The sequence below is a fragment of the Aquamicrobium sp. YD-1-mutant5 genome (assembly GCF_059509755.1).
In genome coordinates this window covers 400960-456258 of the sequence record NZ_JCAKKP010000004.1, presented here as the reverse complement: position 1 = coordinate 456258, position 55299 = coordinate 400960, and the positions used below count along the sequence as shown (strand labels likewise).

Annotated in this window: 55 protein-coding genes, 1 other RNA gene and 1 pseudogene (2 of these 57 cut by a window edge); 27 read left to right on the top strand and 30 right to left on the bottom strand. The window is 62.8% G+C overall.

The window, feature by feature from the left end; translation table 11 throughout:
* Both AC5XE7_RS09830 and AC5XE7_RS09825 read left to right on the top strand, forming a co-directional pair.
* On the top strand, nucleotides 1-90 hold the 3' portion of the coding sequence (locus AC5XE7_RS09830; RefSeq protein WP_239800442.1) for a Fur family transcriptional regulator. The gene continues 354 nt to the left of window position 1, outside the view; the window shows 90 of its 444 coding nt (coding positions 355-444); the start codon falls outside the window, past its left edge; the stop codon is at nucleotides 88-90.
* Nucleotides 91-311: 221 nt separating this feature from the next.
* The gene (locus tag AC5XE7_RS09825; protein WP_183827023.1) at nucleotides 312-509 is read left to right on the top strand and encodes a hypothetical protein; all 198 of its coding nucleotides are present in this window, start codon (nucleotides 312-314) and stop codon (nucleotides 507-509) included.
* 549 nt (nucleotides 510-1058) lie between these two features.
* On the opposite strand, the gene AC5XE7_RS09820 is transcribed toward AC5XE7_RS09825, so the two are convergent.
* The 9 genes from AC5XE7_RS09820 to AC5XE7_RS09780 all read right to left on the bottom strand — a co-directional run bounded on the left by AC5XE7_RS09820 (nucleotide 1059) and on the right by AC5XE7_RS09780 (nucleotide 11193).
* On the bottom strand, nucleotides 1059-1412 hold the full coding sequence (locus tag AC5XE7_RS09820) for a YbaN family protein (protein WP_495365892.1): 354 nt from the start codon (nucleotides 1410-1412) through the stop codon (nucleotides 1059-1061).
* Between the two features lie 334 nt (nucleotides 1413-1746).
* On the bottom strand, nucleotides 1747-2979 hold the full coding sequence (locus AC5XE7_RS09815; RefSeq protein WP_495365852.1) for a phenylacetate--CoA ligase family protein: 1233 nt from the start codon (nucleotides 2977-2979) through the stop codon (nucleotides 1747-1749).
* 75 nt (nucleotides 2980-3054) lie between these two features.
* Nucleotides 3055-3906, bottom strand: coding sequence for an ABC transporter ATP-binding protein (locus AC5XE7_RS09810; protein WP_495365851.1), 852 nt, complete (start codon nucleotides 3904-3906; stop codon nucleotides 3055-3057).
* Nucleotides 3907-3974: 68 nt separating this feature from the next.
* A complete protein-coding gene (locus AC5XE7_RS09805) occupies nucleotides 3975-5303 on the bottom strand; it encodes an ABC transporter substrate-binding protein (protein ID WP_239800439.1) in 1329 nt (442 codons plus the stop codon).
* A 44-nt stretch (nucleotides 5304-5347) separates the two neighbouring features.
* A complete protein-coding gene (locus AC5XE7_RS09800) occupies nucleotides 5348-6424 on the bottom strand; it encodes a branched-chain amino acid ABC transporter permease (protein ID WP_183827011.1) in 1077 nt (358 codons plus the stop codon).
* A gap of 4 nt (nucleotides 6425-6428) precedes the next feature.
* A complete protein-coding gene (locus AC5XE7_RS09795; protein ID WP_183827008.1) occupies nucleotides 6429-7403 on the bottom strand; it encodes a branched-chain amino acid ABC transporter permease in 975 nt (324 codons plus the stop codon).
* Nucleotides 7404-7460: 57 nt separating this feature from the next.
* Entirely contained in the window at nucleotides 7461-8252 is a 792-nt protein-coding gene (locus AC5XE7_RS09790; protein ID WP_183827005.1) for an ABC transporter ATP-binding protein, read from the bottom strand.
* Entirely contained in the window at nucleotides 8249-10198 is a 1950-nt protein-coding gene (locus tag AC5XE7_RS09785; protein ID WP_246374504.1) for an AMP-dependent synthetase/ligase, read from the bottom strand. Before AC5XE7_RS09785 ends, AC5XE7_RS09790 begins: the two co-directional genes overlap by 4 nt.
* A gap of 320 nt (nucleotides 10199-10518) precedes the next feature.
* Nucleotides 10519-11193: a Crp/Fnr family transcriptional regulator gene (locus AC5XE7_RS09780; RefSeq protein ID WP_239800437.1), complete on the bottom strand. Its 675-nt coding sequence runs from the start codon at nucleotides 11191-11193 to the stop codon at nucleotides 10519-10521.
* Between the two features lie 152 nt (nucleotides 11194-11345).
* On the opposite strand from AC5XE7_RS09780, the gene AC5XE7_RS09775 reads away from it, so the two are divergent.
* The 4 genes from AC5XE7_RS09775 to argB all read left to right on the top strand — a co-directional run bounded on the left by AC5XE7_RS09775 (nucleotide 11346) and on the right by argB (nucleotide 14771).
* Nucleotides 11346-11627, top strand: coding sequence for a DUF2218 domain-containing protein (locus tag AC5XE7_RS09775; protein WP_280199349.1), 282 nt, complete (start codon nucleotides 11346-11348; stop codon nucleotides 11625-11627).
* 11 nt (nucleotides 11628-11638) lie between these two features.
* Nucleotides 11639-12199: a TetR/AcrR family transcriptional regulator gene (locus AC5XE7_RS09770; protein WP_495365850.1), complete on the top strand. Its 561-nt coding sequence runs from the start codon at nucleotides 11639-11641 to the stop codon at nucleotides 12197-12199.
* 83 nt (nucleotides 12200-12282) lie between these two features.
* Entirely contained in the window at nucleotides 12283-13785 is a 1503-nt protein-coding gene (locus AC5XE7_RS09765) for an MFS transporter (RefSeq protein WP_495365849.1), read from the top strand.
* A 92-nt stretch (nucleotides 13786-13877) separates the two neighbouring features.
* Nucleotides 13878-14771, top strand: a complete 894-nt coding sequence (gene argB, locus AC5XE7_RS09760) for an acetylglutamate kinase (protein ID WP_183826990.1) — start codon at nucleotides 13878-13880, stop codon at nucleotides 14769-14771.
* 71 nt (nucleotides 14772-14842) lie between these two features.
* Here the strand turns inward: argB and AC5XE7_RS09755 are convergent, their stop codons facing one another.
* On the bottom strand, nucleotides 14843-15610 hold the full coding sequence (locus AC5XE7_RS09755) for a GGDEF domain-containing protein (protein WP_495365848.1): 768 nt from the start codon (nucleotides 15608-15610) through the stop codon (nucleotides 14843-14845).
* Nucleotides 15611-15769: 159 nt separating this feature from the next.
* Here AC5XE7_RS09755 and AC5XE7_RS09750 point away from each other — a divergent pair, with 159 nt between their 5' ends.
* Nucleotides 15770-16474, top strand: coding sequence for a pyrimidine 5'-nucleotidase (locus AC5XE7_RS09750; RefSeq protein WP_239800433.1), 705 nt, complete (start codon nucleotides 15770-15772; stop codon nucleotides 16472-16474).
* Nucleotides 16461-16796, top strand: a pseudogene (locus tag AC5XE7_RS09745) (DUF817 family protein); the annotation flags it as partial. The gene AC5XE7_RS09750 and the pseudogene AC5XE7_RS09745, both read left to right, overlap by 14 nt.
* A 60-nt stretch (nucleotides 16797-16856) precedes the next feature.
* Here AC5XE7_RS09745 and AC5XE7_RS09740 read toward each other — a convergent pair.
* A complete protein-coding gene (locus tag AC5XE7_RS09740; RefSeq protein WP_183831351.1) occupies nucleotides 16857-17696 on the bottom strand; it encodes an LOG family protein in 840 nt (279 codons plus the stop codon).
* A 133-nt stretch (nucleotides 17697-17829) separates the two neighbouring features.
* Here AC5XE7_RS09740 and dapD point away from each other — a divergent pair, with 133 nt between their 5' ends.
* The 5 genes from dapD to AC5XE7_RS09715 all read left to right on the top strand — a co-directional run bounded on the left by dapD (nucleotide 17830) and on the right by AC5XE7_RS09715 (nucleotide 21314).
* Entirely contained in the window at nucleotides 17830-18684 is an 855-nt protein-coding gene (gene dapD, locus AC5XE7_RS09735) for a 2,3,4,5-tetrahydropyridine-2,6-dicarboxylate N-succinyltransferase (RefSeq protein ID WP_495365847.1), read from the top strand.
* A 56-nt stretch (nucleotides 18685-18740) separates the two neighbouring features.
* Nucleotides 18741-19037, top strand: a complete 297-nt coding sequence (locus AC5XE7_RS09730; protein WP_239800430.1) for a DUF4282 domain-containing protein — start codon at nucleotides 18741-18743, stop codon at nucleotides 19035-19037.
* Between the two features lie 73 nt (nucleotides 19038-19110).
* Complete coding sequence (locus tag AC5XE7_RS09725; RefSeq protein ID WP_239800429.1) at nucleotides 19111-19482, top strand: DUF805 domain-containing protein; 372 nt, start codon at nucleotides 19111-19113, stop codon at nucleotides 19480-19482.
* A gap of 39 nt (nucleotides 19483-19521) precedes the next feature.
* Nucleotides 19522-20715, top strand: coding sequence for a succinyl-diaminopimelate desuccinylase (dapE, locus tag AC5XE7_RS09720; protein ID WP_495365846.1), 1194 nt, complete (start codon nucleotides 19522-19524; stop codon nucleotides 20713-20715).
* 5 nt (nucleotides 20716-20720) lie between these two features.
* Nucleotides 20721-21314 (top strand): transporter, encoded by a 594-nt coding sequence (locus AC5XE7_RS09715; RefSeq protein WP_495365845.1) that lies wholly within the window; start codon nucleotides 20721-20723, stop codon nucleotides 21312-21314.
* A 31-nt stretch (nucleotides 21315-21345) separates the two neighbouring features.
* Here AC5XE7_RS09715 and truA read toward each other — a convergent pair whose 3' ends face one another.
* The 4 genes from truA to def are packed head-to-tail and all read right to left on the bottom strand — an operon-like array spanning nucleotide 21346 to nucleotide 24094.
* Nucleotides 21346-22098 carry a tRNA pseudouridine(38-40) synthase TruA gene (gene truA / locus AC5XE7_RS09710; protein ID WP_495365844.1) on the bottom strand — a complete coding sequence of 251 codons (753 nt, stop codon included), beginning with the start codon at nucleotides 22096-22098 and terminating at the stop codon, nucleotides 21346-21348.
* A gap of 10 nt (nucleotides 22099-22108) precedes the next feature.
* Nucleotides 22109-22618: a GNAT family N-acetyltransferase gene (locus AC5XE7_RS09705; protein WP_495365890.1), complete on the bottom strand. Its 510-nt coding sequence runs from the start codon at nucleotides 22616-22618 to the stop codon at nucleotides 22109-22111.
* Between the two features lie 5 nt (nucleotides 22619-22623).
* Complete coding sequence (gene fmt, locus AC5XE7_RS09700) at nucleotides 22624-23559, bottom strand: methionyl-tRNA formyltransferase (RefSeq protein WP_495365843.1); 936 nt, start codon at nucleotides 23557-23559, stop codon at nucleotides 22624-22626.
* Between the two features lie 4 nt (nucleotides 23560-23563).
* Nucleotides 23564-24094, bottom strand: a complete 531-nt coding sequence (gene def / locus AC5XE7_RS09695; protein WP_287948154.1) for a peptide deformylase — start codon at nucleotides 24092-24094, stop codon at nucleotides 23564-23566.
* Nucleotides 24095-24196: 102 nt separating this feature from the next.
* Between def and AC5XE7_RS09690 the strand changes: the two genes are divergently transcribed.
* Nucleotides 24197-25435: a DNA recombination protein RmuC gene (locus AC5XE7_RS09690; RefSeq protein WP_495365842.1), complete on the top strand. Its 1239-nt coding sequence runs from the start codon at nucleotides 24197-24199 to the stop codon at nucleotides 25433-25435.
* Between the two features lie 721 nt (nucleotides 25436-26156).
* On the opposite strand, the gene AC5XE7_RS09685 is transcribed toward AC5XE7_RS09690, so the two are convergent.
* Entirely contained in the window at nucleotides 26157-26552 is a 396-nt protein-coding gene (locus tag AC5XE7_RS09685) for a DUF6481 family protein (protein WP_239800421.1), read from the bottom strand.
* Nucleotides 26553-26735: 183 nt separating this feature from the next.
* Between AC5XE7_RS09685 and AC5XE7_RS09680 the strand changes: the two genes are divergently transcribed.
* On the top strand, nucleotides 26736-27776 hold the full coding sequence (locus AC5XE7_RS09680; RefSeq protein WP_495365840.1) for an LLM class flavin-dependent oxidoreductase: 1041 nt from the start codon (nucleotides 26736-26738) through the stop codon (nucleotides 27774-27776).
* Here AC5XE7_RS09680 and AC5XE7_RS09675 read toward each other — a convergent pair.
* The 7 genes from AC5XE7_RS09675 to ffs form a co-directional block, all read right to left on the bottom strand.
* On the bottom strand, nucleotides 27710-29344 hold the full coding sequence (locus AC5XE7_RS09675) for a phosphoethanolamine transferase (protein ID WP_495365838.1): 1635 nt from the start codon (nucleotides 29342-29344) through the stop codon (nucleotides 27710-27712). The genes AC5XE7_RS09680 and AC5XE7_RS09675 overlap by 67 nt on opposite strands.
* Before the next feature lie 80 nt (nucleotides 29345-29424).
* A complete protein-coding gene (locus tag AC5XE7_RS09670) occupies nucleotides 29425-30663 on the bottom strand; it encodes a lytic murein transglycosylase (protein ID WP_495365837.1) in 1239 nt (412 codons plus the stop codon).
* Between the two features lie 15 nt (nucleotides 30664-30678).
* A complete protein-coding gene (gene recR / locus AC5XE7_RS09665; RefSeq protein WP_495365836.1) occupies nucleotides 30679-31284 on the bottom strand; it encodes a recombination mediator RecR in 606 nt (201 codons plus the stop codon).
* A gap of 59 nt (nucleotides 31285-31343) precedes the next feature.
* Nucleotides 31344-32114: a cell wall hydrolase gene (locus AC5XE7_RS09660; RefSeq protein WP_495365835.1), complete on the bottom strand. Its 771-nt coding sequence runs from the start codon at nucleotides 32112-32114 to the stop codon at nucleotides 31344-31346.
* Between the two features lie 301 nt (nucleotides 32115-32415).
* The gene (locus AC5XE7_RS09655; protein ID WP_183826932.1) at nucleotides 32416-32739 is read right to left on the bottom strand and encodes a YbaB/EbfC family nucleoid-associated protein; all 324 of its coding nucleotides are present in this window, start codon (nucleotides 32737-32739) and stop codon (nucleotides 32416-32418) included.
* A gap of 69 nt (nucleotides 32740-32808) precedes the next feature.
* A complete protein-coding gene (locus tag AC5XE7_RS09650) occupies nucleotides 32809-34662 on the bottom strand; it encodes a DNA polymerase III subunit gamma/tau (RefSeq protein ID WP_495365834.1) in 1854 nt (617 codons plus the stop codon).
* 131 nt (nucleotides 34663-34793) lie between these two features.
* Nucleotides 34794-34890: signal recognition particle sRNA small type (gene ffs / locus AC5XE7_RS09645), an RNA gene on the bottom strand.
* A 178-nt stretch (nucleotides 34891-35068) separates the two neighbouring features.
* Between ffs and AC5XE7_RS09640 the strand changes: the two genes are divergently transcribed.
* Genes AC5XE7_RS09640 through AC5XE7_RS09630 form a run of 3 tightly spaced genes read left to right on the top strand, consistent with a single transcriptional unit; the run spans nucleotide 35069 to nucleotide 37410 of the window.
* Nucleotides 35069-35488: an HIT domain-containing protein gene (locus tag AC5XE7_RS09640; RefSeq protein ID WP_495365833.1), complete on the top strand. Its 420-nt coding sequence runs from the start codon at nucleotides 35069-35071 to the stop codon at nucleotides 35486-35488.
* 38 nt (nucleotides 35489-35526) lie between these two features.
* Nucleotides 35527-36468, top strand: coding sequence for an NAD(+) diphosphatase (nudC, locus tag AC5XE7_RS09635; protein ID WP_495365832.1), 942 nt, complete (start codon nucleotides 35527-35529; stop codon nucleotides 36466-36468).
* A 60-nt stretch (nucleotides 36469-36528) separates the two neighbouring features.
* Nucleotides 36529-37410, top strand: coding sequence for a bifunctional helix-turn-helix transcriptional regulator/GNAT family N-acetyltransferase (locus AC5XE7_RS09630; RefSeq protein ID WP_495365831.1), 882 nt, complete (start codon nucleotides 36529-36531; stop codon nucleotides 37408-37410).
* A gap of 12 nt (nucleotides 37411-37422) precedes the next feature.
* On the opposite strand, the gene AC5XE7_RS09625 is transcribed toward AC5XE7_RS09630, so the two are convergent.
* Together AC5XE7_RS09625 and AC5XE7_RS09620 are read right to left on the bottom strand one after the other, a co-directional pair.
* Nucleotides 37423-38283 carry a prephenate dehydratase gene (locus AC5XE7_RS09625; RefSeq protein WP_495365830.1) on the bottom strand — a complete coding sequence of 287 codons (861 nt, stop codon included), beginning with the start codon at nucleotides 38281-38283 and terminating at the stop codon, nucleotides 37423-37425.
* A gap of 11 nt (nucleotides 38284-38294) precedes the next feature.
* Nucleotides 38295-39023: a 3-deoxy-manno-octulosonate cytidylyltransferase gene (locus AC5XE7_RS09620; RefSeq protein ID WP_495365829.1), complete on the bottom strand. Its 729-nt coding sequence runs from the start codon at nucleotides 39021-39023 to the stop codon at nucleotides 38295-38297.
* A gap of 187 nt (nucleotides 39024-39210) precedes the next feature.
* Here AC5XE7_RS09620 and AC5XE7_RS09615 point away from each other — a divergent pair, with 187 nt between their 5' ends.
* From AC5XE7_RS09615 to AC5XE7_RS09585, 7 genes are all read left to right on the top strand, one after another.
* Complete coding sequence (locus tag AC5XE7_RS09615; protein ID WP_495365828.1) at nucleotides 39211-39990, top strand: c-type cytochrome; 780 nt, start codon at nucleotides 39211-39213, stop codon at nucleotides 39988-39990.
* A 150-nt stretch (nucleotides 39991-40140) separates the two neighbouring features.
* Nucleotides 40141-42036, top strand: coding sequence for an extracellular solute-binding protein (locus AC5XE7_RS09610; protein ID WP_495365827.1), 1896 nt, complete (start codon nucleotides 40141-40143; stop codon nucleotides 42034-42036).
* Nucleotides 42036-43904: an extracellular solute-binding protein gene (locus AC5XE7_RS09605; RefSeq protein WP_495365825.1), complete on the top strand. Its 1869-nt coding sequence runs from the start codon at nucleotides 42036-42038 to the stop codon at nucleotides 43902-43904. Before AC5XE7_RS09610 ends, AC5XE7_RS09605 begins: the two co-directional genes overlap by 1 nt.
* A gap of 27 nt (nucleotides 43905-43931) precedes the next feature.
* Entirely contained in the window at nucleotides 43932-45041 is a 1110-nt protein-coding gene (locus tag AC5XE7_RS09600) for a microcin C ABC transporter permease YejB (protein ID WP_287946836.1), read from the top strand.
* The gene (locus AC5XE7_RS09595; RefSeq protein WP_239800408.1) at nucleotides 45041-46207 is read left to right on the top strand and encodes an ABC transporter permease; all 1167 of its coding nucleotides are present in this window, start codon (nucleotides 45041-45043) and stop codon (nucleotides 46205-46207) included. The genes AC5XE7_RS09600 and AC5XE7_RS09595 overlap by 1 nt, the downstream gene beginning before the upstream one ends.
* A complete protein-coding gene (locus AC5XE7_RS09590; RefSeq protein ID WP_495365823.1) occupies nucleotides 46204-47832 on the top strand; it encodes an ABC transporter ATP-binding protein in 1629 nt (542 codons plus the stop codon). Before AC5XE7_RS09595 ends, AC5XE7_RS09590 begins: the two co-directional genes overlap by 4 nt.
* Before the next feature lie 16 nt (nucleotides 47833-47848).
* On the top strand, nucleotides 47849-48802 hold the full coding sequence (locus AC5XE7_RS09585; protein ID WP_495365822.1) for a 2-hydroxyacid dehydrogenase: 954 nt from the start codon (nucleotides 47849-47851) through the stop codon (nucleotides 48800-48802).
* On the opposite strand, the gene AC5XE7_RS09580 is transcribed toward AC5XE7_RS09585, so the two are convergent.
* Nucleotides 48796-49170, bottom strand: coding sequence for a hypothetical protein (locus AC5XE7_RS09580; RefSeq protein ID WP_280199309.1), 375 nt, complete (start codon nucleotides 49168-49170; stop codon nucleotides 48796-48798). The two genes, AC5XE7_RS09585 and AC5XE7_RS09580, sit on opposite strands and share 7 nt — an antisense overlap.
* Before the next feature lie 199 nt (nucleotides 49171-49369).
* Here AC5XE7_RS09580 and rpe point away from each other — a divergent pair, with 199 nt between their 5' ends.
* Complete coding sequence (gene rpe / locus AC5XE7_RS09575) at nucleotides 49370-50047, top strand: ribulose-phosphate 3-epimerase (protein ID WP_495365821.1); 678 nt, start codon at nucleotides 49370-49372, stop codon at nucleotides 50045-50047.
* 117 nt (nucleotides 50048-50164) lie between these two features.
* Here rpe and nagA read toward each other — a convergent pair whose 3' ends face one another.
* Genes nagA through AC5XE7_RS09555 form a run of 4 tightly spaced genes read right to left on the bottom strand, consistent with a single transcriptional unit; the run spans nucleotide 50165 to nucleotide 54012 of the window.
* Nucleotides 50165-51325 (bottom strand): N-acetylglucosamine-6-phosphate deacetylase, encoded by a 1161-nt coding sequence (nagA, locus tag AC5XE7_RS09570; protein ID WP_495365820.1) that lies wholly within the window; start codon nucleotides 51323-51325, stop codon nucleotides 50165-50167.
* The gene (locus AC5XE7_RS09565) at nucleotides 51322-52353 is read right to left on the bottom strand and encodes an SIS domain-containing protein (protein ID WP_495365819.1); all 1032 of its coding nucleotides are present in this window, start codon (nucleotides 52351-52353) and stop codon (nucleotides 51322-51324) included. Before AC5XE7_RS09565 ends, nagA begins: the two co-directional genes overlap by 4 nt.
* Complete coding sequence (locus AC5XE7_RS09560) at nucleotides 52350-53135, bottom strand: GntR family transcriptional regulator (protein ID WP_495365818.1); 786 nt, start codon at nucleotides 53133-53135, stop codon at nucleotides 52350-52352. Before AC5XE7_RS09560 ends, AC5XE7_RS09565 begins: the two co-directional genes overlap by 4 nt.
* Nucleotides 53128-54012: a glucosamine kinase nucleotide-binding domain-containing protein gene (locus AC5XE7_RS09555; RefSeq protein WP_495365817.1), complete on the bottom strand. Its 885-nt coding sequence runs from the start codon at nucleotides 54010-54012 to the stop codon at nucleotides 53128-53130. Before AC5XE7_RS09555 ends, AC5XE7_RS09560 begins: the two co-directional genes overlap by 8 nt.
* A gap of 393 nt (nucleotides 54013-54405) precedes the next feature.
* On the opposite strand from AC5XE7_RS09555, the gene AC5XE7_RS09550 reads away from it, so the two are divergent.
* Nucleotides 54406-55299: the 5' portion of an ABC transporter substrate-binding protein gene (locus AC5XE7_RS09550; protein ID WP_495365816.1), read on the top strand. The gene runs 363 nt beyond the window's last position; 894 of the gene's 1257 nt are visible here — the first part of the coding sequence; it begins with the start codon at nucleotides 54406-54408; the stop codon falls past the right edge of the window.

The following is a 55299-nucleotide window of genomic DNA, read 5'->3' as shown; positions in this document are numbered from 1 at the left end:
CAGCACGGTTTCGACATAGTCAGTCACAGGCTGGAAATCTATGTGCGCCCTTCAAAGAAGGCGCGCAAGGGAACCGGCAAGGCTCCCTGAGCGGCCTGAGGCCCTTCTCACCATCATGTTTGCTTCAGTCGCCGGGCACGAAATGTGTCCGCCGGCGAGACGGCACCGTTCGGGCATGGGATCGTCTTTCTTGTCGCACCCCTGAAAACGACGCTTGCGCTTATCCCGATTTCTAGTTTAGAATAATTCTAAATTCGGATACCAAAGCTCAACTTTAAATCCGACTGAAATACCGAAAGAAGGAGATACCCATGGCCCAGTCCGTTTCGTGCAATAGCTGCGCTTATTACGAAGACCACATCGCCAACAGCACCAAGGTTGCCGAGAATGCCGGCCTGTGCCGCTTCAACCCGCCGGTGACGCAGCCCGAGCCGAACGCACGCGGCCTGTGGCCGGTGGTTACGGCCAGCGACTGGTGCGGCCATTTCTCCACCGAGACCCGCAACTGATTTCGGCGGGCTTCGTAAGCTTTCCACTCAAACGGCGCTTCGGCGCCGTTTTTGTTTTTTTGGAGAACGCATAAAAAAAGGCCGGACCTAAAGGCCCGGCCAAGCATGGAAAGTTAAAACCTTCCAGAGGGGAACGTGCCGGGCGCAATGGGAGGAGAACACCCGACACACCGCCCAGATAGGACTAGCCGGTTCCCGGTTCAAGTGTTTGTCTACGCTTTTTATATAATAAATTGCCGCACCTGTGGAATTTCTCGTTCCGCCACGTGAAATTCATGCTGGCGTACGGTTGTGTGGCGCGGGTCCGATCACCTTCCGCAAGGGAATACGGAAGTCCGGATGCATCGCATTGTTGCGGAACGAGAGACGCCCGGCCAGACCGGAAAGGACGAAAAGCCCCGGGTCGCGCACGCCCTGCCGGAGATTGCATCAGGCAACGAGCGCGCTGGAGCCTTGTCCTGCACGTGAAGATGAAAAGATCGGGCGCGCCGTCAAAGCAGATATGGTGCTGAAGATGGCGCCGGAGAAAATCGGCTTGTCAAAGCGGCTTCAGGATGGCCGGGAAAACACATAGGCAACACCGAACAGCATCAGCGATGCCACCGCTACCATGAGAAGCGGGCCGGGATTGCTCCCCAGCCAGAACAGAAGGAAGCCTAGGCTGCTGCCGGCGAGCGACATGAACTTTGCTTTGCGCGGTATGGCGCGGCGCACCCGCCACTCGCGAAGCGTGGGTCCGAAGCGCGGATGATCGAGAAGCCAGAGCTCCAGCCGCCGCGATGATTTGGCAAAACAGGCCGCAGCCAGAATGAGGAACGGCGTGGTCGGCAGCACCGGCAGGAACGCTCCGACAAAGCCCAGCGCCACAAAGAGAAGCCCGAGGGCGAGGAACAGGCCGCGCATCGGTGCCGAAACCGCTGTTGGTTCGCTGCGCTGTGTCTCGTCCGGCAAACTCATGTCGCGCTCATCTCCGGCAGGGGAATGCGCTTTGTCGGCCTGGGTTGCAACGGGCGATGTCATTGGTTGCGTCCTGCGGTCTTCCCTGCACCACGTTCCCGCCATGTCGTGAAGGCAACATGGCGGCAGTCGATGCTTTTCGGGCCGAACATCGGTCAGGAACGTTTCGCAATCAAGTGGACAAATCAGCTCAAGATTGAACCGACACCGGATCACCTGACATGTCGTCTGCGGGCGACACCGCCTATCGTTCCGACCGCAACCCCGGAAGCTGGAAGTTTTAGCCGGCGGGGCGCTCGTCGGCGATGACCTTGCCGTCATTCGGCAGGCTGTCGGGAGGCACGATTTCCACCCTGCCCTTCATCTTGGTCGATGCCTGCAAGGCCTGTTCGAGAATTGCCGGCAATTCCGTGGCCGCCTCCCCGGCTTCTGCCTTCAGCACCATGTGGTCCTGCTCCGCCTCGCGCGTCACCACCAGCCGCAGCCGCCCGAGTTCAGGATATTTTTTCGCGATCGCGGCGATCTGGGCCGGATCGACGAACATGCCCTTGACCTTAGTGCGCTGGTCGGCGCGTCCCATCCAGCCGGCCAGCCGCTGGTTGGTGCGGCCGCACGGGCTCACGCCCGGCACGATGCGGGAAAGGTCCCCAGTGCCGAAGCGCAGAAGCGGATATTCGGCGCTGAGCCGCGTCACCACAACCTCGCCCACCTCGCCCTCGGCCACCGCCTCGTCGGTGCCGGGGCGCACGATCTCCACGATCAGCCCTTCATTGACGACAAGGCCCGAGCGGGCGGACGTCTCATAGGCGATGACGCCAAGCTCGGCGCTGGCATAGGCCTGATAGGCATCGACGCCGCGCCCCGCCACCTCCTGTTGCAGCGACGGCGGAAAGGCTGCCCCCGAAACCAGAGCGCGCTTTATCGGGTTTTCGATGCCGGCTTCGGCGATCCGGTCGAGCAGGATCTTGAGGAAGTCGGGCGTGCCGACATAGCCGGACGGCCGCAAGGCGGCGATCGCCTCGATCTGCTGATCGGTGTTGCCGACACCGGCTGGAATGACCGCGCAGCCCAGCGCATGGGCACCCGATTCCATGATGTAGCCGCCGGGCGTGAGGTGATAGCTGAACGCGTTGTGGACGATGTCCTCGCTGCGGATGCCGCCGGCGAACAGGGCGCGCGCCGAGCCCCACCAGTCCTTGCCGTGGCCTTCGGGATCGAAGATCGGGCCCGGCGAGACCAGCAGCCGCTTCAGCCTGCCGGCGGAAACGGACGTGAGCCCGGCAAAGGGCGGAGCCTTGGCCTGCAGGGCCACCAGATCGCCCTTGCGGATCACCGGCACGCTCTGCAGCGCTTTGCGGTCGGCAATCGCGTCGATGGATATGCCATCCAGTTGCTGCCGCAGGGCGGGCGTTGTCTCGACCACGCCGGCAAGCAGGGTACGCAGCGCCCCGAACAGGGCTTTTTCACGAACTTCCGGAGCCCGGGTTTCCTCGGCATCGAAATGTGCAGGCATGGGGGACATCGCCTTTCTGACGGCTTCTCTGACAGGGCCTGTGGGATGGGGCCCTGTGCGACTGGTATCGGCTGCTCAGCTCAGCCAGCGCTTGCGGCGCTTGTAGCTCTTGACGTCGCGGAACGACTTGCGCCCCTCGCCGCCAATGCCGAGGTAGAATTCCTTGACGTCTTCATTGTCGCGCAACGCATCGGCAGCACCGTCCATGACGATTCGTCCGGTTTCCAGGATGTAGCCGTAGGTGGCGTATTTCAGCGCCATGTTGGTGTTCTGCTCGGCCACCAGGAACGACACGCCCTGCTTTGTGTTGAGGTCCTTCACGATCTCGAAGATTTCGTCGACAACCTGCGGGGCAAGACCCATGGACGGCTCGTCGAGCAGGATCATCTTCGGCCGGCTCATCATGGCGCGGCCGATGGCGCACATCTGCTGCTCGCCGCCGGAGGTGTAGCCGGCCATCGAATTGCGCCGCTGCTTCAGGCGCGGGAAATAGTTGTAGATCATCTCAAGATCGTCGCGCACTGCTACCCGGCCGTCGCGGCGGGTGAAAGCTCCGGTCAGCAGGTTTTCCTCGATGCTGAGATGGCCGAAGCAGTGGCGGCCCTCCATCACCTGAATGCAGCCGCGCCGCACCAGCTCGTTGGGGCTGAGCTTGTCGATGCGCTCGCCGTCGAATTCGATCGAGCCCTTCGTCACCTCCCCACGCTCGGAATGGAGCAGGTTGGAGATGGCCTTGAGCGTCGTCGTCTTGCCGGCGCCGTTGGCGCCCAGAATGGCGACGATTCCGCCTTTCGGCACGGTCAGCGACACGCCTTTCAGCACGAGAATGACGTGATCGTAGATGACCTCGATATTGTTGACCGACAGGATCGGCGGCGCCGGGTCCGGTTGACGGGAAACAGTATCGGCAGTGGCAGGTTCAGACATGGGTCAGCTCCGGATTGGGGCCCTTCCCCCGGCTGGCGGGGGAAGGGAAGCTGGCGAAAGCGTGAGCCTTACGAGGCGTCGCAGGCCTCGGTGCGCTCAGGCCATGGCGCATTCTTCTCGGCGTAGGACTTCGCATCCTCGTCGAGCAGCGGAATGACCTTGTCGCTCATCGGCGCGATGTAATCGGTCACCTTCTCGAATGCGGTGCCGTTCCAGCTCTGCACGAAGTTGGACTGATGGCCGTTGTGGTCGTTGCAGGAGAGCTTCAGCGGCTGGGTGAAGCCTTCAAGGCCGATCTCCTTGAGGCGCGCCTCGTCGATGTTGAGGTTCTCCAGACCACGGCGTACGTCCTCGCCGGTCACCACCTTGTTGCCCGTGACCTCCTGCGCGGTACGGATAGCCTCGGCGATCAGCATGGAGTTGTAGACACCGCGGTTGTACAGCACCTGCCCGACCTTGGCCTTGTCCGAGACCTGGCTCTTGCCCGCATCGACGACATATTTCTGGATGTCCTGGATAAGCGGGAAATCCGTGCCGGCGGCATGCCAGTTCAGCGTCTTGAAGCCCTTGGCGCCATCGCCGGCACCGCGCACGTCATCCTCGCCCGGCCACCACACGGAGATGAACTTCTCCATCGGGAAGTTGGTCTTCACCGCTTCCTTGACAGCAGTGGAGTTGAGCGCGCCCCAGCCGAACAGGATCATGTAGTCGGGCCGGTCGCGGCGCACGCTCAGCCACTGCGACGACTGGTTCTGCATGTCGGCGGCAGCCACCGGATAGAGCTTGGCCTCGAAGCCGAGTTCCTTCGACAGCTGTTCGATGAGCGGCAGCGGCTCGCGCCCGAAGCTGGCGTCGAGATAGATGTACCCGATCTTCTTGCCCTTGAGCTTGTCGACGCCGCCGCCTTCCTGATCGGCGATGTAGTTCAGGATCTGCGTGAAGCCGTCCCAGTAGGTCGCCGGCGGGTTGAAGATCCACGGGAAGACGTCGCCCTTGGCCGAGGCCGACAGGCCATAAGCCATGGACAGCACCGGGATCTTGTCGACACCGGCCTTCTGGATCAGCGGCAGCGTGATGCCGGTCGACCACGGATTGACCATGACCGGCTTTTTCGGCTTCACAGCCTCGTAGCATTCGAGGCCCTTCTTGGTGTCATAGCCGGTCTCGCATTCCTCGATCACCAGCTTGACGCCGCCGATGCCGCCATCACGCTCGTTGAGCATGGTGAGATAGTCGTGCATGCCGTCGGCGATCGGCGCGCCCGAGCCGGCGAAGGCTCCGGTGCGATAGGTGAACAGCGGCACGTAGATCGAATCTTCTGCGTTGGCCGCCTCGATGGCCGGCATCGCCAGCATCGATGCGGCTGAAAGTGCCAGTATCATTTTTTTCAGTGACATTTTCATTCTCCTCCGGTTTCCACTCCCACCACGTGCACCGCCCCTCAGTAAGGGAACGGCCACACGCGAAGCTTCTGTTTTGTTATCTGCCAGAGCCGGGCCAGTCCGTGCGGCTCGACGATGAGGAAGAAGATGATGAGCCCGCCGACGATCAGATAGGTCAGGTGCTCGACAGTGGCCGCAGCCACCGGCAACCCCAGCGATTCCGGCAGCGCGCGGATGACGATCGGCAATATGTGGATCAGCGCAGCGCCCATGAAGGAGCCGATCAGGGAGCCCAGACCACCGATGATGACCATGAACAGCAGCAGGAACGACAGCTTGATGTCGAATGCGGATGGCTCCGCAGCACTCAGCCACAGGAACACCATCAGCGCCCCCGCCACGCCGCAGTAGAAGGACGAGACGGCGAAGGCGAGCAGCTTGGCGGGCAGCAGACGGATGCCCATGAGCTGTGCGGCAATGTCCATGTCGCGCACGGCCATCCATGTGCGCCCGATGCGTCCATGGACGATGTTGGAGGCAATCAGCGTCATCACCACCACGACGCCCAGCACCACGTAATAGCGGTTGACCGGCGTGGCCATCGGCCCGGTGATGGCGATGCCGAACAGGGTGCGGCCCGACACCTCGATGGCGCCCGACGGGTTGTAATTGTAGAGCCAGGCCACGCGCACGAAGCACCATTGCAGGAAGAATTGCGCGGCAAGCGTGGCGACGGCGAGATAGAACCCCTTGATGCGCAGCGACGGCAGGCCGAACAGCACGCCGATGCCGGCCGAAAAGAAGCCCGAGCACAGGATCCACACCAGAATGTTCACCTGCGGAAACAGCGTGGAAAGCTTGTAGGTGGCATAGGCGCCCACGCCCATGAAGCCGGCCGTGCCGAGCGACAAAAGCCCCGTATAGCCGACGAGGATGTTCAGCCCGATGGCTCCGAGGGACAGGATCAGGAACGGGATCATCACCGAAGCGAGCAGGAACTCGCTGCCGAACATGGGGATCAGGACAAAGGCGATGGCCATGATGATGGCGAGGCCGTAGCGGTCCTGAAGGATCGGGAAGACTGCGGAGTCTGCCGCGTAGCTTTGCTTGAACTGGCCGGTTTCGCGATAGAACATCGTGTCAGATCCGTTCGATTATCTTGTCGCCGAACAGGCCCTGCGGCCGGTACAGCAGGAACACCAGGGCGATCACATAGGCGAGCCAGCTCTCGATGCCGCCGCCGAGCAGCGGGCCCCAGTAGAACTCGCCGAGCTTCTCGCCGATGCCGATGATGAGCCCGCCGACGATGGCGCCGGGCACCGAGGTGAAACCGCCGAGCACGAGAACCGGCAGCGCCTTCAGCGCCACGATCTCCAGCGCGAAGGAGACGTCCGAGCGCGCCCCCCACATGATGCCGGTCACCAGCGCGACAAGGCCGGCAGCGAACCACACGATCACCCAGATCTGGTTGAGCGAAATGCCGACCGAAAGCGCTGCCTTGTGGCTGTCGGCGACGGCACGCAAGGCACGGCCGATGCGCGTTTTCTGGAAGAACAGCGCCAGTCCCACGATCATCAGCGAGGCGATGACGGCGGCGGCGATGTCGATCTTCTGCAGGCTCACCAGACCGCCCAGCATCTCGATATCGACGGAACCGCTGGGCAGGAACAATTCATTGGCGATCATCTGCTTGGGGTCGCCGCCGAACACGATCTCGCCGAAGCCTATCAGCACATAGGTGATGCCGAAGGTAGCCATGAACAGGATGATGTCCGGCTGGTTGACCAGCGGGCGCAGCACCACGCGCTCGACCAGCATGGCCAGCACCAGCATGACGCCGGCCGCCAGAAGCAGCGCGAGGAAGGCGGCGGCGTGGCCGGAAAAGCCCCATGAGGAGAATTTCGCGTAGAAGCCGACAAGGGTAAGTGCGGAAAACACCACCATGATGCCCTGCGCGAAATTGAAGACGCCGGATGCCTTGAAGATCAGCACGAAGCCCAGCGCGATCAGCGCATAGAGCACACCCGAGACCAGCCCCTCCCACAGGGTCTGCACGAGCAGATCGGGCATCTGCACCATCTGCACGAACGGGTCGATGAATATATTGTAGAGCATCGATCCTCCCTGATCGACGACAGCGCCGTCACGAACGGCGTGGCGTATCCTCGCGTTTCAGTGTCCGACGCCCAGATAGGCGTCGATGACCTTCGGATCCGCCTTCACCTCCTCAGGCGTTCCGTCTGCAATCTTGTGTCCGTATTCCAGAACCACCACCCGGTCGGACAGATCCATGACCACGCCGATGTCGTGCTCGATAAGGGCGATGGTGGTGCCGAAATGCCGGTTGAGATCGAGGATGTAGCGGCACATGTCCTCCTTCTCCTCCATGTTCATGCCGGCCATCGGCTCGTCGAGCAGCAGCAGTTCCGGCTCCATGGCGAGCGCCCGGCCAAGCTCCACGCGCTTCTGCAAACCGTAGGGCAGCTTGCCCACCGGCGTCTTGCGGATCGCCTCGATCTGCAGGAAGTCGATGATGTCCTCGACATGGCGGCGATGGTCGATCTCCTCGCGCATCGCCGGGCCGAAGCGCAGCATCTGCCAGAACAGGCCGCGATGCATGCGCAGCGTGCGCCCGACCATGATGTTGTCAAGCGTCGACATGCCGCGAAACAGCGCGACGTTCTGGAAGGTGCGGGCAATGCCCTGGCTGGCGGCCTGATAGGGGCGCATGCGCGAACGGGTCTGGCCCTTGTAGGTGATGCGGCCCTGCTGCGGATGATAGAAGCCGTTGATCACGTTGAGCATCGAGGTCTTGCCGGCGCCGTTGGGACCGATGATGGCGCGGATTTCACCTTTGCGAATATCGAACGAGACATCGGTGATCGCCTTGACGCCACCAAAGGCGAGCGACACGCCGTCCACGGCAAGCAGGGTTTCCCCCTTGGCGTTGGTGGTGCTGCTCATGCCGCGGCCTCCAGCGTGCCGGTTTCGACGGTCGCGGCATCGGCAATCTTCACCCGCGCCGAGATCACGCCCTTGCGGCCGTCCTCGAAGGTCACTTCCGTCGAGATGTCGGCGGCTTCGGCGCCGTTGTAGAGCGCATCGACCAGCGGCTTGTAGCGCTCGGCGATGAAGCCGCGCCGCACCTTCTGGGTGCGCGTCATCTCGCCGTCGTCGGCGTCCAGCTCCTTGTGCAGAATGAGGAAACGGCGGATCTGGGCGGCGGCCATGCGCGGCTCGGTGGCCAGCGAGCGGTTCACCTCCTCCACATGTCCCGCGCAGATGGCGTAGACCTCGGGGCGCTGCGCCAGCTCCTGATAGGAGGCATAGGGAATGTTGTTGCGCTCGGCCCAGTTGCCCACCGCCGTCAGGTCGATGTTGAGCATGCAGGTGACGAAGTCGCTGTCCTGCCCGAAAGCCACGGCTTCCTTGATGTTCGGGAAGAACTTCAGCTTGTTCTCGATGTATTTCGGCGCGAACATCGCGCCAGAGCGCAGACGCCCCACATCCTTGGCGCGGTCGATGATGGTGAGATGGCCGTCCTCGTCGAAGAAGCCGGCATCGCCGGTGCGCACATAGCCGTCCTCGGTCACGGTTTCGGCAGTGCGCTCATCGTCCTTGTAATAGCCGATGAACTGGCCGGGCGAACGATACAGAACCTCGCCATCCTCGTTGATGCGGATTTCCACATTCGGCGTCGCCGGTCCCACCGTGCCGACGCGGATATGGCCGTCCGGATGGGCGGTCACATAGAGGAAGGCTTCGGTCTGGCCGTAAAGCTGCTTCAGATTGATGCCGAGCGAGCGGTAGAAGGAAAAGAGGTCGGGACCGATCGCCTCGCCTGCCGTGTAGGCCACGCGGATGCGGGAAAAGCCGAGCACGTTCTTCAGCGGCGCATAGACCAGCAGATTGCCGAGCCCGTAACCGAGGCGTGCGGTAAACGGCACTTTTTCGCCATCGAGAATCTTCTCGCCCCAGCGCCGGGCAAAACCGATGAAATAGTTGAACATGCGCCGCTTCAGCGCGCCGGCATCTTCCATGCGGATGGTGACGCGGGTCAGCAGCGCCTCGAACACGCGCGGCGGTGCGAAGTAGAAGCTCGGCCCGATCTCCTGAAGGTTCGTTTCCACCGTCTCGCGGCTTTCAGGACAGGCGACACAGAAACCCGACACCAGCGACTGCGCATAGTTGAGATAGTGGTCGCCCACCCAGGCCAGCGGCAGGTAGGCCAGAACCTCGTCGCGATCCGTGAGCTTGTCGAACGTCACCGTATCGCGCGCGGCAGCGATGGAGCGGCCGGCCGACAGGAGCACGCCCTTGGAACGCCCGGTGGTGCCGGAGGTGTAGAGAATGATGGAGATGTCATCGGCGCTGCCGCGATCGCGCTCGGCATCGATGGCAGCGGCAAACTGCGCATCGGAGGCCAGCAGCTTCCGTCCCTTTTCGATGATGTCGGCAACGGCGTGAAGGCGGCTGTGATCATAATCGCGCAGCCCGCGCGGCTCGTCATAGAGCACGACGCGCAGCTTCGGCACCTGCTCCTGGATCGTCAGGATCTTGTCGACCTGCTCCTGGTCCTGCACCACGGCGAAGCCGACTTCGGCATGGTCGAGGACATAGGCCATCTCGTCTGCAACGGCATCGGCATAGACCGGCACCGGAATGGCGCCCAGCCACTGGGCTGCAAGGATGGTCCAGTACATGGCCGGCCGGTTCTCGCCGATCACGGCAACCGTCGCTCCGCGCTCAAGACCGAGATTGCGCAGTCCCGCCGCATAGGCGCGGATGGCTTCGGCCATTTCGCGCCATGTCCATGTGTGCCAGATACCCAGATCCTTGTGACGCATCGCCGGGCGGTCAGGCCGCACACGAGCGTGCTCGCACAAGAGCTTGGCAAACGTATCGGGCATTGGCATCTCACTCCCTGGTGCCAAGGCAACTCCTCCTGATGTCCTGCCGGACCGCCCTTCAGCCTGATGAGTGCATGAAGGACGTTCCAGCACTTTGACGAAGCAACGGACGAAACCGAAAAGCGGCTCCTCCTTCGACCCGATGCCTTGTCGCGGGTGCTGATCCCGACTGTTGAACAGAGCTTGCAAGCACAGACGCAGTTTTTCAACTGCCGCCTTGACAGACAGAACGCATTGTTGAATGTATTCTAACGGAGATATGTGTGACTTTTGCGGCTCCGATGAACAAGCTGGTCACATAACTCCTTGAAGGCGATGGATTATTCGCCGTAGAAGCGCAGCTCTTCCAGCTTCAGTATCGTTACCGTGCCGCCCTCGCTGCGCAGCAGGCCGGCTTTTTCCAGTTCCTGCAAAACACGGTTGGCGACCGGTCGCGACACGCCCGCCAGCAGGCCGATTTCTTCCTGGCTGATCTCGATCTGCGTGCCCATGAAGGGGCTGATCACCGGGTTGAACAGCGACGCCAGACTGCGCGCCACACGGCCAGCCGAATCAAGTGTGCGGTCATGCTCGACCTGCGCGATGAACTGGCCGAGCCGCTCGTTGATGAGGCGCACCAGAAGCCGGTCGAAGGCGACGCTGTTCTCGTACAGCCAGAAAAAGGTGGCCCGATTGAGCAGGGCAAGTTGCGTGCGGCGGAGTGCCAGAACGTCATACTGGCGCGGCTCGTCCTTGAGCAGGGAGCCCTCCCCGAACCAGCAGCTCGGCGGCAGGCCGGCATAGGTCACGGCCTTGCCGGAGGTGGTGATCGAACCCAGCCGAAGAAGGCCGCTGACGACGCCGATCCAGTTGTCGATGCGGTCGCCGCGATGAATGAAATAGCGGCCTGATTCGATGGCGCGAAAGGTGATGCCGCGCCGTGCCCGCTCCTGCTCGTCGGGCGGCAGTTCACGCGCCCAGAACACCGACGTCAGAAATTGCTCCTCGCTGATCATTCACGCTCCCGACCGTTATGCAGAACATGTGCGTATCACGGCCCCGCGGCAATAGTCACCTTGGCCGAAAGTCATTGAAGCATGTGCAAAATGCATTACGTACGTATGGAATGAAAATCTGAGTTTGCCGATCAAAATAAGAAAGGTTCACCATGCCGGTATCCAGCGCAATCGTCGCCACTGAGAATGGCAGCCGCTACCTGCAGCAATTGTGCAAGCACTGGTCCCATCGCTTCGAGGTGAATTTCGATCCGCAGCAAGGACGTATCAAATTCGCCGAGGGTGAAGTTATCACGCTGACCGCCAGCCCCGACAAACTGGATGTCCGGATCGAAGCCGACGATGCAGAGCGCCTGCCCGAGCTCAACCGGGTGGTGGAAGCCCATATCGTGCGCTACGCCTTCCGCGAGACGCTCGAATTCAACTGGTCCTGACGGGATCTGCCATGTCCCGCCGCAAGAAAATCGATCGTGACAGGCTGCTCGACCTCGCCGAGGCCATCGTTCGCGAGCGCGGTGCCGCAGCGCTGACCGTGGCGGCCCTTGCCCGCGCAGCGGGCATCACCAATGGCGGTGTTCAATACAGCTTCGCCACCAAGGAGCATCTCCTCGCCGCCATGTATGATCGCTGGAGCGAGGACTACGACGCGCAGGTGGCCGCCATGACCGGCGGCAGCACCGACCATGCCACCATACTACGCGCCCAGATAAAGATCATCCAGCAGGAGGAATACGATCAGGCCTCCCTTGATCGCTCTGCCGTCATGATGGCGGTTCTCATGCAGTCACCCGAGCAGATGGAACGCTATCGCAGGGAATGTACTGCGCGCCTCGATGGTCTCGATTTTGCCCGCGAAGATCACCGACGCCTGCTTACGGCACTGATGGCAGTGGAAGGCGCATTCATGATGCGCGGCTTTGGATTTATGACCTTCACCGATGCAGCCTGGAAGGGACTGGAGAACGAAATCGACAGCATGCTGACAAATTTACAAAAGGATGCCTGATTTCCGCCAGATTCGGAATGGATTCAGGCGTCTTATAAATACATACGTATTGAATTATTCAAACCGACGCTTCAGGTGTTCCTATGTCTTCCAGGTGGATCGTGCTGGCTATCGTCTCCAGTGCGCTTTTTATGATCAGCATCGACATGACGGTGTTGCACACGGCGCTGCCGCGCGTGGTGCATGATCTCGACGCGACGAATTCCCAGAAACTGTGGATGATCAACGCCTATTCGCTGGTGATGGCAGGACTACTGCCGGGCTTCGGCACGCTCGGCGACCGCATCGGCCATCGCCGCGTCTTCATGTGGGGGCTGGTGGTGTTCGGCGCGGCCTCGCTGATGGCTGCCTTCGCACCGACCGCCGGGCTGCTGATCGCGGCGCGTTCCCTGCTCGCCATCGGCGCGGCAATGATGATGCCAGCGACGATCTCCCTGCTGCGCCTTACCTTTCAGGAGGACAGCGAACGCGCCATCGCCATCGGCATATGGGGCTCGATCGCCTCGGGTGCCGCGGCCATCGGTCCGCTGATCGGCGGCGCATTGCTTGGCTGGTTCTGGTGGGGATCGGTGTTTCTCATCAACGTGCCGGTGGTGCTGGTCGCGCTGGTGCTGGCCCGCCGCTATGTGCCGGATTACCCCGGCGACCCGGAACGCCACTGGGATCTGTGGACCTCGGCGCTGGTGACCGTCGCGCTGGTCGGCCTGATCTATGGGCTGAAGGAAGCCATGAAGCCCGACGCCGATTTTGTGCAGGCGCTCGCCGCTGCCGGCATAGGCCTGCTGTTCGGCTGGCTGTTCTGCCGGCGCCAGCTTGGGCTGCCTTCCCCGCTGATCGACTTCACGCTGTTTCGCAACCGGCGCTTTGCCGCCGGCACCGCGGCCGCGCTCATCGCCAGCCTTGCGCTGATGGGCGTGGAATTCGTGTTCAGCCAGCAATTGCAGCTCTCACGCGGTTATTCGCCTTTGCAGGCAGGCCTGTTCCTGCTGCCGATCGCTGTTGCCGCCATCGTGGCCGGCCCCCTCGCCGGGTCCGTGCTCATGCGGGTCGGCATGGAGCGCATGCTGGCCGCAACCATGTCCATGACGGCGCTGGGCCTGTTGCTTCTGGCCTTGTCGGCAGACGCCCCCTTCCTGTGGCAGGCGGCGGTGCTGGCCCTGCTGGGGCTCGGCGCCGGCGGTGCCATGTCGGCGGCCTCCACCGCCATCATGATCAACGCCCCGGAGAACCGCGCCGGCATGGCAGGCTCCGTCGAATCGGTTGCCTATGAGCTGGGGGGCACGCTGGGGGTCGCCATACTTGGCAGCCTGGTGGCGGCGATTTACAGCCTCACGCTGACGACCCCTGCGGAGATCGCGCCGGGTTCGCTCGTGCGCGACAGCATCGATCAGGCGCTGCTTGCAGCCGAAACCTTGCCGACGGACGCCGCTGCACGGCTGACGGATGCGGCCCGCGCCGCCTTCGACACGGGCGCGCTGGTGGCCTATGGGCTGGCAGCGGCGCTGGTCGCAGCCCTTGCACTGGGCATTGCCCTGATGGCGCGCCGGCAGGGCGAGGAGGCCGCTCCGTCCTCGGGCAAAGCCTGAGAAAACGGCAGCGATCGCCGTTCATGACATTTGCCCGCGCCCCGGTTTCCAGCTAAGACGCGCCGACCCTTCAAGCCATGGGAACTGGACGAATGACGGAACCGGACGCCAACGCCGAAATGCAGGCAGCGCTTCTTTCGCGGGCGCTGCCTTACATGCAGCGCTACGAAAACAAGACCGTGGTGGTGAAATATGGCGGCCATGCCATGGGCAACATCGAGCTCGGCCGCGCCTTCGCCCGCGACATCGCCCTGCTCAAGCAGTCGGGCGTCAACCCGATCGTCGTGCATGGCGGCGGTCCGCAGATCGGCTCCATGCTGGAGCGCATGGGCATCGAATCCAAATTCGAGGGGGGCCTGCGCGTCACCGACCAGAAGACGGTCGAGATCGTCGAGATGGTTCTGGCCGGCTCGATCAACAAGGAGATCGTCGCCCTCATCAACGCCGAAGGCGAATGGGCCATCGGCCTGTGCGGCAAGGACGGCAACATGGTATTCGCCCAGAAGGCGCGCAAGACCGTGAAGGATCCCGATTCCAACATCGAGCGCGTACTGGATCTGGGCTTTGTCGGCGAGCCGGTGGAAGTCGACCGCACCCTGCTCGACCTTCTGGCCCGCTCGGAAATGATCCCGGTGATCGCCCCGGTCGCGCCCGGCCGTGACGGCCACACCTACAACATCAACGCCGATACCTTCGCCGGCGCCATCGCGGGCGCGCTCAACGCCACCCGCCTTCTGTTCCTGACCGACGTGCCCGGCGTGCTCGACAAGGACAAGAAGCTGATCGACGAACTGACCGTGTCACAGGCACGCAAGCTGATCGCCGACGGCACCATTTCCGGCGGCATGATCCCCAAGGTGGAAACCTGCATCGAGGCGATCGAGCGTGGCGTGGAAGGCGTGGTCATCCTCAATGGCAAGACAGCCCATTCCGTGTTGCTCGAACTGTTCACAGAACATGGCGCGGGCACGCTGATCGTGCCCTGACAGCTTTTTTGGGAAACGCCACCGGAATTGTTTCAGGTGGCGTTTTTTCTTTCAGGCACCATGCGGTGCTTTCAGGCCGCCTCGGTGTCCTTCTTGTCGGAGCCGAAGATCACCAGATTGCGGCCCCGGTTCTTGGCTTCGTAGAGCCGCCGGTCTGCCGCGCGCATCATTTCCGAAACGCTTGCACCCGGCACGCAGACGGTGCCTCCGATGGAGACGGTGAGCGGAATGATCCGGTCGCCTTCGACGCGGAAGCGAATCATCTCCACCTGCTGGCGAATACGCTCGGCAACGCGGGTTGCTTCTTCAGCGTTCGCCCCCACGAGAAAAGCCGCGAATTCTTCGCCGCCGATGCGGCCAAGCACGTCGCCGCTGCGCACGCCGCCGCGCAGGGCAGCCACGATCTGGAGCAGCGCCTCATCGCCGGCCAGATGGCCGAACCGGTCGTTGACCGACTTGAAATGGTCGGCATCGATGATCAGCAGGGCGCCGGAGTCGGTCTTCCGGCGCGAGCGCTCCAGAACGCCGAAGAAGCTTTCGCGGTTGAGCATGCCGGTCATGTCATCATGGCGCGCCTTCTCCGCCAGACGCCGATGCGCCGCGGCAAGCTGGGCATGTGCGCGCGACAGATCGCGATGGGCCGCCTGAAGCTTCTCGTTCTGCCAGAACATGTGGGCACTCGCCGGCCAGGCGATGACGAGAGGACACACGATGCACATCAAAAGGCCCAGGCTGCCGACGGTGGCGTCGAAAAACGACAGCACCAGCGCGGCAACAAGGACGGAGCCGCCCGCCGAGGCGACCGCTACGCAAAAGCCCTTGAAGATTACACGACGCATACCCACCCCTCGATTGCCGGTCTTATGGCAACAAGTTCTGAACTTCAGATTTCCAAGCTGGCAAAAATTTGCCCCACCAGTTCGTGTATGGACTTCATCGTGCCTGAACGGTTGATGAATATACACCCAGCAATTGGATTTTATGCCATAAGGCCGATCATGACACAGATTCCAGACGCTTCCAGATTTGCCCACGTCACCGACTGGGTGTTCGACCTCGACAACACGCTCTATCCGCACCACACCAATCTGTTCTCGCAGATCGATGTGCGGATGACATCCTATGTATCGGAACTGCTGACATTGTCGCGCGAAGACGCGCGTGTGCTTCAGAAGGAACTCTACCGGGAACACGGCACCACGCTCAACGGGCTGATGAAGCGCTACAACATCGATCCCGACGACTTCCTCATGAAGGTCCACGACATCGACTATTCGTGGCTCGTGCCGGATCCGGTTCTGGGCGCAGCCATCCATCAGTTGCCGGGCCGCCGCTTCATCTTCACCAACGGAGACCGCACGCATGCGGAGCGCGCCGCGCGCCAGCTCGGCATTCTTGACCATTTCGACGACATATTCGACATCATCGCCGCCGACCTGACCCCCAAGCCGGATGTCAGGACCTACGAGAAATTTACCTCGCTGCACTCCGTGATCGGCGACAATGCCGTGATGTTCGAGGACATCGCCCGCAATCTGGCCGTGCCGAAGCAGATGGGCATGACCACGGTTCTCGTCGTGCCCAACAATTTCGAGCCGACCTTCTCCGAAATATGGGAAAGCGACCCGGATCACGAAGACGACGTCGACTATGTCACCGATGATCTGGCCGGCTTTCTGGAAAAAATAATTGCAGCCAGATAGGCATTTCACGGGTCTTGAGAAACGCATCGACGCGGCGGCGCATCGCTTCCTCGCCGGCCTGCCGCGTCATCGCATCAGCGACGCACTCGTTGAATTTCTCGTGTTCGGGCTGAAACAGGCCTGGGCCTGCCTTTTCGGCGGTGCGATGCTGGGATTGCTGATCCTGACCCGCTGGCTGTGGCCCGACGGGGATACCGGGCTCGTCACCCGCTACGATTTCCTGTTCCTGTCCGCCATCCTCATCCAGCTCGCGATGCTGATCTTCAGGCTCGAAGCATGGGAAGAGGCCAAGGTCATTCTCATCTTCCACGTCGTTGGCACGTTGCGGAAGACCGGCGGGAGAGCCCCGCCGTCGCCGATATGAAGGAAATGACGTAAGGCCTCAAAGCCTGTAGAATTTCCTGATGATCTCCCAGGCTTCGTCGGCCGTATCCACGAAATCGATGATGTCCTGATCGCCGGGGCTGATCGTGCCCTGCTCGGCGAGGAATTCGAGGTCGATGGCTTTGTGCCAGAAGTCCTTGCCGAAGAGGATGACCGGCACACGCTCCATGCGGCCGGTCTGGATCAGCGTCAGGGTCTCGAAGAATTCGTCCATGGTTCCAAAGCCGCCGGGGAAGACCGCGACGGCCTTTGCCCGCATGACGAAATGCATCTTGCGGATCGCGAAGTAGTGGAAGTTGAAGCACAGCTCCGGCGTCACATAGGGATTTGGCGCCTGCTCATGCGGCAGAACGATGTTGAGCCCGATCGAAGGCGCGCCGACATCGTCGGCGCCGCGGTTGCCGGCTTCCATCACGCCCGGCCCGCCGCCCGTCACCACCACGAATTCGCGATAGTAGGTGGCCGCCGAATGCTGCGAGCACAGGCGCGCGAACTTGCGGGCCTCGTCATAATAGACACTGTTGAGTTCGAGATTGCGCTTCTGCGTCTCGTTCTTGGCCGCCCATGCCTCGCCGCCCGGTTCAGGCAGGCGCGCGCCGCCGAAGAGAATCACCGTCGAGCGGATGCCGCGCTCGGCCAGAATCATTTCAGGCTTGAGCAGTTCGAGCTGAAGACGCACCGGCCGCAGTTCGCGCCGCGTCATGAAATCCTCGTCGTCCCAGGCAAGACGATAGGTCGCCGCGCGGGTCTGGGGCGTATCCGGGACGCTGCGCATCCGTTCCAGATCCTCGTCTGAGTGCGGCAGAGGCGTCCAGCCTGTCTTTTCTTCTGGATTCATCATCCGATTTCCCAAAATGCCGGCAGTTTCTGAGCACCACCGCAATTGACCCTCTTCATACCTTCAAATAGGGTCCGCCCGGCTTTCCAACCGGTTAAGAACAACCCCTTCAAAGCGCGTGCAGGAGCAATAGATGCCGAAGCCCGATCTGGCAAACCTCGAAAAGACCATAGATCAGGCTTTTGAAGATCGCGAAAGCATATCGATCTCGACACGCGGCGAGGTTCGAGACGCGGTGGAAACAGCGCTGCGCCTTCTCGATAGCGGCGATGCGCGTGTCGCCGAAAAGCAGACCGACGGCTCCTGGCACGTCAATCAATGGCTCAAAAAGGCCGTGCTGCTTTCCTTCCGCCTCAACCCGATGGAGATCGTCAGAGGCGGTCCGGGCGAATCGACATGGTGGGACAAGGTTCCCTCCAAGTTCGACGGCTGGGGCGCGATCGATTTCGAGAAGGCAGGCTTCCGCGCCGTGCCCAACTGCGTGGTGCGCCGCTCCGCCTATGTGGCGCCCGGCGTCATTTTGATGCCGTCCTTCGTCAATCTCGGCGCCTATGTCGACGCCGGCACCATGGTGGACACATGGGCGACAGTCGGCTCCTGCGCGCAGATCGGCAGGAATGTGCATCTTTCGGGCGGCGTCGGCATTGGCGGCGTGCTGGAGCCGATGCAGGCAGGCCCCACCATCATCGAGGACAACTGCTTCATCGGCGCGCGTTCGGAAGTGGTCGAGGGCTGCATTGTGCGCGAAGGTTCCGTGCTCGGCATGGGCGTGTTCATCGGCAAGTCGACGAAGATCGTCGACCGCGCCACCGGCGAGGTGTTCTATGGCGAAGTTCCGCCCTATTCGGTGGTCGTGGCCGGCACGATGCCGGGCAAGCCGCTGCCCAATGGCGAGCCGGGTCCGGGCCTTTACTGCGCGGTGATCGTCAAGCGCGTCGATGAGAAGACCCGTTCGAAGACCTCGATCAACGAACTGCTGCGCGACTGACACAGGGCTTTGCCCTCCAAATTCTGGTATTATTTGCACATCATCAGGAGATAAAAATGCAGTTCAGCGACCTTTTCGGGTTTGAAAAGCTGGTGACGACCACCGTCATCAAGATTGTTTACTGGATCGGCATCGTCGTCGGCATTCTGAGCGGCCTTGGCGGCTTTCTCTTCGCATTGTTCAACGGCATGTTGTTCCAGGGTCTGATGTATCTGGTCACGGCCGTGCTCGGGCTGCTGATGTGGCGCGTGCTGTGCGAGCTCTACATCGTCATCTTCGGCATGTATGATCGTCTCGGCCAGATCCGCGACAGCCTTGCCCGTCGCAGCGGCGATCCTCAGCAGCGCATCTGATACCTCAAAACCTCGGACGGTATCCGGACCCTGTGGAGGGGAAACCCCTCCACCAGCCACAGAATGGTAGGCAGTGCCTGAAAAACAGAAATTCATCTGGCTCTTCTTCAGCGTCTCCGGGCGTGTCGGCCGGGCTGCCTTTTTTCTCGGCGGGTTGCTGGTTGCGGTTGTGCAGGCTTTTCCGCTCTACCGCTTCCTGCTCTCTCCGGAAGGCTCTCCCGAAAGCGTGATGTGGTCCATGCTGGCTCTCATCGCCTTTGTTGCCTCTCTCTGGTCCAATATAGCGCTTGCGGTGAAGCGGCTGCACGACCTCGACAAGCCGGGCCTCGCGGCCCTCATTCTGTTCGTGCCGGTGATATCGCTCGTGGTCTTTCTGGTGCTGTGCCTGTTTCCGGGCCAGCCCGGTCCCAACCGATATGGCCGATATCCGGACTCGCCTGCCTGATCATTCCACTTCGGTATAAAATACATTATGGCTGGCGCCATGAAGCTTCCTGTCGATCCCGCTGAAAATCTCGCCGCCCTGCTTCGCTGCCCCTCCGTCACCCCGGCGGAAGGCGGAGCGCTGGCCGCACTTCAGGAAATGCTGGAGCCACTCGGCTTCACCGTGGAACGGCCGGTGTTTTCCGAAAGCGCCACGCCCGACATTGAAAATCTTTATGCCAGCCAGACCGGCGAAGGGCCCCACCTGATGTTTGCGGGGCACACCGACGTCGTGCCCGTCGGCGATGAGAGCGCATGGTCGCATCCGCCCTTTGCCGCCCATATCGCCAATGGCGAGATGTATGGGCGCGGCGCCGTCGACATGAAGGGCGGCATCGCCTGTTTCATCGCCGCGCTCGCGCGCTCCATCGCAGATGGAAATGCGCCGAGCGGCAAGGTCTCGCTGCTGATCACCGGAGACGAGGAAGGCCCCGCCATCAACGGCACCGTCAAGCTGCTGCAATGGGCTGCCGCAAAAGGCGAGACATGGGATGCCTGTATCGTCGGCGAGCCGACGAACCCCGACCGGCTGGGCGATATGATCAAAGTCGGCCGGCGGGGCTCCCTGTCGGCGACGCTGACCGTTCTGGGACGGCAGGGCCATGCCGCCTATCCGCATCTTGCCGACAATCCGGTGCGCGGGCTGATGACGCTTGTCGATGCATTGCTGTCCCCCGAATTCGACACCGGCACCGAACGCTTCCAGTCCACCAATCTGGAAGTCACCTCGGTCGATGTCGGGAACGCGGCGACCAACGTCATCCCCCAGCGCGCGACGGCTGCCTTCAACGTGCGCTTCAACGATAACTGGAGCGTCGAAAGCCTGCAGGCGGAAATCCACAATCGCCTCGATGCAGCCAGCCGCCGCCGCAAATATCGCAAGGGCCGCAAGGAACCCGTCGAGTTCGAGCTGGTGTGGCGCGACAATCCAAGCCATGTCTTTCTCACTCATGACGAGAAGCTGATCGGCACGCTTGCCCGCTCGGTCGAGAGCGTCACTGCAAACCGCCCTGCCCTGTCTACCTCCGGCGGCACCTCGGATGCGCGCTTCATCAAGGATTACTGCCCGGTCGTCGAATTTGGCCTTGTCGGGCAGACCATGCATATGGTCGATGAGCGGGTGCCGCTGGCCGATCTGGAAACGCTGACGCGCATATACAGGCAGTTCATCGGAAACTGGTTCGGAGAGCACTGAAGATCATGCTGCCGGCAGACGAAATTCAGAGATCGCTTGCCGGTGCCTGGCGCCTCATGAGGGGCAAGCCGGATGGGTTGCGGCTGCTCGACCTGTCGGCGGAAGGGTTCTGGAACTCTTTTCAGGCTCTGCTGGTTGCCGCTCCGGCCCTGATCATCGGCTGGGTTGCAGTGGCAAACGACATTGCCGACCCGCTTTCCGTTTCAGCCCGTTTTTCAATGGCGATACGATTGGCCATGGTCGACCTGGGAAGCTGGGTCCTGCCTCTGGTGGGCCTGGCTCTGGTGGCGCCTTATGCCGGCATCGGCAACCGCTTCGTGCACTATGTGGTGGCCAGCAACTGGGCGTCGGCCATCATCGCATGGCTGCAGCTGCCCGGCACTCTTCTGAAGCTTTTCATGCCTCGTGCGGTCGATACGCTCATGCTGGCAGCGTTGCTGCTGTTCATCATCGCCATGGTGTTGAGCTGGCGGATGACCAACGCCGCCATTGGCAAGGGAGCTGCGGTCGGCTCCGCTGTATTTGCGGGCATGTTCGTTGCCTCGCTGATCGTCATATTCACCCTTCAGGCATTGCTGGGCATCGAGATACCGACCTGAATCCGGTCGCTGCCCGGGCTTTGCCTGACTTTCAGCTTTCAGGATAATCGACGCCGATCAGATAAAGCCCGTCGGCCGGCGCCACCTGCCCGCAGGCAGCGCGATTTTTCGCCTCCAGCGCCGCCCTGAGGTCGGCGGCCGTCCAGCCGCCATCGCCGACGCGCTTAAGCGAACCGACCATGGAACGCACCTGATTGTGCAGGAAGGAGCGGGCGGAGGCCCGTATCTCTATCTCGTCGCCGAGACGCGTAACGTCCAGCCGGTCGAGCGTGCGAACGGGGCTGTTGGCCTGACATTGCACGGATCGGAAGGTGGTGAAGTCGTGCCTGCCGAGAAGCTCTCTGGCGGCCTCGTGCATGGCATCCGTGTCGAGCAGTTTCGGCACCCACCACACCTTGCCCTTCTCCAGCGCGGGCGGGGCGCGGCGGTTCGAGATGCGATAGAGATAATGCCGCCCGAGCGCGGAAAAGCGCGCGTCGAAATCGTCGCTTACCATCTGCGCCCGCAGAATGGCCACCCGCTCACCAGCCTGCTGCAGATGCGCATTGAGCGCATCGCGCACCGTATCCGCCCGCCGCTCCTTCGTCAGGTCGACATGCGCGACCTGCGCGGTGGCATGAACGCCGGCATCGGTACGGCCAGCACCGCCGATCGACACCTTTTCGCCGCTGAGCCTGAAGATCGCCTCTTCTATCGCCTGCTGCACCGAAGGGTGATCGGCCTGCCGCTGCCAGCCGGCATAGGGCCTGCCGTCATATTCGAGATCGAGACGATAGCGTGGCATGGCGATGCCCTCAGCCGGCCGCTTCGGCGCCGAAGGCAGGCGCATAGACAAGCCGGCCTTCAAATGGGGCATCGCCCCATGCCAGCGCCATCAGCTCCGCGCACTGGAACACGCTGTCGAAAGCGGCCGCGCGCGTGTGGCTGTAGCCGAAGCGCCGGTAATAGGCGGGATCACCGAGCACCACGGCAAGCGTTTCGCCGCGTCCCTGCAAAAGCCTGTGCGCTTCTTCGACCAGAGCGCTGCCGATGCCGGCTTTCCGGAATTCCGGCAGGACGGCCAGCGGCGCGAGCGCCACGCCGCTGATGTCCTGAGCCGCGCCCCTGACCTTCAGACGCGTGAACAGAACATGGCCGACGATCCGCCCATCCTGTTCTGCGATCAGTTCAAGCACATCATCACCGGCGGCAACGAGGGCCTCGACCAGATCGGCTTCGTCATCGCGGCCGAATGCCCTTGCCTCGACAATACGAATGGCTGCCCGATCTTCGGGAACGGCCGGGCGAACCGTGATGGGGCGGATCATGCTCATGAGAGCCTGGTTCCGACGTCCAGCCGCGCCCCACGCAGGAATTCGCCGGCGGAAACGGCGCGCGAGCCCGCCCGCTGCACTTCGGCAAGCCGCACCGCGCCGGTGCCGCAGGCGATGGCGAGCGCATCGTCGAGCACGGTGCCCGGCTCGCCTGCTCCCTCAGCCAGCGTCGAGCGCAACAGCTTCAGCCGTTCCGGCCTGCCGCCCGCTCCGAACTCGCACCAGCTTCCCGGAAACGGCGACAGGCCACGAATGTGGTTGTGGACCTCAGGTGCCGGGCGGCTCCAGTCGATCCGGGTTTCGGCCTTGTCGATTTTTCTGGCGTAGAGCGCGCCTTCCTCAGGTTGCGGCACGAAGCCGAGCGTGCCGGCTTCAAGCTTCGCCAGCGCCTCCACCATCAGTTCCGCACTGACCGGCATCATCGCATCGTGCAGTTCACCGCCGGTCATGTCCGCGCCGATGGCAACCTTGCGGGTCAGGGCGACGGGGCCCGTATCCAGCCCCTCCTCCATGCGCATGACCATGACGCCGGTTTCGGTGTCACCTGCCATGATGGCACGCTGGATGGGGGCGGCGCCGCGCCAACGCGGCAGAAGCGAGGCGTGGCCGTTGAGGCAGCCGAAGCGCGGCGCTTCCAGAATGGCGCGCGGCAGAAGCAGGCCATAGGCGACGACGACCGACACATCGGCATTCAGTGCGCGAAAGGCGTCCTGCTCATCTGCGGACTTGAGCGAAAGCGGCGTGAAAACGGGAATGCCGAGCCTTTCGGCTTCGCGCTGGACTGGCGAAGGCGTGAGTTCCAGCCCGCGCCGACCCGCCGCGCGCGGCGGCTGGGTATAGACGGCGACGATCTGGTGGCCTGCTTCGGCAACAGCGCGGAGCGTGGGCACCGAAAACTCCGGCGTGCCCATGAAGACGACGCGCAAAGCCATGGTTTCAGCCTACGAGCTTCGGAGCCGGCTTGTCACGCGCCAGCTTGCGGAACTTGCGCATCACCATATCGCGCTTGAGCTTTGAAATGTGGTCGATGAACAGCACGCCGTTGAGATGGTCGATCTCATGCTGAAGGCAGGTCGCCATCAGCCCTTCGGCCTTGATCTCCTGCTCCCTGCCGTCCCGGTCGACATATTTCACCCGCACCGATGCGGGGCGCTCGACCTCCGCGTAATATTCGGGGATCGACAGGCAACCCTCTTCGTAGACGGAGCGCTCGTCGCTGCTTTCCAGGATTTCGGGATTGACGAAGACATGCGGCGCCGGTTCGTCATCCTCCTTGGCGAGGTCGATGACCAGCAACCGCATCGGCAGCCCGATCTGGATGGCGGCGAGGCCGATGCCGGGGGCGTCATACATGGTTTCCAGCATGTCGTCGGCCAGCCTGCGCAGCGAATCGTCGACGCGCTCGACCGGTTTGGACACCTGACGCAGCAAGGGATCGGGAAGGATGATGAGCGGCTTGATCGTCATCCTGCTCACCTAAGACCTCGCCAATGCGCCGTCAACCGTGAAGGTCAATGCTTGTTCACGTTTTGATCTGGTGAAGAGGAGCAATTCTGTTATCATGCCGGCATGAGCGACATCTTTTCTCAAACCATCATCCAGCTTGGCGCCACCACGATCACGCTTGGTCAGGTGCTGGCCTTCTGCGCCGTTGCATTCCTGTGCCTGTCGGTGGCGATGATCGTCGCGCTGTTGCGGTTTTCCCGGGCCCGGGCCATTGCCGTGTCGGAAGCGGCAGAAAACGCCCGCGATGCGGAGGCGCGGATGGTGGAAATCCTGCGCAGCCAGGCCGAGATGCAGGGCCGCATGGGCGCCATCGCCGAAGTATTCGGCACGAGGCAGGCGGAACTGACGCAATCGATCAGCCAGCGGCTCGATGCCATGAGCGGGCGGCTCGGCCAGACCATCAGCGAACAGACCCGCACCACGCACGAAAACCTTTCGCGGCTACAGGAACGGCTGGCCACCATCGACAGTGCGCAGGGTAACATACAGGCGCTGGCCGGGCAGGTCGTGCAGCTTCAGGCGATCCTTTCCAACAAGCAGACGCGCGGCGCCTTCGGCCAGTCGCGCATGGAGGCCATCGTCGCCGACGGGCTGCCTATGGGCACCTATGAGTTTCAGGCCACGCTTTCAAACGGCAACCGGCCGGACTGCCTTGTCAGGATGCCGAACGACGCGCCCTCGCTGGTGATCGACGCCAAGTTTCCGCTGGAGGCGTGGAACGCCATTCGCGCGGCCGAAACGCCGGAGGCGCAGAAGGCCGCGGCACAGGCCTTCCGGCGCGACGTCGAAATCCACATCCGTGACATTGCCGGTAAATATCTCATTCAGGGCGAGACACAGGACACGGCCTTCATGTTCGTGCCCTCCGAATCGGTGTTCGCCGAAATTCACGAGAATTTCGAGGCGCTCGTGCAGCGCGCCCACCGCTCCCGCATCGTCATCGTCTCGCCATCGCTGCTGATGCTGTCGATCCAGGTCATACAGGCGATCCTCAAGGATGCGCGCATGCGCGAGCAGGCCCATGTCATTCAGGGCGAGGTGATCCGCCTGATGGAGGACGTCGCGCGGCTGGATGAGCGCGTGCGCCGGTTGCAGACGCATTTCGGTCAGGCCACCCGGGACATAGATGAAATCCTCGTCTCAGCCTCCAAAGTGACGAAGCGCGGACAGAAGATCGAGGCGCTCGAACTGAGCAGCAATGCGGGACAGACCGGCTCCGGTGCCGACGAGGCCGCAAGTGCCCCTGCGGCCACATCCAGAACCGGACAACTGCGACTACGCATCGTGGAGGATGCCGACTGAAGCATGTGGCCAAAACGGTTGCGGGCAGGTTTGGGAATGGCATGCGTGAAGATGGAGATCCGGAAGCATGGCGCCCGATTCCGCGTGATCGCGGAGCGCTTCAGGCTCTTGCCTGCGCCCTTCAGCAGCGCGCATTCCCGCCTTGATCTGACAGAACCGAAACACTTTCCTTGTCCGTGTGCGAGATGGCCACACGGCTTTCAGGGCATACCGCTTTAAGCGCGGCACAGCTGGAGCAAGCCGCGGTCTGAACGGCGAAGCGAGCAGTTTTGTCCACTCCCGCGGCGAGGCGAACCGCACCTGATATCCGGGCAGCCGGTTTGGGCACCCCGTCATCAGACGGAGCTTTCCATGAGCCGGCTCCTGCTCATTCTTGCCGGTTTCTTCGACACGGGAAGGGTTCTACAAAACAAGCCGACGGCTTCACAACACCGCTGCCAACGGTTCACACCGCGCTTTCCATGATCGGTTGAGCCGTGCTTCCCGGGCCAGAGTTAAAGCATATCCCCGTCGCTACCGGCTATGCCGGACAGAGATCGGCACAGTGGGCATCGCGCTGGGCCACATCTCGCTTTTCGTCAAGCCAGAAACAGAAGCCCAAACGGCATGCATCGGCCCGAGCGTTTGCAGCATCGTCGGCCCGAAACTGGCCAGCTGAAGGCATACAAAAAGGCCGGCCCTTTTGCAGGGCCGGCCTTTTCAATTTCGTTCTGCTGTCTGATCAGCGGCCGGTGAACCCGGGAGGCACGCGGCCGCCACGGGTCTTGCGGGCAGCGTAGCGCGCGTCGCGCTTCGCCTTGCGCTCGGCTTCGAGCGCCAGCTCTGCTGCGACCCTTTCAGCTTCCTGAGCTTCACGAACGCGCGCTTCCTCAGCCGCGATACGCTCGGCCTCGGCGCGGGCAGCGGCCTCACGGGCCATCTTTTCCTGCTTCAGCTTGGCCTTCTCGGCCTCGCGCTCGGCACGGGCGGCGAGAATTGCCTCACGCTCGGCCTTGCGAGCCAGTACACGCGGATCATCTTCCGCCGGACGTTGCTTGAAACGCTCAAGAAGAGCCTTCTTTGCATCATTTGCGGCATTGCGCCGCTCGAAAATGTCTTTTTCCCTGTAGATAGCCAACTTTACTTCCCTGAAATCGGTTCGCGTGCCTTACATACGGGCCAAGCGCCAGACTTCAAGCGCCAAAACGGCATGTCTGCCATGAATTCCCGGCATGTTGCACTGCGACGACACCTGTCTGGCACATTTGCGATGCGCAGGCACGCTCCCTATATCCGACGGCACATGATATGGGAACCCGAGATGACATCACTCTCCGTCCTTGACCTCGCGCCTGTTACCGACGGCGGCACGGTCGCGCAATCGCTCACCAACACGCTAGACCTTGCCCGCCATGCCGAAAGGCTGGGCTACAGGCGCTACTGGCTGGCGGAGCATCACAACATGCCCGGTATCGCCAGTGCCGCCACTGCGGTGGTGATCGGCCATGTCGCGGCAGGCACGAGCACGATTCGGGTGGGAGCCGGTGGCATCATGCTGCCCAACCACGCACCGCTGATCATTGCGGAGCAGTTCGGCACGCTGTCGGCGCTGCATCCGGGCCGCATCGATCTGGGGCTTGGCCGCGCACCCGGCACCGACATGCTGACCGCTCAGGCGCTGCGCCGCAATCTCGACGCCTCGGTCGACAATTTCCCGCGCGATGTGGTGGAACTGATGGCCTATTTCGATCCCGTCAGGGAAGGCCAGCGGGTGCGCGCCATTCCCGGCGAAGGCGAAAAGGTGCCGGTCTGGATCCTCGGCTCCAGCCTCTACGGCGCCCAGCTCGCAGCGATGCTCGGCCTGCCCTACGCCTTCGCCTCGCACTTCGCGCCCGCCGAAATGGAACGCGCGCTGGAGCTTTACCGCTCGCGCTTCGAGCCTTCCGAACACCTGCAGAAGCCGCATGTCATGCTCGGCCTCAATGTCGTGGCCGCACCAACCGACGACGAAGCGCGCTACCTGTTCTCATCGCTCCAGCAGGCTTTCGTCAATCTGCGCAGCGGGCGGCCGGGCAAGCTGCCGGCGCCGGTGGAAAACTACACGGCCCGCATCGGCGCACAGGAAAACGCCATGCTCAACAATGCGCTCTCCTGCGCCATTGTCGGCTCGCCCGAAAAGGTCAGGCTTGGGCTCGATGCCTTCATCCGCCGCACAGGCGCGGACGAGCTGATGGTGACGGCGCAGATATTCGACCATGCGGCGCGCGTCCGCTCGTTCGAGATTCTGGCTTCCGTTCACGGCATGACAGATGATGTGGCCGGCGAACGGCACGCCGCGAAAGCGTCCAGCGCGGGATTGTAGATATCGGTCTGAACATCCATCAGGCCAAGCACCGTATCGAACATGTTGTCATGCGACAGCTCTTCGCCCGCACGCGCGCGCAGACAGGCGGCATCCAGCCCGTCCCGACGGGCGAAGCTGTCTGAAAACCATGCGATGAAGGGTATCCGCTTCTGCTCTTCGGGCGCGAACATGTAGGGCGCGCCGTGCAGATAGAGGCCGTTCTCGCCGAGCGATTCGCCATGGTCGGACATGTAATACATGGCCGTTTCCAGATCATCGCGCTGCTTCAGCAGGTCGATCACCGACGCCAGAATGTAGTCCGTATAGAGAATGGTGTTGTCATAAGCGTTCAGCAGTTCCTGCGATGAGCAATCGTTCAGTTCCGAAGTGCGGCAGACGGGTTTGAACCGCTCGAATTCCGGCGGGTAGCGCCGGAAGTAGGCCGGGCCGTGGCTGCCCATGACATGAAGTATCAGAACCCCATTGCCATCATAGGTCACAAGCCGCTCGCGCAGACGGTCGATGAGGACCTGATCGAGACATTCCCCGCCCGCACACAAGGCCGGATCGGGTGTGTTGGCAACCATCTCGACGGGGATGCGATCAGCGACGTTTTTCGGCCCCGTGTTGTTTTCCCACCATTCGACCTTAAGCCCCGCATGCCGGAGCACATCGGCCAGATTCTCGGAACCGAGAAAGGCGCGCCGCGAATAGTTGTCGCGGCCGAGATGGGAAAACATGCAGGGCATGGAAATGGCCGTCGCCGTGGCGCAGCTGGTGACATTGGTGAAGGCGATGACATCGCGGGCCGCCAGCATCGGGTTGGTTTCGCGGCCATAGCCTGTGAGGCTGAAATTCTGCGCACGGGCAGTTTCACCAACCACCAGAACCAGAAGCCGCTTTCCCGATCCCTGCGCCACCCTTGGCCCCATCCGCGCGTCGCGGCCATAGGGCTGCGCCTCAATGTTGAGGTCGCGCAGTTGGCGCTGGGCATAGTCAACCGCACCGACCAGCGCCATAGCCGGATTGAGATAGGCCATGGTTTCGTGCCGGTCATGTTGCCAGAAGGGAATGAAGGCGCGCAGGTTGCTCCCGATCAGCAGGGCCGCGAGCGCCACCAGCCCAATACAGACCGCCGTGTTGACCCTGACCTTCTGCCAGAACGGCCGGTGCCTTATGCCCACCCATGCGATCAACAGGCTGGGCAGCACCCCGAAAAGCAGCATATGCAGAACCATCTGCCCCGTGATCAGGTTGCTCGATTCCGGCAGAGTGGTCTGAACGACGTTCTGGATCATGTCGCGATCCATGATCGTGCCGAACCTGTCGGTATAATAGGATACCGCCGCCGCAATCATCACCAACATGATGAACATGGGCCTGATCACATAGGGTGCGGAAAAGATGGTCAGGAAAACGACGTAGACGAGCAGAACCGCCGCATTCAGCAGCACCAGATTGAGCGGCTCGTCAGCAAAGCGGGCGCTGATACGGCTCCAGTAAGTGGCGTTGGTCAGGAAGAGAACGTAAATGGCCACCAGAACCGAAAGCGCGGTGCTGCTGATGACAGGGCGTCTGAAACGCATGGGCGGGCTCGCGGGATTATCCTCTGCCCTCTTCTGGCGACCCGGATTGTGGCTCTGTTATGGCCGCAATCACGCCCGCGTCACTTCAGGGCGCGCACCAGCCCGGCATCGGGAAAACAGGTGGCGGCACGGCCATTCTTCGCCTGCCAGTCGCCGATGGAACGCCGCGTCTTGAAGCCGGGTAATCCATCGGCCCCGCCGACATCGTAACCCTTCTGTTCCAGCGCGCGCTGCAGGCCGGCGATGTCGGAGCGGTAGAGCTTGTCCACCGATCCCCAGCGGCCGGCAAACCCCTTGTCGCCATAAGCGATGCGATCGCCGGCATGGCCGATGAACAGCGCATAGAGGTCGCTCATATTGTAGTCCTTGAGGACATAAAAATTGGGAGTGACGATGAAGGCCGGACCATTGCGGCCGGCGGGCATCAGGAGAAAACCCTCGGCCTTCGCTTCATGCGCCGGGAACGGTTTGCCGTTGACCCGGCGGATGCCCATATCGGCCCATTTCGCGATCGGCCTGCCGATGTCCGGTCCCTCCAGAGCGCAGGACACATTGTCGGGCACGACGACCTCGAAGCCCCAGTCGCGTCCCTTCTGCCATCCGTGGTGCACGAGATAGTTGGCGATGGAGCCCAGCGTATCCGGCACCGAGTTCCAGATGTCGGCGCGGCCATCGCCGTCCATGTCCACCGCATGTTCGAGGAAGGACGACGGCAGGAACTGCGGCTGGCCAAGCGCACCGGCCCATGAGGATTTCATCGCCGCGCGGCCCACAGCGCCACGCTCGACCATGGCAAGGGCCGCCAGCACCTCCTTGCGGAACATATCCTTGCGGGTGGCCATGAACGCCTTGGTGCCCAGCACCTCGAAGGCATCGTAAGGCATGCGGGCAGCACCGAAACCGGACTCGCGGCCCCATATGGCCAGCACCACCGGACCCGGAACGCCGAAGCGCTGCTCGACGGCGGCCAGCGTGCGGGCATGGGTGTCAGCACGGGCGCGACCGCCCGCGGTCACCCCACCCACGGTCTTTTCGGCGAAATAGGCGCCGGGCGCCCCGAACTCGGCCTGATGCTGGGTCTTCGGCGTCTTCGGCTTTTCACCCGGCATCACCAGATCGGGCAGCTTGAGATTGGGACTGATGCCGGCAAATGCAGCGTCGAACGTCTTCTTCGATATGCCCTTGGCCTTCGCCTCGGGCCACAGATCGTTCGCCAGCCAGGCGCGGAACTGGTCATCCACGGGTGCGGCGGAAACTGCGGTGGCGCACAGCAGGGCCGCTACAACACCGGCACAAAGGGAGATGATGCGACGCTTCATGGGAAAGCCCCCGGATCAGAACGCAGTTCGTGACTTCAAGGCGGCGGTGAGCGTGCCTTCATCCAGATAGTCGAGCTCGCCGCCGACCGGCACCCCGTGGGCAAGGCGCGTCACCTTCACGTCGAGATCGGAGAACTGGTCGGTCAGGTAATGGGCGGTGGTCTGTCCTTCGACGGTGGCGTTGACGGCGAGGATCACCTCCTTCACCTCGCCGGCCGCAACCCGGTCCACCAGCGTGCGGATGTTGAGTTGATCGGGGCCGACGCCATCCAGCGGCGACAGCGTGCCGCCCAGTACATGATAGCGCACATTCATGGCGGCGGCCCGCTCCAGCGCCCACAGGTCCGACACGTCCTCGACCACGATCAGCGTGGCGGGGTCACGGCGCGGATCGCTGCATATGGTGCAGGGGTCGGAGGTGTCCACATTGCCGCAGGTGGAGCACACGCGCACCTTGTCCAGCGCCTCGCCCATGGCGGCGGTGAGCGGAGCCAGAAGCTGATCCTTCTTTTTGATCAGATGCAGTGCTGCGCGGCGCGCGGAACGCGGCCCGAGCCCTGGCACCTTGGCCAGAAGCTGGATGAGGCGTTCGATTTCGGGGCCGGCGATTCGCTTGGACATAGCCGGGTTTTAAAGCATGTCTCCGCAAAGTGGGAGACACGACGACGTGTTGCCGCGCGTCAGTAGCCCGAGGCCTGCGCCTGGCTGACAATCAGCGAGCCGATGGCGCTGGTGTCCTGCGGCGTCTGCTCGAAAGCCATGACAGGCTGGTCCGCATCGGAGATGGAGGCCGTGGTGATCAGGTCGGCATCCGGCTGCGAAGGCTGGACGGGCGTGGCGGAAGCGACAGCGACCGGCGCAGCGGCGGCGGGAGCAATGACCGGCACGTCCTGCTTCGCCACTGCGATGGAAGGCGGATTGGCGGCCTGCGGCGTTGCCGCGGCGACGAGGAACTCCGAATCCGGCGGCAGCGGCTCGAAATTGCGGCCACGCTTTTCATAGAAGGCGTTGCCGCCGGCCACCGCCACATAGTGCATGTTGTTGTATTTGAACTTGAGGCCGGCCGTATGGAAGAACATGGCGTCCTTCATTTTCGGGTGACGCTCGCCCTTGAGCACCGCATCGGCTGCTTCCACGACATCGGGCAGGGCTTTGGATTTCATCGGCCGGGTCATAACGCCGGGTGCGAACTGACGCGGCGCGCCTACCACCTCGCAAATTGTGTCGCCGTGCTTGCCCGATTTCAGGCGGTTCATGACCACGGTGCCGACGCCGATCATGCCGTCACGGCTGGAGCGGTGCGATTCGAAGAAGATCGCCCGCTGCAGGCACTCACGGTCCTTTTCGGTGTAGCGATAGCTGTAGGTCTTGCTGGCCGAGGTTTGGGATTTCGTCGTCACATCCTGCAGAGCAAGACTTTGCGAGGTCTGACTGCAGCCGGCGAGCAGCATGAATGATCCTGCCGCGCCCAGCAGAGCGGGCATATTCCATCGCTTGACGATCAATAATCGTCCCCTCTTCCTGTCGCCGCCACATCCCCGGAAGCGCCCCAGAATGAGACAGTTTCAGGCGAAAAGATGGCAGCAACGAGATTTAAAGCACGTCGCCCGAAAGTGGGAACCGGTTTCGGGATAACGACATGCGTAAAAACAACGACTTGAAGCGTGACGAGCGAATCTGAAAGATCGCGACACGCTTCAAGCGGCACACGCCAGTCGACAGCACAGGCCGGTCCGGCGCCTTCCACAGGCCTCAGAACGGCAGCTTCATGCCCGGCGGAATCGGCAGACCGGCGGTCAGCGCCTTGGTCTTTTCCTGCATGACCTGCTCGACCTTGACCTTGGCGTCGTTGTGCGCCGCAAGGATCAGGTCCTCCAGAATCTCCACCTCGTCCTCCTTCAGCAGCGAGGGGTCGATCTTCAGCGACTTCATCTCGAACTTGCCGGTGAGCGTGACGCTGACCATGCCGCCGCCGGCCTGACCGCTCGCCTCCAGCGTGGCGATCTCCTCCTGCATGGACTGGAATTTGGCCTGCATTTCCTTGGCTTTGCCCATCAGGCCGAGCAGATCCTTCATCGCGATATCCTTTGCGTCTGGTGTTTCCTGTGCCGGCGCGGCTGATCGTGCCGATCCGGCCCAAAGCTCTCAATCGTCTTCGTCGGCTTCCGGTTCCGGCAGCGTGTCGTCCTCCGCCGCCTCGGCCTGCAAAGCGTCGGGAATGCGCACGTCGATGATCTTCGCGCCGGGAAAGCGGGCAAGCACCGCCGCCACGGCCGGATCGCTGCGGGCATCGAGAAGTGCCGTCTCGCGGCGGATCGTTTCCTTCTCGAAGAGCGTCTGGCCGCCCTCCTCCTTGGACAGGGACACCACCCAGTGGCGGCCGGTCCATGTCTTGAGCTTGACGGTCAGGTCGTTGAGCAACGTGCGCGGGGCGTCTTCCGTCAGGCTGACCTGAACGTGGCCGGGCTCGATGCGCACCGGCCGCACATAGCGCTTGATCAGCACCTTGAAGGCAAGCTCGCGATGCTTGTCGGCCAGCGCGACGATGTCGTCGATGGATTTGACGGAAACGGCAGGCTGCGCCGGCTCCGGCTCTGCCTGTGGAGGCGCGAAAGCAACAGGCTCCGGCGTGGTCTCGACCAGCCGCATCGTCTGCGCTCCACCCGATGAGGATGGCATCATTGCGGGCATGGGCGCCTGCGCCATGGCACTTGCCGGAGCGCTGCTTTCCACACCGGCAGGGCCGTTCCCGGAAGGCGTCGGCCGGGGTGCCGGCGTTGGTGCGCGCGGGGCGGAAACCTGCTGACCGTCGAGCGTTTTCAGCGCTTCGTCCAGCGTCGGCAGATCGGCGGCATGCGCAATGCGGATCAGCACCATCTCGGCGGCGCTGACCGGGCGGTTCGAGCTCTGAACCTCCAGAATGCCCTTGAGCAGCATCTGCCAGGTGCGCGACAGCACCTTGACGGAAAGCGCAGCGGCGAATTCGACGCCGCGCCTGCGCTCGGCTTCCGAGAGAGACGCATCGGCGGCGGCATCCGGCACGAAACGCAGGCGCGTCACCAGATGATTGAACTCGGCAAGGTCAGTGAGCACGGCGGCCGGGTCGGCGCCGGTGTCGTACTGCGCCCTGAACTCGCCAAGGGCTGCCGCCACGTCGCCCTTCATCAGATGCTCGAACAGATCAATGATGCGGCCGCGATCGGCAAGGCCCAGCATGGCGCGCACCGCCTCCGCCGACACGGTGCCGCCACCATGGGCGATGGCCTGATCGAGGATCGACAGCGAGTCGCGGGCCGAGCCCTCGGCCGCGCGGGCGATCATCGCCAGCGCCTCGTCGTCGATGGAAATGCCTTCCTGTTCCGAGATGGCACCCAGATGTTTCACCAGCTGGCCGGCATCGATGCGGCGCAGGTCGAAGCGCTGGCAGCGCGACAAAACGGTGATCGGCACCTTGCGGATTTCGGTGGTGGCGAAGATGAATTTCACATGCGGCGGCGGCTCTTCAAGCGTCTTCAGCAAGCCGTTGAAGGCCTGCGTGGAGAGCATGTGCACCTCGTCGATGATGTAGACCTTGTAGCGCGCGGAAACCGGGGCGTAGCGCACCCGGTCGATGATGTCGCGAATGTCGTCGATGCCGGTGTGGGAGGCGGCGTCCATCTCGATCACGTCGACATGGCGGCCTTCCATGATGGCCTGGCAGTGCTCGCCCGGCACCGAAAGGTCGACGCTCGGGCGGTCGAGTTCGGGCGTTCTGTAATTGAGGGCGCGGGCGAGAATGCGGGCGGTCGTCGTCTTGCCCACGCCGCGCACGCCGGTCAGCATCCATGCCTGCGCGATGCGTCCGGAAGAAAAGGCGTTGGTCAGGGTGCGCACCATCGGCTCCTGACCGATGAGCTGCGAAAAATCCGAAGGCCGGTATTTGCGGGCCAGCACCCGATAAGGGGCGGGCGCCTTCCCGGCTGCGGAAATATCTGCGTCGCTTGTTCCGGCGTCGTTCATCGATCGGCACTGCTCCAAGCCAGCATCTGGGGACCGCGACCGGAAGCGGCCGTCTGCAAAGCCAGTTTCGCCCGCACGCCCCGACACAGTCAATGAGCATGCCGTCATGAACGCGAAGATGGCGAAGAAAGGCGGGAGGCTGGAACAATGACCCGTTCCGGGCTCGTTAGGGCTGCTTCCTTCCGGACCTGACCCGGTTGGCGAGTGGACCGTCCACCACCAACCTCCCGGTTTCCATATCGGCAATTCGACCGCGAATTGCAAGTGCGCGTGCAAATTCCATGGCACTCTTCCGCCAGAAACGCTTGCAGCGCAAACAAGCTCGCAATACCGTCCGCAGACGCGAAGGCCTGATGCCTTTCCAATCCGCAGTTTTCCGGCCTGTCCGGTTCAAGGGAGGATGCCCATGTTGCGCGGGCTAAACGCCGGATTTGCGCTCGATGCGCGTCTGGAAGCCGACAGCGAGCCGCTGATGTGGCTCGGCCTGTGCGAGCTCAGGGTCATGAACGACCGGCGCTTCCCCTGGCTGATCCTCGTACCGCAACGGCCGGGCGCAGAAGAAATCCACGATATCACGCCGCTTGATCAGGCCATGCTCACATTCGAGACCAATATGGTCGCGCAGGGTCTCAAGCGCGTGACCGGCTGCACCAAGATCAACACGGGCGCGCTGGGCAATATCGTGCGTCAGCTTCATGTCCATGTGGTCGCGCGCAACGAGAACGACGCGGCATGGCCGGGTCCGGTCTGGGGTCATGGCGCGCGCGAACCCTATGCGGGCGAGGACCTTCACCGCTTCATCGAAACCGTGAAGGCAGCGCTGTAAGCCGCCCCTTTTTTTCCACAGCGCCGGACCCTTTGCCGATGAGTTTTCCCTTTTTCGATGCACCGCTTCGCGAGCCCAGCCAGTTCGTCGGCTTCGCCGGCAACCGGATCGATCGCCAGTCGGAACGCCGCCCCGACGATTGCGTGATTCGGGCACTGACCGCCCAGACTGCGCGAATCATGCTGATCGGCAAAGGCCGCATCCTGCTCAAGCCGGATGGCGAAGGTTTCGATCCATGGTTCACCGTGGCCGAGTGCAGCCAGCTTGGCTTCGACCCCGCCGCCTCGATCCTGCTTGGCGTCGCCGCGCATGGCCCCGCCCTTGCCCTTTACGCAAAACTCGAACCCGAACAGCCTTTCGACGGCCTCGAAATGCTGGAACATCGAACGGTCTATGTTCAGGGGCTGATCCGCGAGGAAACGCTGGGCGCGATGGCGCAGGCCTCATCGCTGCTGACATGGAACCACACGCATGCCTTCTGCGGACGCTGCGGACAGAAGACTGAGATGCGCGGCGGCGGATACCGCCGCCATTGCCCGACCTGCGGCACCGACCATTTCCCGCGCACCGATCCGGTGGCGATCATGCTCACCGTCACCCCCGAAAAATGCCTGATGGGGCGCGGCCGCCATTTCGCGCCCGGCATGTATTCCTCGCTGGCAGGCTTCATCGAACCCGGAGAAACCATCGAGGAAGCGGTGCGGCGCGAGACCTTCGAGGAGGCCGGCATACGGCTCGGACGCGTCATCTACCACGCCAGCCAGCCATGGCCTTTTCCCTATTCGCTGATGATCGGCTGCTACGGCGAACCGCTGAACGAGGACATTCGCGCCGATATGGACGAACTGGAGGATTGCCGCTGGTTCAGCCGCGACGAGGTGCTGGCCATGCTGCATCGCACGCATCCGCAGCAGCTCGTCGTCCCGCCTTCCGGCGCCATCGCCCATCACCTCATCCGGGCATGGGCGGAACAGCAATAATTATCTGACTTTGGTCAGATAATTATTGCAGCGCCACCATTGCCTGACTAAAGTCAGGCAATGGACACTAATCACATCGCCCAGATCCGCAGTTTCAACCGCTCCGTTACGCGCCGCGTCGGTGTGCTGGAGGAAAGTTATCACAGCCGTGGCCGGCCGCTCAGCGAGGCGCGGCTGCTGTTCGAGATCGGATCGGCCGGGGCTGCCCTTGGTGATCTGCGCCAGCGGCTTGGTCTCGATTCTGGTTATCTCAGCCGCATGCTGCGTTCTCTGGAAACGCAGGAGCTTGTTACCGTCGGCGCGCAGGAGGGCGATGCCCGCGCGCGCTTCGTCACTCTGACCGGCAGGGGTCGTGAGGAACTTCGCGCCTATGACGCCCTGTCGGACAAGCAGGCTCTGGCATTGCTGGAGCCGCTTTCGCCGGCAGCACGCCAGCGACTCATCGCCGCCATGGCCGAGACCGAGCGCCTTCTGGCCGCCGCCTCCGTTGAAATCGCGGAAGAAGATCCCGACAGCGCCGATGCAAGACATTGCCTCGATCTCTACGTGGCCGAGGTCGCATCGCGCTTTCAGGACGGCTTCGACACGAGCAGCGGCAGCACGGCCAGCAGCGAGGAATTCATCCGCCCGCGTGGCGCTTTCCTGCTCGCCCGTCTGGACGGCAGCCCGCTCGCCTGCGGCGCGGTGCGCCTGCTCGATAAGGAGACGGCTGAGATCAAGCGCATGTGGGTTTCACCGCAAGCGCGCGGCATGGGGCTTGCCATGCGCCTGCTGCGGCAGCTTGAAGCCATTGCCCACGAGCTCGGCGCGCGCGCGGTCTGCCTCGACACCAACCGCGTACTGGCGGAAGCGCAATCGCTCTATGAGCGCGAGGGATATGGGGAAGTCGCGCGCTTCAACGACAATCCCTATGCAGACCGCTGGTATTCAAAGCAGCTCTGAAACGCCGCGCCCTCAGGCATCGGCATCCTGCGTGGCGCGGAATTCGTTGGCCGGATAAACGCCCAGAATGCGCACTTCCTTCGAGAAGAAGCGCAGTTCTTCCAACGCGTTTTTCAGGCTCACATCGTCCGGGTGGCCTTCCACATCGGCATAGAACTGCGTCGCGGTGAAAGCGCCGATCTGGTAGCTCTCCAGCTTGGTCATGTTGACGCCGTTGGTGGCGAAACCACCCATGGCCTTGTAGAGCGCGGCCGGGACGTTGCGCACCCGGAAGACGAAGGTGGTGACCATCGGCACGTCGTCGCGGCGTTCCGCCCATTGCTTCGTCTTCGACAGGACGACGAAGCGGGTGATGTTGTTCTCGGTGTCCTCGACATTTTCCTGAATGATGTCGAGGCCGTAGAGATCGGATGCCAGGCGCGGCGCGAGGGCTGCCATGGTGCGATCCCTGACGTCGGAGACGAGTTTTGCAGCGCCGGCCGTGTCACCGGCCACGACAGGCTTCCAGCCGTTCTTACGAATGAATTTGCGGCACTGGCCAAGCGCGTGAATATGGCTGTGCACGGTTTTGATCTCGGAACGCTGGACGCCCGGCAGCACCATGAGCTGGAAATGGATCGGCAGAAAATACTCGCCGACGATATGCAGCCTTGATTCCGGCAGCAGGTAATGGATATCCGCCACCCGCCCGGCGATGGTGTTCTCGATCGGGATCATGGCGAGATCGGCCTTGCCCGTCTCCACCGCGTTGAACGCATCCTCAAAGGTAGGGCACGGCAACGGCTCCATGGTGGGATAGACGTTGCGGCAGGCGGTATCGGAATTGGCGCCCGGCTCGCCCTGGAAAGCGATCTTGTTGGTCTTTTCTGGCATTTTGAGCCCTGTCAGCTGGAAAGAATGGTTCTGGCGCGTTCCAGATCGGCGGGCGTGTCGACGCCCAGCGGAACGGAATTCACGATCTCGACGTCGATGCGCATGCCGGCTTCGAGCGCGCGCAGCTGCTCAAGCTTCTCGCGCCCTTCAAGACAGGACGGCCCCAGCGCCACGAAGCGCTCAAGGGCTGCGCGGCGATAGGCGTAAAGCCCGACATGATGATAGAGCGGCCCTTCACCCCACGGCGCGGTGGCGCGGGTAAAATAAAGCGCGCGCATGCGCGTGGCCGACAGCGGCGAGCCGACGATCTTGACGACGGCCGGATTGGTTTTCTCCTCCTCGCGCACGATCTCGACGCCAAGCGTGGCGATATCGACCGCCGGATCCTCGAACGGACGCAGCGTTGCAGAAACGATGGCCGGATCGAGCGTCGGCAGATCGCCCTGAATGTTCACCACTGTTTCCACCTGCCCATGCGGGTCCAGCGCCGTCAGCGCCTCGAAGATGCGGTCGGAACCAGACTCGTGATCGGCCCTCGTCATCACCGCCTCGAAGCCGTGCGCGGCCACGGAATCCGCGATTTCGACAGTGTCCGTCGCCACCACCACGCGACCGAGACCGGTCTGTGCTGCGCGGCGCGCCACATGCACGATCATAGGCAAGCCGGCTATATCGGCCAGCGGCTTGCCGGGCAACCGGGCCGAGGCCATGCGGGCGGGGATGAGGACGAGTGTGGTCATGAGGCTGAAACTGCGCGAAAGAGCTGGTGAAAAGTGTCAAAAGGTCTCACTGGAAGCGCCCTTATAGGTGTTGCAAGAGCTGAGCAAAAGACCTAGTTTCCGCCCGATTTGTCGCTCCTCGCGCAGGAGCGTGTATTACCGACGGACGGAGGACGGCATGTCCGCCGGAAAAGGGAGCCTGGGGCGTATGGATTCATTTGAAGTCAACAAGATCCTGGGCGGACTGCTCGGCACCGTATTCATCATCTTCTCTGTCGGCATCGCTTCCAACTCGCTCTTTTCCACACATGCGCCGGAAAAGCCCGGCTTCATCATCGAGGCAGCCGAAGGCGACGCCGGTGGTGCAGCAGCCGGCGGCGCCGCCGAAGCGACCCCGATCGCCGACCTGCTGGCCAAGGCTGACGCGAAAGCCGGCGAAGCCGTGTTCAAGAAGTGCGCTGCCTGCCATTCGATCGAAAAGGGCGGCCCCAACAAGGTCGGCCCGGACCTGTGGTCGATCGTCGATCGCCCGGTCGCTTCGCATGAGGGCTTCTCCTATTCCGGTGCCATGAAGGAATTCGCCGGCGGCGGCTCCGAGAAATGGACCTTCGACAACCTCAACCACTTCCTGATCTCGCCCAAGGGCTTCGTGAAGGGAACGGCCATGGGCTTCGCCGGCCTGAAGAAGGACGACGAGCGCGCGAACCTCATTGCCTATATGCGTGAGCAGGCCGACAGCCCGGTTCCGCTGCCTGAAGCCGGCGCCGCGGCTCCTGAAGGTGAGGCCACCGAAGCCGCCCCCGCCGAAGGAGCAACTCCGACCGGGACGGCTCCTGCTGATGCGGCTCCCGCAGAACAGGCCCCGGCCGAAGCGGCGCCTGCCGAGCAGGCTCCGGCTCAGGAAGCTCCCGCCGCAGGTGAGGCAGCGCCGGAAGGTCAGCCGGCAGAACAGCCGGCAGAACAGCCAGCCGGGCAGCCAGCCGAATAACGAATTTGTAATCTGAATATCCTTGAAAAAGCCGGGTTCTGCCCGGCTTTTTTGCTACTGTAGGCTGGGCAATGCATTATCGGCACGATGCGATTCCCTCGTCAGGAGAATCCGCTACAGTGCGCGGCTTGTAGTTGTGAAAGGATCGGGATGCGTTTTCACCATATCAGGGCTCCGCTGACGGCCATGCTGTTTTCCGGGGTTGCCGCAACCCTGCTGGTTTTCGGCACCGGCCTCGCAGAGGCGCAGGAATGGCACACCTCCTCCTCGCTGGTCGGCGGCTCCAAATATGGCGAGAACTTCCAGCACTATGACTATGTGAACCCCGACGCGCCCAAGGGCGGCACGCTGAACACCACCGTGCTCGGCACGTTCGACAGCTTCAATCCCTATATCGTGCAGGGCACGCCGGCCTCGGGGCTGGCCGAGTTCGGCGGCGGACTGCTCTACGACACGCTGATGGAGCAGGCGACCGACGAAGGCAGCGTCAGCCATCCGCTTGTCGCCGAAGCCTACAAATATCCGGACGATTTCTCCTCCGCGACTTTCAGGCTCGATCCCGATGCGCGCTGGCATGACGGCCAGCCGATCACCGTCGACGACGTGATCTGGTCGTTCGGGGTGCTGAAAGCCAACAGCCCCATGTACAACCGCTATTACGAGAACGTCACCGAGGCGGTGAAGATATCGGATCGCGAGGTCGAATTCCGCTTCGATCAGAAGGGCAATCGCGAACTGCCCAAGATCATGGGCGATCTCGTGGTGTTGCCGAAGCACTGGTGGGAAGGCACCGACGCCAAAGGCAAGAAGCGCGACATCACCCGCCCGACGCTGGAAGCCCCGCTCGGCTCCGCCGCCTACCGCATCAAAAGCTTCAAGCCCGGACAGGAGATCATCTGGGAGCGCGTGCCGGACTACTGGGGCGCGAAGCTGCCGGTGAAGATCGGGCGCGAGAATTTCGACCAGCGCCGCTACCGCTATTTCCTCGACAACAATGCCGCGTGGCAGGCCTTCACCAAGGGCGGTTTCAAGGACATCCATTCCGAAAACAGCGCGAGACGCTGGATGACCGCCTATGATTTTCCCGCCGTCAAGGCTGGCGACGTGATCAAGAAGGAATTCGTGTCCAACGCCCGCGCCAACATGCAGGGCTTTGTCCTGAACACGCGCCGGCCCTTGTTTCAGGATCGGCGCGTGCGTCAGGCGCTGTCCTACGCCTTCGATTTCGACACGATGAACCGCACCCAGTCCTTCGGGCTGAACACACGCATCACCAGCTATTTCATGGGCGGCGATTTTGCGTCCCGGGGCCTTCCGGAAGGCAAGGAGCTGGAGATCCTCGAACAGTACCGCGACAAGCTGTCGCCGGAAGTGTTCACGAAGGAATTCGCCCTGCCGCGTTTCGACAATCCGCAGGCCGAGCGCAAGATCCTGCGCGACGCGGTGGCGCTGTTCAAGGAGGCCGGCTGGGAAATCCGCAACGGGCGGATGGTCAATGCCGAAACCGGCCAGCCCTTCAGCTTTGAAATCCTCGATTTCAGCCAGGATTCCGGCCCCACAATCAGCCCGTTCATCGAAATGCTGCGCAAGATCGGAGTAACCGTCACCCACCGCATCGTCGATACCAGCCAGTTCGTGAACCGGGTAAACGATTTCGACTATGACGTGATCACGCAGGTGCTGCAGCAGTCCGATTCCCCCGGCAACGAACAGCGCGACTACTGGAGCACGCGCGCCGCCGGCACGCCCGGCTCGCGCAACTATTCCGGCATCAAGGATCCGGTGATCGACGCGCTTGTCGACCGGGTGATCTTCGCCACCGACCGCGACGACCTGATCGCCGCCACCCGCGCGCTCGACCGTGTCCTCTTGTGGAACTACTATGTCGTGCCGCAGTTCACCCGTCCCAACCTGTGGGTCGCCTACTGGAACAAGTTCAGCATGCCGGACAAGCAGCCCGAATATATCGGGGCCGACGTCGAGTCCTGGTGGATCGACCCCGAAAAGGAAAAGGCGCTGGCGGCCAAATACCAGAGCGCACAGTGATGAGCGCCTTTTCACGTCGCGATTTCCTCGTGCTGGGGAGTGCGGCGGCCGCATGGCCGCTGCTGCCCCTCCCGGCCTTCGCCACCGCTCCGACAGGCGTGAAGCTTCACGGCCTCTCGGCCTTCGGGGAGCTGAAATATCCGCCCGGCTTTGCCCATTTCGACTATGTGAACGCAGACGCCCCCAAGGGCGGCACCTTCAATTTTCCGCCGCCCAACTGGGCCTTCAACCAGAACCCGCTCACCTTCAACACGCTGAATGCCTTCACGCTGCGCGGCGATGCCCCGCCGCGCATGGAGTTCTGCTTCGATACGCTGATGGCGCGTGCGCTGGACGAGCCGGATGCGCTCTACGGGCTGCTGGCCGAAAGCGTCACCATCTCGCCGGACCGCAACAGCTTCGACTTCCACCTGCGCAGCGAAGCGCGCTGGCATGACGGCACGCCGCTGACGGCCGAGGATGCCGCCTTCACGTTGCTCCTCTACAAGGACAAGGGGCACCCGCAACTGGCGCTGCCGCTTGTCGAGCTTGCCACCGCAGAAGCACTCGATCCGCAGACGGTGCGGCTGACCTTTACGGGCAGGCAGCCGCCGCAGACCATTCTCACGGCCGCCGAAATGCCGGTCCTGTCGAAGGCCTACTATACGCAAAACGAGTTCGACGCCGGGCGCATGACGCCGCCGCCGGGCTCCGGACCCTACAAGGTCGGCCGGGTCGCCGCCGGACAGTTCATCGAATATGAGCGGGTGGCCGATTACTGGGGCCGCGACCTGCCGGTCAACCGGGGCCTGTACAATTTCGACCGCCTGCGCATCGACTTCTACCGAGATCGCAATGCCGCTTTCGAGGCCTTCAAGAAGGGTGACACCAATTACCGCGAGGAATTCGTCGCCCGCACCTGGGTCTCGGAATACAACTTCCCCGCCATTTCCGACGGACGCGTGCTGAAACGCGAGTTCGACGGGGAGAAATGGCCCGAAATGCAATCCGTGGCGCTCAACCAGCGCCGCCCCCAGTTCCGCGACGTGCGGGTGCGGCGCGCCATCGGGCTGTGTTTCGATTTCGAGTGGACGCGCCGCACGCTGTTTTCCGGTGCCTATGAGCGCTCGCAGTCCAATTTCGAGAAATCCGAGTTCAGGGCGGAAGGCCTCCCCTCTCCCGAAGAACTGGCTTTGCTGGAGCCATTGCGCAAGGACCTTCCGCCGGAGGTATTCGCGGAACCGGCCATCCAGCCCGTTTCCAATGGATCGGGACGCGACCGGAAACTGCTCGGGGAGGCCATGAAACTCCTTGGCGAAGCCGGATGGCGTCGCGACGGCGCCTTTGTCGTCAACGATAAGGGCGAGCGCCTGAAGACGGAAATACTGGCCGACGACGATGGGCTTGCCCGCATTTTCCTGCCGTGGGCTGAAAACATGAAAGCGGTTGGCATCGACGCATCGGTCCGCGTGATCGATTCCGCGCAATATCAGGCGCGCCAGAACGATTTCGATTTCGATATGATCCTGACCCGCATATCGGTCGGCGCGACACCTGCCCATGCAGCACTTGAAGCGCTCTACCATTCCCGTGCCGCGGGGCGGCCCGGCACCCGTAACTATCCCGGAACGGAGAGCAGCGCCGTCGATGCGCTGGTCGACGCGGCAGGGCGCGCTGAAACCCGCGAGGAGCTTGTTACGGCGCTGCGCGCGCTCGACCGGGTCTTGCGCGCAAGGCTCGACTGGATTCCAACATACTATGTGGCGAATCACCGGGTCGCGTATTGGGACATGTTCGGATTTCCCGAAACCAAGCCCGACTACGGCTTTCCGGTAGAGACGCTATGGTGGTTCGAACCTGAGAAGGCTGCGAAGATTGGCAAGGGCTGACGTGAGAAGAAAAGGGAGCAGCGCCTGATGGGTGCCTATATCCTGCGCCGCCTGCTGCTGATGATCCCGACCCTTTTCGGCATCATGGCGATTTCCTTCGTCGTCATCCAGTTCGCGCCCGGCGGCCCGGTGGAGCAGGTGATTGCCCGCCTCACCGGTCAGGGGGGCGATTCCAGCGACCGCCTCGGTTCCGGCGGCGGTGGCGACATGGGCATGGCCGGCGGCTTCGAGGCCGGGGGCGGCAACATCTCCAGCAAATATCGCGGCGCGCAGGGCCTCGATCCCGAATTCATCGCCAAGCTTGAAAAGCAGTTCGGCTTCGACAAGCCCCCGCTGGAACGCTTTGGCCTGATGCTGTGGAACTATGCCCGCTTCGACTTCGGGGACAGCTATTTCCGCGACATATCGGTGGTCGACCTGATCCTCGAGAAAATGCCGGTGTCGATCTCGCTGGGCTTATGGATCACGCTGATCTCCTACATGATTTCGATCCCGCTCGGCATTCGCAAGGCGGTGAAGGACGGTTCGGCCTTCGACACATGGACGAGCGCCATCGTCATCGTCGGCTATGCGATCCCCGGCTTCCTGTTCGCCATCCTTTTGATGATCCTGTTCGCCGGCGGCTCGTTCTGGGACTTATTCCCGCTGCGGGGGCTCACCTCCGACAACTGGTCGCAGATGTCGTGGCCGGACCGCATCATCGATTATTTCTGGCACCTGACACTGCCGCTGACGGCGATGGTGCTGTCGGCCTTCGCCACCAACACGCTGCTGACGAAGAACTCCTTCCTTGACGAGATCCGCAAGCAATATGTGGTGACGGCGCGCGCCAAGGGCCTTTCCGAGCACCGGGTGCTCTACGGCCACGTCTTCCGCAACGCCATGCTGATCGTCATCGCCGGCTTTCCCGGAGCGTTCATCTCGGCCTTCTTCACCGGCTCGCTGCTGATCGAGAATATCTTCTCGCTCGACGGGCTGGGCCTCCTCGGCTTCAAGTCGGTGGTCGACCGCGACTATCCGGTGGTGTTCGCCAACCTCTATATCTTCTCGCTGATCGGCCTGTTCGTCAGCCTCATCTCCGATCTCACCTACACCTGGATCGACCCCCGCATCGATTTCGACCGGAGGGACGTGTGATGGTCGAGGCCACCATGAAGACGGGTGCTGAAGGCGTAGCGCCCCAGCCTGTCACACCAAGACGGCGCAGGCCGTTTCTGTCTCCGCTCAACCAGCGGCGCTGGGCGAACTTCAAGGCGAACCGTCGCGGCTACTGGTCGTTGTGGATTTTCCTGTTCCTGTTCGTCGCCTCGTTGTTTTCCGAGTTCATCGCCAACGACAAGCCGATCATCGCCTCCTACAAGGGCGAAATTCTCTTTCCCGTCCTCGTCGCCTATCCGGAAGAGAAATTCGGCGGCTTCTATGCCGTCACCGATTATCGCGATCCGGTGATCCGCGACGAGATCGAGGCCAATGGCTGGATGATCTGGCCGCCGATCCGCTATTCCTACCGCACCGTCAACAATGCGGTGCCGCAGGCAGCCCCCGCCAAGCCCTCGTGGAGCTACGATGTCGCCACACGCTGCGCCCAGTATCCGCAGGGCGCAGCGGATCCCGACTGCATCGTCGGCAACTGGAACTGGCTCGGCACCGACGATCAGGCGCGCGATGTCATGGCGCGCGTCATCTACGGTTTTCGCGTCTCGGTGCTGTTCGGTCTGACGCTGACGCTGGGCTCGGCCATCGTCGGTGTCTCCGCCGGCGCGATCCAGGGTTATTTTGGCGGCTGGGTCGACCTGCTGTTCCAGCGCTTCATCGAAATCTGGTCGGCCATTCCGGTGCTCTACCTGCTGCTGATCGTGGCGGCGGTGCTGCCGCCCGGTTTCTTCATCCTGCTTGGCCTCATGCTGTTGTTTTCATGGGTGGCCTTCGTCGGCGTGGTGCGGGCCGAATTTTTGCGCGCGCGTAACTTCGAATATGTGAACGCGGCCCGCGCGCTCGGCGTCTCCAACCGAACCATCATGTTCCGCCATCTGCTGCCCAACGCCATGGTGGCGACGCTGACCTTTCTGCCCTTCATCCTCAACGGCTCGATCTCGACGCTGACCTCGCTCGACTTCCTCGGCTTCGGCCTGCCGCCGGGCTCGGCCTCGCTGGGTGAGATGCTCAAGCAGGGCCAGCGCTATCTCAACGCGCCATGGCTCGGCATCACCGGCTTCATCACTCTTTCGATCATGCTCTCGCTGCTGATCTTCATCGGCGAAGCCACGCGCGACGCTTTCGACCCGAGGAAGACGTTCAGGTGAGCACGCCCCTCCTTTCCGTTCGCGATCTCTCGGTCGCCTTTTCGCAAGGCGGCAAGACCTCGCTCGCCGTCGATCACGTGTCGTTCGACATCGGCAAGGGCGAGACGCTGGCGCTGGTCGGCGAATCCGGCTCGGGCAAGTCGGTCTCAGCGCTGTCGGTGCTGAAACTTCTGCCCTACCCGCCGGCCAGCCATCCCTCGGGCGAAATCCTGTTCGGCGGCAAGGACCTGATGCGGCTTGGCGAGAACGAGTTGCGCAAGGTGCGCGGCAACAAGATCACCATGATCTTTCAGGAACCGATGACCTCGCTCAACCCGTTGCACACCATCGAGCAGCAGATCGTCGAGGTGCTGAAGCTGCATCGCGGCATGAGCGACGCGCAGGCCCGCAAACGCACGCTGGACCTGCTCAATGAAGTGGGCATCCGAGAGCCGGAAAAGCGTCTCGACGCCTATCCCCATCAGCTTTCAGGCGGGCAGCGCCAGCGCGTCATGATCGCCATGGCGCTCGCCAACGAGCCGGAACTGCTGATCGCGGACGAGCCGACGACCGCACTCGACGTGACCGTTCAGGCCCAGATCCTGCTGCTGCTCGACACCCTGAAGAAGAACAACGGCATGTCGATGCTGTTCATCACCCATGACCTAGGCATCGTGCGCAAGATCGCCGACCGGGTCTGCGTGATGACAAAAGGCAAGGTGGTCGAGACCGGGCCGACAAAGGAAATCTTCGCCAATCCGCAGCACGAATACACGCGCCATCTTCTGGCCGCCGAGCCCCGCGGAAAGCCGCCGACCGCCGACCCCGCCGCCAGACCCGTGATGCACGGCGAGGACGTGAAGGTCTGGTTCCCGATCAAGCAGGGTTTTTTCCGCAAGACCGTGGACCATGTGAAGGCCGTGGACGGCATCGACGTGACGGTGCGCGAGGGCCAGACGCTGGGTATCGTCGGCGAATCCGGTTCCGGCAAGACCACGCTCGGTCTTGCCCTGGCGCGCATGATCTCTTCCACCGGCAAGATCCGTTTCGACGGGCGCGACATCGACGCGCTGTCGTTCAATGAAATGCGGCCGCTGCGGCGCGAATTGCAGATCGTGTTCCAGGACCCTTACGGGTCGCTCAGCCCGCGGATGTCGGTGTCGGAGATCATCGAGGAAGGGCTGAAGATCCACGAACCGAAGCTCTCGCCCGACGAGCGCGACGACCGTGTGGTCGACGTGCTCAGAGAAGTCGGCCTCGATCCGGAAACGCGCTTCCGCTACCCGCACGAATTTTCCGGCGGCCAGCGCCAGCGCATCGCCATTGCCCGCGCCATGGTGCTCAAGCCGCGCTTCGTCATGCTGGACGAGCCGACCTCGGCGCTCGACATGAGCGTGCAGGCGCAGGTGGTGGACCTGCTGCGCGACCTGCAGGCAAAGCACAACCTCGCCTATCTGTTCATCAGCCACGACCTGAAGGTGGTGCGCGCGCTCGCTAACGAGGTGATCGTCATGCGCAATGGTAAGGTAGTGGAAGCAGGCCCCTCGACCCAGATTTTCGAGGCGCCGCAGACCGACTACACGAAGGCGCTGATCTCGGCCGCCTTCCGCATCGAGACGGCTCCGGAGGGCGTCGTTTCGGAATAGGGACTAGGAGGATATTTTGAACACATCAGGCACGGGCCGCGTTCTGCTTGCGGTCAACGCGTTCCATCCCCAGCGCTGGCACGATCTGGTGGCAGCGGAGCGGGACGTCGTTCTGGAGCGCGAACCCGGCACAGATCCGTCCATCACCTATGCTGTCGTGTGGAAGCAGAAACCGAACCTGCTTGCCGGGCTGCCGAACCTCAAGGTCATCTTCTCGGTCGGCGCGGGCGTCGACCACATCATGGAAGATCCGACCATCCCCACCGATGTGCCGGTGGTGCGCGTGGTTGCGGAAGACCTGACGCAGCACATGGTCGAATATGTCGTGTGGCGCGTGCTCGATCACCATCGTCACGGCCGGCAATACCGGGAAAACCAGCGCCTGCGCGCCTGGCGCGATGTCGAACAGCGCAATGCCGGCGATGTCTCGGTCGGCATCATGGGCTTTGGCCATCTCGGCCGGGCAGCCGCCAGAGCGCTGATGCCGCTCGGCTTCCGCATCAATGGCTGGTCGCGCTCCGAACGCCGGATGGATGGCGTGACCAGCTATGCCGGTGATGCCGGGCTCGTGCCGTTCCTCAACGCCACGGACATCCTGCTGGTTCTTTTGCCATTCACGCAGACCACCAAAGGCATCATCGACTACAAGCTTCTGAAGGAACTGCGCCGGCGCAACGCGCTGGGAGGCGCGGTGCTCATCAATGCGGGGCGTGGCCGGCTGCAGAAGGAAGCCGACATCCTGCGCGCGCTGGACGATGGAACGCTCAAGGAAGCGAGCCTCGACGTGTTCGAGATCGAGCCCCTGCCGAAGACGAGCCCGCTGTGGAGCCACCCGAAAGTGTTCATCACCCCGCATGCGGCAGCCACATCCGATCCCGTGCATCTGGTGCCGGTGATGCTTGCGCAGATGGCCGCCTATGAGCGGGACGGCACGCTGGAAAATCTGGTGGACCGCGAAGCCGGTTACTGAGGCAGGACCGGCGCGGGCTCCACGCATTTGCGGCGCGTCAGCGACCTGTTCATGGCGTCAATCTCGCCGCGCGCGGCCTCGGCCTTGCGGCGGCGTTCGGAGCGCACATCCGGCGTCAGTGGCCCGATGCCGTAGGGCTGGCGCACGAAGACGGGTCTGGCGTCCAGCGGCAATCCGTACTGGGCGGCGAGCGTATCGCGGTGCATGAACAGCGTGTCGCAGGGTACGCTGTCATAAGGCAGCGCCGACGCCACCACCTCATCCTGCCGCTCCACGATGGAGTTGCCGCATCCCGCCACGATGAGGCACGCACCCATGATGCAGGTGCGGGCAATGCCCTTTCGGATTGTCGAGACCGCGCCGTTCAAAACCGCCTCCGGAACGTGATACCTGGCTGACATATGGCAGGACTTTGACGAAGTGTAGGCCATCAGCGTGAAACAGTGCCCACAAGCACAGGATAATGCCAAAAAAGCTGTGTCCGGTTTCGGCTGCGATGCTATAGGCACCTCAAATGTTTCCCGGGTCATTCTCACCCGGCTCAACCCTACAGGCAGGAGTGCAGGCATGAGCGCAAGAACCCTGATCGCACCGTCGGTTCTGTCGTCGGATTTCTCGAAGCTTGGCGACGAGGTCGAGGCGATCGTCGAAGCGGGCGCGGACTGGGTGCATCTGGATGTGATGGACGGCCACTTCGTGCCCAACATCACCTTCGGCGCGCCGATCATCAAGGCGATCCGCAATCGCACCGATGCCTATTTCGACGCCCACCTGATGATCGCGCCGGTCGATCCCTATCTCGCCGCCTTCGCGGAGGCCGGTTGCGATGGCATCACCGTTCATGCAGAGGCCGGCCCGCATCTCGACCGGTCGCTGCAGACCATCCGCAACCTCGGCAAGAAGGCCGGCGTCTCGCTCAACCCGGGTACCCCCGAAAACATCATCGAATATGTGCTCGACCGGCTCGATCTCGTGCTTCTGATGACCGTAAACCCCGGCTTCGGCGGACAGGCCTTCATTCCCTCGGTGGTCGAGAAGGTGAAGCGCGTCAGGGCGATGATCGGCAACCGTCCTATCGACATTCAGATCGATGGCGGCGTGACGCCTGAAACGGCTCCGCTGGTGGCGGCCGCCGGCGCGAATGTGCTGGTGGCGGGTGCAGCCGTATTCAAGGGCGGCACGGTGGAGTCCTACCGCACCAATATCGAGGCGATCCGCACGGCGGCGGACGCAGCGCGCGGCTAGAGCAATTCCGGCAAAAGGGCGCAGCGGTTCTGCGTTCGGAATTGCGTGAGACTAACAGGATGGAATGTTTCTGCTATTCGGAAGAAAGCATAACCATTCCAGATCGCGGACGCGCCGTCAGGCCCTGAATTCGCGCACGCCATCGATCCACACGGAAGCGACCTCGAGGTTTTCCGTGAGGGCGACGATGTTGGCGCGCATCCCCTTCGACAGCCCTCCAAGGTGCTGCGACTGGCCGACCGCCTCAGCCGGATAGGCGGAGGCCATACGCAGCGCTTCGTCCAGTTCGAAGCCAAGCGTGTGGTGGACGAAGCGCACCGCCGAAATCATGTCAAGATCGGCCCCGGCAAGCGTCCCGTCGCCCAGCCTCAGGCTGCCTTCGCGCCGATAGATGGTGCGGTCGTTCAGGGTGAAGGAAGACATGTGCGTGCCGATGGTCGCCATGGCATCGGTCACGAGGAAGATCTTCCCCGGTCCACGCTTGGCGCGCAGCGCGATCGCCATCGTCGCCGGATCGACATGGATGCCATCGGCGATCAGCCCGGCAAACAATGTGCCGGTGTCGATTGCCGCACCCGCCAGCCCCGGCTCGCGGCTGCCGAGCGGGCTCATCGCGTTGAAGAGATGCGTCACCATCGAGGCACCCGCATTCGCATAGGTGCTGGCCGTGGCATGGGTGGTGTCGGAATGGCCGAGGCTGACGATGACGCCCGCCTTCGCCAGCGCCCCGACCTGCGCAGTGCTGACCGATTCCGGCGCGACCGTCGTCAGCAGCACCGGCACGATGCCGGCCGCCGCCACCAGCGCCTTCAGGTCGGCCTCATCCATCTTGCGGATCAATACCGGATCATGCGCACCCTTGCGTTTCAGTGACAGGTGCGGTCCTTCCAGATGCAGGCCGAGGAAACCCGGCACCTGCTTTTCCGCAGCCTGCCGTCCGGCTTCGATGGCGGCGGCGGTGATTTCAGGCGTGTCGGTGATCAGGGTCGGCAGCAGAGCCGTGGTGCCGAACGGCACATGGGCCGCGCAAATGGTTTCGATGGAAGCGAGATCGGGATGATCGTTGAGCATCACCCCGCCACCGCCATTGACCTGCAGGTCGATGAAGCCCGGCGCCAGCATGGCGCCGCCCGCCTGCACCCGCTTCAGATCGGCAGGCAGGCTTTCCGGCGGAAGGATCGCCTCGATCTCGCCATAGGCCACGACGAGGCAGGCATCGTCATGCCAGACCTGGCCATCGAATATTCTGGCCCCGCAGAGGGCGAAGCGCTCGCTCATACCGTTTCCGTCACCTTGCGCAGATTGCGCGGCATGTCCGGGTTCAGCCCCCTGTGGCGCGCAAAAGCCTCGACAAATGCATAGAAGGACACGACCAGCGGCAGCGCATCGGTGAGCGGATGGCCGGTGGCAACGAAGGGCAGACGCGCCGCCTGAGCGGCCAGAGCGCTGGTCGCGAAAACCGCGCCCTGCCGGGCCACAAGCGCATCAGCGGAAGCGGCGACAGACGGCTCGGCGGCATCCCGGGCCGCCAGCGCGACCACGGGAAAGCCGCCGCCGACCAGCGCCATCGGGCCATGCATCACCTCGGCTGCACTGTAGGCTTCGGCATGAATGCCGCAAGTTTCCTTGAATTTGAGCGCAGCCTCGCTGGCGATCGCGCTCGACGGCCCGCGGCCGAGCACGAAGAGCGAACTGCGGCCCTCCAGCGCGCCGGTCAGCGCACTCCAGTCGCAGTCGATGGCCTTTTGCAGTTGCTCCGGCAGCGCCTTCAGGGCGGACAGCAATTTCTCATCGTCTGCAGCATGGGCAAGCAGACCGAGACCGGCAACGATGGAGTTGACGAACGTCTTGGTGGCGGCGACGCTGAGTTCGGGGCCGGCCATGATATCCACGGCATGATCGCTGTCGCGCGCCAATGGCGAGTCCGCTGTATTGGTCAGGGCGATGGTCAGCGCTCCCTGTGCACGTGCGCTTTGCGCCAATGCAACGATGTCCGGGCTCTTGCCGGATTGCGAGACCGCGATGCACGCGGCCTCTTTCAGCCGCAGCTTCGCGCCGTAGATCGAGGCTACGGAGGGTCCAACGGGGGCGAATGGCAGGCCCAGTTCCAGTTCGCTGACATATTTGAGATAGGTCGCGGCATGGCTGGACGATCCACGTGCGACCGTGATGGCAAAGGCCGGATCACGGCGGCGCAAATCCTTGCCCGCCTGCTCCAGAACTGCGCCCGAGCGGTCGAGCAACCGGGCAACCGCCTGCGGAATCTCTTCCACTTCGCGGCGCATATGGGTCTGTGTCGTCGTCATGCAGGAACTCCATTGTCGTCTGCGGGGGCACTCAGACGCAACTCGGCCACGAAATCATAAGCATCCCCCCTGTAGATCGACCGTGTGAACTCCACCACGCGGCCGCTGGCAAGATAGGAAATGCGTTCTATGCGCAATCCGGCCGATCCGGCGGGCACTTCCAGCAATTCCGCGTCGGAACCGGAAAGGTTGGCCGCCGAAATCCGCTGCACCGCACGCACCGGACGGTGTCCGGTTTCAGCCAGCGCGGCATAGAGCGAGGCACCGATTCGCTCCGGGTCCGGCAGGATCGCCGCCGACATGCAGGCGCGCTCTATGGCGAGCGGCGTGCCATCGGCGATGCGCAGGCGCGACATGCGCACGACCAGCTCCCTGGCCGCCAGGCCGAGCACCATCATCTCGTCCGGCGAGGGCGTGAACACCCCCCGGTCCAGCCATTGCGAACGCACGGTCTTGCCGCGCCGGGCCATGTCCTCGGTAAAGGAGGTCAGCCTTGAAAGAGACTGTTCGACCCGCTCCACCCGGGGCGCGACGAAAGTTCCCGAGCCATGGCGCTGAACCAGAACCCCGCTGCGAACCAGATCGCTGACCGCCTTGCGCACCGTCACCCGCGAGATATCCGCCTGCAGGGCGATATCGCGCTCTGACGGCAGGGCATCGCCCGGCCCGAGCACGCCGCTGCCGACGGCTTCTTCTATGGCGCGGCGCAGGCGCAGATAGAGCGGCTGGCCGGACGGTGCGCCCTTCACATCCGCGAACAGATGATCGGCCACTTCAGCCATTCACCGCCTCCACGGAGGTGCCGAACCGGCGCGCGGCCATACGGACCGCGCCCAGCAGCGCATCGCCGCGCGGTTCGCGCAGCAGCGGCTGGTGGCGTGCGGCAAGCAGCGGCGCATAAAGGCCGGCAAGCCCGCCGAGCAGGCACAGCACATCGCCTTCGTGCAGGTCCAGCGCGCCAAGCGCGCCTTCCACATCGGCGACGGCCTTGCTGACGATGGAGCGCGCCACCACGTCGCCCTCGGCCGCATACTCAAAGACCTTGGGCGCGAACCCGCCATAGTCGCCGGGCTTTGCTCCCACCGTGAACTCAACCAGATCCTCGGGATTGTCGCGAAAGACCGCCATGATCTCGCGCGTCAGCGCAGAGGCTTCGCATATGCCGTCATAGGCAAGCAGCGTCTGCTCCAGAAGGTCGCGGCCAACGCGCGCGCCGGATGCCTGATCGCCGACCTGAAAGCCCCAGCCGCCGACGGGGCGCGAGACGCCACCGCGGCGCACCCGGTAGGCGCTGCCGGTGCCAAGCACGGCGATGGCGCCATCGCCGGAACCCACCGCGCCTTCCAGTGCGATCTCGGCGTCGCTTTCGACCCGGCTTTCGCGAAACGGCAATATGGCCTGCAACTGCTGGCGATAGGTGCCGACATTGGCGCCCGCCAGCCCCAGCACGGCGGGCGTGCGGACCAGCAATTCGGGGTCCTGCCCGGCCTCGACGAAAGCGCGGCGCGCGGCCTCCACGATATGGGTGCGGGCATTGGTGAGGTCGGTGCGGATATTGGCGGCACCCGAGCTGGCGCGGGCCAGAACCCGCCCGTCAGGCGCGGCAAGGGCTGCCCTGCAACTGGTTCCACCGCCATCTATGCCAAGCACGAAATCCATTCGGCCATCCTCCAAAATTACAATACCACTTAAATACCAATATCCAAGCGTTAATTTTTACAAGATGGACGCTCTGCGGAAGTCATTGATAATTTGCTGAAAATACGAGCGTTTTCAATATATCTTACCGCACGCCGCCTGAAATCGTTAATCAATGTGGACAAGTGGTATTTTTTTGGTATCTTTTTGGCAGGAACAAAAGGGAGGGAAAACAGCATGGGGCCATCGCTTCCCATGACATATGCGCCGGATCGACCACTGGCCGACCGGATTTGCGCACCTTTTCCTTACCTATCGAATATTTGCCAAGCTCCGGCGTGGAGGCCTGTCGCGGCAGGTGCCGTTCATGCCGGCGCAATCTGAAAAGAATCAGGGATCAACAGGGAGACGAGCATGAAAACGAAACTTCTTACGGCAGTGCTGCTTGGATCGAGCGTTCTGTGCTCGGCAGCAGCCTTCGCACAGGATGGCACGCTGACCATCGAAAGCTGGCGCAACGACGACCTCGCCATCTGGCAGGAAAAGCTGATCCCGGCCTTCCAGGCCAAGCATCCCGACATCAAGGTCGTCTTCTCCCCCTCGGCTCCGACCGAGTACAATGCCGCCCTCAATGCCAAGCTGGATGCGGGTTCGGCCGGCGACCTCATCACCTGCCGCCCGTTCGACGCCTCGCTCGACCTGTTCAAGAGCGGCAAGCTCGCCGACCTGACCGAGCTTTCGGGCATGGAGAACTTCTCCGACGTCGCCAAATCCGCATGGACGACCGATGACGGCAAGCAGACCTTCTGCGTTCCGATGGCCTCGGTGATCCACGGCTTCATCTACAATAAGGACGCCTTCAAGGAACTCGGCATCGAGCCGCCGGCGACCGAAGAGGAGTTCTTCGCCGCGCTCGACAAGATCAAGGAGGATGGCACCTATATTCCGCTCGCCATGGGCACCAAGGACCTGTGGGAAGCCGCCACCATGGGCTACCAGAACATCGGGCCTACTTACTGGCATGGCGAGGAAGGCCGTCTGGCGCTGCTGAAAGGCGAGCAGAAGCTGACCGATCCGCAGTGGGTGGAGCCCTTCGCCACGCTGGCGAAGTGGAAGCCCTATCTCGGCGACGGCTTCGAGGCCCAGACCTATCCCGACAGCCAGAACCTGTTCACGCTCGGCCGCGCCGCCATCTTCCCGGCCGGCTCGTGGGAAATCTCGGTGTTCAACACGCAGGTCGATTTCGAGATGGGCGCATTCCCGCCGCCGGTGAAGGCTGCCGGCGACACCTGCTACATCTCCGACCAC

Excerpts from the sequence above, each read along its gene's own strand:
- AC5XE7_RS09805 (WP_239800439.1), bottom strand. The coding sequence starts at position 5,303 with ATGTCACTGAAAAAAATGATACTGGCACTTTCAGCCGCATCGATGCTG.
- AC5XE7_RS09815 (WP_495365852.1), bottom strand. The coding sequence starts at position 2,979 with ATGCCTGCACATTTCGATGCCGAGGAAACCCGGGCTCCGGAAGTTCGT.
- AC5XE7_RS09770 (WP_495365850.1), top strand. The coding sequence starts at position 11,639 with ATGTCCCGCCGCAAGAAAATCGATCGTGACAGGCTGCTCGACCTCGCC.
- AC5XE7_RS09675 (WP_495365838.1), bottom strand. The coding sequence starts at position 29,344 with ATGCGTTTCAGACGCCCTGTCATCAGCAGCACCGCGCTTTCGGTTCTG.
- AC5XE7_RS09715 (WP_495365845.1), top strand. The coding sequence starts at position 20,721 with ATGCTGCCGGCAGACGAAATTCAGAGATCGCTTGCCGGTGCCTGGCGC.
- AC5XE7_RS09640 (WP_495365833.1), top strand. The coding sequence starts at position 35,069 with ATGTTGCGCGGGCTAAACGCCGGATTTGCGCTCGATGCGCGTCTGGAA.
- def (WP_287948154.1), bottom strand. The coding sequence starts at position 24,094 with ATGACGATCAAGCCGCTCATCATCCTTCCCGATCCCTTGCTGCGTCAG.
- AC5XE7_RS09740 (WP_183831351.1), bottom strand. The coding sequence starts at position 17,696 with ATGAATCCAGAAGAAAAGACAGGCTGGACGCCTCTGCCGCACTCAGAC.
- AC5XE7_RS09765 (WP_495365849.1), top strand. The coding sequence starts at position 12,283 with ATGTCTTCCAGGTGGATCGTGCTGGCTATCGTCTCCAGTGCGCTTTTT.
- AC5XE7_RS09680 (WP_495365840.1), top strand. The coding sequence starts at position 26,736 with ATGACATCACTCTCCGTCCTTGACCTCGCGCCTGTTACCGACGGCGGC.
- AC5XE7_RS09690 (WP_495365842.1), top strand. The coding sequence starts at position 24,197 with ATGAGCGACATCTTTTCTCAAACCATCATCCAGCTTGGCGCCACCACG.
- AC5XE7_RS09625 (WP_495365830.1), bottom strand. The coding sequence starts at position 38,283 with ATGCCAGAAAAGACCAACAAGATCGCTTTCCAGGGCGAGCCGGGCGCC.
- AC5XE7_RS09810 (WP_495365851.1), bottom strand. The coding sequence starts at position 3,906 with ATGTCTGAACCTGCCACTGCCGATACTGTTTCCCGTCAACCGGACCCG.
- AC5XE7_RS09660 (WP_495365835.1), bottom strand. The coding sequence starts at position 32,114 with ATGCTGCTCGCCGGCTGCAGTCAGACCTCGCAAAGTCTTGCTCTGCAG.
- AC5XE7_RS09630 (WP_495365831.1), top strand. The coding sequence starts at position 36,529 with ATGGACACTAATCACATCGCCCAGATCCGCAGTTTCAACCGCTCCGTT.
- AC5XE7_RS09610 (WP_495365827.1), top strand. The coding sequence starts at position 40,141 with ATGCGTTTTCACCATATCAGGGCTCCGCTGACGGCCATGCTGTTTTCC.
- AC5XE7_RS09565 (WP_495365819.1), bottom strand. The coding sequence starts at position 52,353 with ATGACGACGACACAGACCCATATGCGCCGCGAAGTGGAAGAGATTCCG.
- AC5XE7_RS09730 (WP_239800430.1), top strand. The coding sequence starts at position 18,741 with ATGCAGTTCAGCGACCTTTTCGGGTTTGAAAAGCTGGTGACGACCACC.
- AC5XE7_RS09750 (WP_239800433.1), top strand. The coding sequence starts at position 15,770 with ATGACACAGATTCCAGACGCTTCCAGATTTGCCCACGTCACCGACTGG.
- AC5XE7_RS09785 (WP_246374504.1), bottom strand. The coding sequence starts at position 10,198 with ATGCCCGATACGTTTGCCAAGCTCTTGTGCGAGCACGCTCGTGTGCGG.
- argB (WP_183826990.1), top strand. The coding sequence starts at position 13,878 with ATGACGGAACCGGACGCCAACGCCGAAATGCAGGCAGCGCTTCTTTCG.
- truA (WP_495365844.1), bottom strand. The coding sequence starts at position 22,098 with ATGCCACGCTATCGTCTCGATCTCGAATATGACGGCAGGCCCTATGCC.
- AC5XE7_RS09820 (WP_495365892.1), bottom strand. The coding sequence starts at position 1,412 with ATGCGCGGCCTGTTCCTCGCCCTCGGGCTTCTCTTTGTGGCGCTGGGC.
- fmt (WP_495365843.1), bottom strand. The coding sequence starts at position 23,559 with ATGGCTTTGCGCGTCGTCTTCATGGGCACGCCGGAGTTTTCGGTGCCC.
- AC5XE7_RS09825 (WP_183827023.1), top strand. The coding sequence starts at position 312 with ATGGCCCAGTCCGTTTCGTGCAATAGCTGCGCTTATTACGAAGACCAC.
- AC5XE7_RS09800 (WP_183827011.1), bottom strand. The coding sequence starts at position 6,424 with ATGTTCTATCGCGAAACCGGCCAGTTCAAGCAAAGCTACGCGGCAGAC.
- AC5XE7_RS09655 (WP_183826932.1), bottom strand. The coding sequence starts at position 32,739 with ATGAAGGATCTGCTCGGCCTGATGGGCAAAGCCAAGGAAATGCAGGCC.
- nudC (WP_495365832.1), top strand. The coding sequence starts at position 35,527 with ATGAGTTTTCCCTTTTTCGATGCACCGCTTCGCGAGCCCAGCCAGTTC.
- rpe (WP_495365821.1), top strand. The coding sequence starts at position 49,370 with ATGAGCGCAAGAACCCTGATCGCACCGTCGGTTCTGTCGTCGGATTTC.
- recR (WP_495365836.1), bottom strand. The coding sequence starts at position 31,284 with ATGTCCAAGCGAATCGCCGGCCCCGAAATCGAACGCCTCATCCAGCTT.
- AC5XE7_RS09560 (WP_495365818.1), bottom strand. The coding sequence starts at position 53,135 with ATGGCTGAAGTGGCCGATCATCTGTTCGCGGATGTGAAGGGCGCACCG.
- AC5XE7_RS09600 (WP_287946836.1), top strand. The coding sequence starts at position 43,932 with ATGGGTGCCTATATCCTGCGCCGCCTGCTGCTGATGATCCCGACCCTT.
- AC5XE7_RS09605 (WP_495365825.1), top strand. The coding sequence starts at position 42,036 with ATGAGCGCCTTTTCACGTCGCGATTTCCTCGTGCTGGGGAGTGCGGCG.
- AC5XE7_RS09780 (WP_239800437.1), bottom strand. The coding sequence starts at position 11,193 with ATGATCAGCGAGGAGCAATTTCTGACGTCGGTGTTCTGGGCGCGTGAA.
- AC5XE7_RS09595 (WP_239800408.1), top strand. The coding sequence starts at position 45,041 with ATGGTCGAGGCCACCATGAAGACGGGTGCTGAAGGCGTAGCGCCCCAG.
- nagA (WP_495365820.1), bottom strand. The coding sequence starts at position 51,325 with ATGAGCGAGCGCTTCGCCCTCTGCGGGGCCAGAATATTCGATGGCCAG.
- dapE (WP_495365846.1), top strand. The coding sequence starts at position 19,522 with ATGAAGCTTCCTGTCGATCCCGCTGAAAATCTCGCCGCCCTGCTTCGC.
- dapD (WP_495365847.1), top strand. The coding sequence starts at position 17,830 with ATGCCGAAGCCCGATCTGGCAAACCTCGAAAAGACCATAGATCAGGCT.
- AC5XE7_RS09650 (WP_495365834.1), bottom strand. The coding sequence starts at position 34,662 with ATGAACGACGCCGGAACAAGCGACGCAGATATTTCCGCAGCCGGGAAG.
- AC5XE7_RS09755 (WP_495365848.1), bottom strand. The coding sequence starts at position 15,610 with ATGCGTCGTGTAATCTTCAAGGGCTTTTGCGTAGCGGTCGCCTCGGCG.
- AC5XE7_RS09775 (WP_280199349.1), top strand. The coding sequence starts at position 11,346 with ATGCCGGTATCCAGCGCAATCGTCGCCACTGAGAATGGCAGCCGCTAC.
- AC5XE7_RS09615 (WP_495365828.1), top strand. The coding sequence starts at position 39,211 with ATGGATTCATTTGAAGTCAACAAGATCCTGGGCGGACTGCTCGGCACC.
- AC5XE7_RS09670 (WP_495365837.1), bottom strand. The coding sequence starts at position 30,663 with ATGAAGCGTCGCATCATCTCCCTTTGTGCCGGTGTTGTAGCGGCCCTG.
- AC5XE7_RS09555 (WP_495365817.1), bottom strand. The coding sequence starts at position 54,012 with ATGGATTTCGTGCTTGGCATAGATGGCGGTGGAACCAGTTGCAGGGCA.
- AC5XE7_RS09790 (WP_183827005.1), bottom strand. The coding sequence starts at position 8,252 with ATGAGCAGCACCACCAACGCCAAGGGGGAAACCCTGCTTGCCGTGGAC.
- AC5XE7_RS09620 (WP_495365829.1), bottom strand. The coding sequence starts at position 39,023 with ATGACCACACTCGTCCTCATCCCCGCCCGCATGGCCTCGGCCCGGTTG.
- AC5XE7_RS09795 (WP_183827008.1), bottom strand. The coding sequence starts at position 7,403 with ATGCTCTACAATATATTCATCGACCCGTTCGTGCAGATGGTGCAGATG.